General features: G+C 36.2%; 55 protein-coding genes, 1 other RNA gene, 23 pseudogenes and 4 other annotated features (1 of these 83 running past the window's edge). Of the genes and pseudogenes, 7 read left to right on the forward strand and 72 right to left on the reverse strand.

Features of this window, described 5'->3' with window-relative positions:
- Positions 1–66 precede the first annotated feature (66 nt).
- The 17 genes and pseudogenes from JCM13188_RS08230 to JCM13188_RS08275 all read right to left on the reverse strand — a co-directional run bounded on the left by JCM13188_RS08230 (position 67) and on the right by JCM13188_RS08275 (position 11,854).
- Entirely contained in the window at positions 67–327 is a 261-nt protein-coding gene (locus JCM13188_RS08230) for a DUF1292 domain-containing protein (RefSeq protein ID WP_054753385.1), read from the reverse strand.
- 33 nt (positions 328–360) lie between these two features.
- Positions 361–776, reverse strand: a pseudogene (ruvX, locus tag JCM13188_RS08235) (Holliday junction resolvase RuvX).
- 13 nt (positions 777–789) lie between these two features.
- Positions 790–1,043, reverse strand: a pseudogene (locus JCM13188_RS08240) (IreB family regulatory phosphoprotein).
- A 47-nt stretch (positions 1,044–1,090) separates the two neighbouring features.
- A pseudogene (gene alaS, locus JCM13188_RS08245) lies at positions 1,091–3,736 on the reverse strand (alanine--tRNA ligase).
- 61 nt (positions 3,737–3,797) lie between these two features.
- Positions 3,798–4,005, reverse strand: a binding site (T-box leader).
- Between the two features lie 267 nt (positions 4,006–4,272).
- Complete coding sequence (locus JCM13188_RS18560) at positions 4,273–4,449, reverse strand: YrzR-like zinc ribbon domain (protein ID WP_279401584.1); 177 nt, start codon at positions 4,447–4,449, stop codon at positions 4,273–4,275.
- Between the two features lie 364 nt (positions 4,450–4,813).
- Positions 4,814–4,966 (reverse strand): ATP-binding domain-containing protein, encoded by a 153-nt coding sequence (locus JCM13188_RS18565; protein WP_279401585.1) that lies wholly within the window; start codon positions 4,964–4,966, stop codon positions 4,814–4,816.
- A 22-nt stretch (positions 4,967–4,988) separates the two neighbouring features.
- Complete coding sequence (locus tag JCM13188_RS20015; RefSeq protein ID WP_369404913.1) at positions 4,989–5,108, reverse strand: hypothetical protein; 120 nt, start codon at positions 5,106–5,108, stop codon at positions 4,989–4,991.
- Positions 5,057–5,725, reverse strand: coding sequence for an AAA family ATPase (locus JCM13188_RS18570; RefSeq protein ID WP_279401610.1), 669 nt, complete (start codon positions 5,723–5,725; stop codon positions 5,057–5,059). The genes JCM13188_RS20015 and JCM13188_RS18570 overlap by 52 nt, the downstream gene beginning before the upstream one ends.
- On the reverse strand, positions 5,694–5,837 hold the full coding sequence (locus tag JCM13188_RS18575) for an AAA family ATPase (RefSeq protein WP_279401586.1): 144 nt from the start codon (positions 5,835–5,837) through the stop codon (positions 5,694–5,696). The genes JCM13188_RS18570 and JCM13188_RS18575 overlap by 32 nt, the downstream gene beginning before the upstream one ends.
- A gap of 11 nt (positions 5,838–5,848) precedes the next feature.
- Positions 5,849–6,468: pseudogene (locus tag JCM13188_RS18580) on the reverse strand (helix-hairpin-helix domain-containing protein).
- Between the two features lie 25 nt (positions 6,469–6,493).
- Complete coding sequence (locus tag JCM13188_RS21785; protein WP_439646623.1) at positions 6,494–6,721, reverse strand: YrrC family ATP-dependent DNA helicase; 228 nt, start codon at positions 6,719–6,721, stop codon at positions 6,494–6,496.
- Positions 6,687–6,878, reverse strand: a complete 192-nt coding sequence (locus tag JCM13188_RS18590; RefSeq protein ID WP_279401589.1) for a YrrC family ATP-dependent DNA helicase — start codon at positions 6,876–6,878, stop codon at positions 6,687–6,689. Before JCM13188_RS18590 ends, JCM13188_RS21785 begins: the two co-directional genes overlap by 35 nt.
- A gap of 22 nt (positions 6,879–6,900) precedes the next feature.
- Positions 6,901–7,563, reverse strand: a complete 663-nt coding sequence (locus JCM13188_RS08255) for a tetratricopeptide repeat protein (protein WP_054753387.1) — start codon at positions 7,561–7,563, stop codon at positions 6,901–6,903.
- Between the two features lie 128 nt (positions 7,564–7,691).
- The gene (gene mnmA / locus JCM13188_RS08260; protein WP_054753389.1) at positions 7,692–8,804 is read right to left on the reverse strand and encodes a tRNA 2-thiouridine(34) synthase MnmA; all 1,113 of its coding nucleotides are present in this window, start codon (positions 8,802–8,804) and stop codon (positions 7,692–7,694) included.
- A gap of 13 nt (positions 8,805–8,817) precedes the next feature.
- Positions 8,818–9,971 (reverse strand): annotated as a pseudogene (locus JCM13188_RS08265) (cysteine desulfurase family protein).
- 13 nt (positions 9,972–9,984) lie between these two features.
- Positions 9,985–10,404: a cysteine metabolism transcriptional regulator CymR gene (gene cymR, locus JCM13188_RS08270; RefSeq protein ID WP_054753391.1), complete on the reverse strand. Its 420-nt coding sequence runs from the start codon at positions 10,402–10,404 to the stop codon at positions 9,985–9,987.
- Positions 10,405–10,560: 156 nt separating this feature from the next.
- Positions 10,561–11,854: pseudogene (locus JCM13188_RS08275) on the reverse strand (replication-associated recombination protein A).
- Positions 11,855–12,044: 190 nt separating this feature from the next.
- Here JCM13188_RS08275 and JCM13188_RS08280 point away from each other — a divergent pair.
- A pseudogene (locus JCM13188_RS08280) lies at positions 12,045–12,658 on the forward strand (RsfA family transcriptional regulator).
- Between the two features lie 214 nt (positions 12,659–12,872).
- Here JCM13188_RS08280 and ssrS read toward each other — a convergent pair.
- The 11 genes and pseudogenes from ssrS to JCM13188_RS08335 all read right to left on the reverse strand — a co-directional run bounded on the left by ssrS (position 12,873) and on the right by JCM13188_RS08335 (position 25,297).
- A non-coding RNA gene (ssrS, locus tag JCM13188_RS18595) (6S RNA) lies at positions 12,873–13,054 on the reverse strand.
- A gap of 92 nt (positions 13,055–13,146) precedes the next feature.
- Positions 13,147–14,921: pseudogene (aspS, locus tag JCM13188_RS08285) on the reverse strand (aspartate--tRNA ligase).
- A gap of 9 nt (positions 14,922–14,930) precedes the next feature.
- Positions 14,931–16,199, reverse strand: a complete 1,269-nt coding sequence (gene hisS, locus JCM13188_RS08290; RefSeq protein WP_054753393.1) for a histidine--tRNA ligase — start codon at positions 16,197–16,199, stop codon at positions 14,931–14,933.
- Positions 16,200–16,267: 68 nt separating this feature from the next.
- Positions 16,268–16,493 (reverse strand) — a binding site (T-box leader).
- A 53-nt stretch (positions 16,494–16,546) separates the two neighbouring features.
- On the reverse strand, positions 16,547–16,990 hold the full coding sequence (gene dtd, locus JCM13188_RS08295; RefSeq protein ID WP_054753395.1) for a D-aminoacyl-tRNA deacylase: 444 nt from the start codon (positions 16,988–16,990) through the stop codon (positions 16,547–16,549).
- Positions 16,991–17,003: 13 nt separating this feature from the next.
- A pseudogene (locus JCM13188_RS21790) lies at positions 17,004–19,196 on the reverse strand (RelA/SpoT family protein).
- A 147-nt stretch (positions 19,197–19,343) separates the two neighbouring features.
- Entirely contained in the window at positions 19,344–19,856 is a 513-nt protein-coding gene (locus tag JCM13188_RS08305; RefSeq protein WP_054753397.1) for an adenine phosphoribosyltransferase, read from the reverse strand.
- Positions 19,846–20,273: pseudogene (locus tag JCM13188_RS20720) on the reverse strand (single-stranded-DNA-specific exonuclease C-terminal domain-containing protein). The gene JCM13188_RS08305 and the pseudogene JCM13188_RS20720 overlap by 11 nt, the downstream one beginning before the upstream one ends.
- 67 nt (positions 20,274–20,340) lie before the next feature.
- Entirely contained in the window at positions 20,341–22,155 is a 1,815-nt protein-coding gene (recJ, locus tag JCM13188_RS08320) for a single-stranded-DNA-specific exonuclease RecJ (protein ID WP_054753404.1), read from the reverse strand.
- 65 nt (positions 22,156–22,220) lie between these two features.
- Entirely contained in the window at positions 22,221–22,556 is a 336-nt protein-coding gene (locus JCM13188_RS08325) for a LapA family protein (RefSeq protein WP_054753405.1), read from the reverse strand.
- Between the two features lie 144 nt (positions 22,557–22,700).
- Positions 22,701–24,979 (reverse strand): annotated as a pseudogene (gene secDF / locus JCM13188_RS08330) (protein translocase subunit SecDF).
- A 33-nt stretch (positions 24,980–25,012) separates the two neighbouring features.
- On the reverse strand, positions 25,013–25,297 hold the full coding sequence (locus JCM13188_RS08335) for a post-transcriptional regulator (protein ID WP_054753507.1): 285 nt from the start codon (positions 25,295–25,297) through the stop codon (positions 25,013–25,015).
- Between the two features lie 120 nt (positions 25,298–25,417).
- Here JCM13188_RS08335 and JCM13188_RS18615 point away from each other — a divergent pair, with 120 nt between their 5' ends.
- From JCM13188_RS18615 to JCM13188_RS18630, 4 genes are read left to right on the forward strand one after another with little or no spacing between them, the layout of a single operon-like run.
- Positions 25,418–26,116, forward strand: a complete 699-nt coding sequence (locus tag JCM13188_RS18615; RefSeq protein ID WP_279401593.1) for an oligosaccharide flippase family protein — start codon at positions 25,418–25,420, stop codon at positions 26,114–26,116.
- Positions 26,113–26,460 (forward strand): MATE family efflux transporter, encoded by a 348-nt coding sequence (locus JCM13188_RS18620; RefSeq protein ID WP_279401594.1) that lies wholly within the window; start codon positions 26,113–26,115, stop codon positions 26,458–26,460. The genes JCM13188_RS18615 and JCM13188_RS18620 overlap by 4 nt, the downstream gene beginning before the upstream one ends.
- Positions 26,461–26,498: 38 nt before the next feature.
- Positions 26,499–26,738: a polysaccharide biosynthesis C-terminal domain-containing protein gene (locus tag JCM13188_RS18625; protein ID WP_279401595.1), complete on the forward strand. Its 240-nt coding sequence runs from the start codon at positions 26,499–26,501 to the stop codon at positions 26,736–26,738.
- Between the two features lie 7 nt (positions 26,739–26,745).
- Complete coding sequence (locus JCM13188_RS18630) at positions 26,746–26,961, forward strand: hypothetical protein (RefSeq protein ID WP_279401596.1); 216 nt, start codon at positions 26,746–26,748, stop codon at positions 26,959–26,961.
- Here JCM13188_RS18630 and JCM13188_RS08345 read toward each other — a convergent pair.
- The 5 genes and pseudogenes from JCM13188_RS08345 to JCM13188_RS20740 form a co-directional block, all read right to left on the reverse strand.
- A pseudogene (locus JCM13188_RS08345) lies at positions 26,958–27,600 on the reverse strand (DUF421 domain-containing protein). The gene JCM13188_RS18630 and the pseudogene JCM13188_RS08345 sit on opposite strands and share 4 nt — an antisense overlap.
- A gap of 71 nt (positions 27,601–27,671) precedes the next feature.
- On the reverse strand, positions 27,672–28,178 hold the full coding sequence (locus JCM13188_RS20725) for a sodium:proton antiporter (protein ID WP_369404905.1): 507 nt from the start codon (positions 28,176–28,178) through the stop codon (positions 27,672–27,674).
- Positions 28,179–28,213: 35 nt separating this feature from the next.
- Positions 28,214–28,480, reverse strand: a complete 267-nt coding sequence (locus JCM13188_RS20730; RefSeq protein WP_369404906.1) for a transporter permease — start codon at positions 28,478–28,480, stop codon at positions 28,214–28,216.
- Complete coding sequence (locus JCM13188_RS20735) at positions 28,477–28,842, reverse strand: SLC13 family permease (RefSeq protein ID WP_369404907.1); 366 nt, start codon at positions 28,840–28,842, stop codon at positions 28,477–28,479. The genes JCM13188_RS20730 and JCM13188_RS20735 overlap by 4 nt, the downstream gene beginning before the upstream one ends.
- Entirely contained in the window at positions 28,820–28,954 is a 135-nt protein-coding gene (locus JCM13188_RS20740; protein WP_369404908.1) for a hypothetical protein, read from the reverse strand. Before JCM13188_RS20740 ends, JCM13188_RS20735 begins: the two co-directional genes overlap by 23 nt.
- A gap of 120 nt (positions 28,955–29,074) precedes the next feature.
- Between JCM13188_RS20740 and JCM13188_RS08355 the strand changes: the two genes are divergently transcribed.
- Complete coding sequence (locus tag JCM13188_RS08355; protein ID WP_054753407.1) at positions 29,075–29,449, forward strand: TIGR04086 family membrane protein; 375 nt, start codon at positions 29,075–29,077, stop codon at positions 29,447–29,449.
- A 43-nt stretch (positions 29,450–29,492) separates the two neighbouring features.
- On the opposite strand, the pseudogene yajC reads toward JCM13188_RS08355, so the two are convergent.
- The 35 genes and pseudogenes from yajC to JCM13188_RS08520 form a co-directional block, all read right to left on the reverse strand.
- Positions 29,493–29,758 (reverse strand): annotated as a pseudogene (gene yajC, locus JCM13188_RS08360) (preprotein translocase subunit YajC).
- 15 nt (positions 29,759–29,773) lie between these two features.
- Positions 29,774–30,911, reverse strand: a pseudogene (gene tgt, locus JCM13188_RS08365) (tRNA guanosine(34) transglycosylase Tgt).
- Positions 30,912–30,930: 19 nt separating this feature from the next.
- The gene (queA, locus tag JCM13188_RS08370) at positions 30,931–31,959 is read right to left on the reverse strand and encodes a tRNA preQ1(34) S-adenosylmethionine ribosyltransferase-isomerase QueA (protein ID WP_054753409.1); all 1,029 of its coding nucleotides are present in this window, start codon (positions 31,957–31,959) and stop codon (positions 30,931–30,933) included.
- A gap of 16 nt (positions 31,960–31,975) precedes the next feature.
- Positions 31,976–32,173 (reverse strand): DUF2905 domain-containing protein, encoded by a 198-nt coding sequence (locus JCM13188_RS08375; RefSeq protein WP_054753411.1) that lies wholly within the window; start codon positions 32,171–32,173, stop codon positions 31,976–31,978.
- Positions 32,174–33,171 (reverse strand): annotated as a pseudogene (gene ruvB / locus JCM13188_RS08380) (Holliday junction branch migration DNA helicase RuvB). It abuts the gene before it with no gap.
- A gap of 14 nt (positions 33,172–33,185) precedes the next feature.
- Positions 33,186–33,794 carry a Holliday junction branch migration protein RuvA gene (gene ruvA, locus JCM13188_RS08385; RefSeq protein WP_054753413.1) on the reverse strand — a complete coding sequence of 203 codons (609 nt, stop codon included), beginning with the start codon at positions 33,792–33,794 and terminating at the stop codon, positions 33,186–33,188.
- A 108-nt stretch (positions 33,795–33,902) separates the two neighbouring features.
- A pseudogene (locus JCM13188_RS08390) lies at positions 33,903–34,546 on the reverse strand (YebC/PmpR family DNA-binding transcriptional regulator).
- 98 nt (positions 34,547–34,644) lie between these two features.
- Positions 34,645–35,504, reverse strand: a pseudogene (locus JCM13188_RS08395) ((S)-benzoin forming benzil reductase).
- Positions 35,422–35,961, reverse strand: coding sequence for a YhcN/YlaJ family sporulation lipoprotein (locus tag JCM13188_RS08400; protein ID WP_054753416.1), 540 nt, complete (start codon positions 35,959–35,961; stop codon positions 35,422–35,424). Before JCM13188_RS08400 ends, JCM13188_RS08395 begins: the two are co-directional and overlap by 83 nt.
- A gap of 52 nt (positions 35,962–36,013) precedes the next feature.
- Positions 36,014–36,772: an NAD(+) synthase gene (nadE, locus tag JCM13188_RS08405; RefSeq protein ID WP_054753418.1), complete on the reverse strand. Its 759-nt coding sequence runs from the start codon at positions 36,770–36,772 to the stop codon at positions 36,014–36,016.
- Positions 36,773–36,841: 69 nt separating this feature from the next.
- The gene (locus JCM13188_RS08410) at positions 36,842–37,405 is read right to left on the reverse strand and encodes a LysM peptidoglycan-binding domain-containing protein (RefSeq protein WP_054753420.1); all 564 of its coding nucleotides are present in this window, start codon (positions 37,403–37,405) and stop codon (positions 36,842–36,844) included.
- 132 nt (positions 37,406–37,537) lie between these two features.
- A pseudogene (obgE, locus tag JCM13188_RS08415) lies at positions 37,538–38,829 on the reverse strand (GTPase ObgE).
- Between the two features lie 90 nt (positions 38,830–38,919).
- The gene (locus tag JCM13188_RS08420; protein ID WP_054753422.1) at positions 38,920–39,348 is read right to left on the reverse strand and encodes a Spo0B domain-containing protein; all 429 of its coding nucleotides are present in this window, start codon (positions 39,346–39,348) and stop codon (positions 38,920–38,922) included.
- A gap of 130 nt (positions 39,349–39,478) precedes the next feature.
- Positions 39,479–39,768, reverse strand: a pseudogene (gene rpmA, locus JCM13188_RS08425) (50S ribosomal protein L27).
- A 14-nt stretch (positions 39,769–39,782) separates the two neighbouring features.
- On the reverse strand, positions 39,783–40,115 hold the full coding sequence (locus tag JCM13188_RS08430) for a ribosomal-processing cysteine protease Prp (protein ID WP_054753424.1): 333 nt from the start codon (positions 40,113–40,115) through the stop codon (positions 39,783–39,785).
- Between the two features lie 12 nt (positions 40,116–40,127).
- Positions 40,128–40,435, reverse strand: a pseudogene (rplU, locus tag JCM13188_RS08435) (50S ribosomal protein L21).
- A gap of 13 nt (positions 40,436–40,448) precedes the next feature.
- Positions 40,449–40,526 (reverse strand) — a sequence feature (ribosomal protein L21 leader region).
- Between the two features lie 187 nt (positions 40,527–40,713).
- On the reverse strand, positions 40,714–41,100 hold the full coding sequence (locus JCM13188_RS08440) for a hypothetical protein (protein ID WP_279401599.1): 387 nt from the start codon (positions 41,098–41,100) through the stop codon (positions 40,714–40,716).
- A 31-nt stretch (positions 41,101–41,131) separates the two neighbouring features.
- The gene (locus JCM13188_RS08445; protein WP_054753428.1) at positions 41,132–41,476 is read right to left on the reverse strand and encodes a site-2 protease family protein; all 345 of its coding nucleotides are present in this window, start codon (positions 41,474–41,476) and stop codon (positions 41,132–41,134) included.
- Positions 41,477–41,545: 69 nt separating this feature from the next.
- Complete coding sequence (locus JCM13188_RS08450; RefSeq protein ID WP_054753431.1) at positions 41,546–41,932, reverse strand: M23 family metallopeptidase; 387 nt, start codon at positions 41,930–41,932, stop codon at positions 41,546–41,548.
- Between the two features lie 85 nt (positions 41,933–42,017).
- Complete coding sequence (locus tag JCM13188_RS08455) at positions 42,018–42,320, reverse strand: hypothetical protein (RefSeq protein WP_054753432.1); 303 nt, start codon at positions 42,318–42,320, stop codon at positions 42,018–42,020.
- A gap of 128 nt (positions 42,321–42,448) precedes the next feature.
- A complete protein-coding gene (gene minD, locus JCM13188_RS08460) occupies positions 42,449–43,246 on the reverse strand; it encodes a septum site-determining protein MinD (protein WP_054753434.1) in 798 nt (265 codons plus the stop codon).
- A 1-nt stretch (position 43,247) separates the two neighbouring features.
- Positions 43,248–43,919 (reverse strand): septum site-determining protein MinC, encoded by a 672-nt coding sequence (gene minC, locus JCM13188_RS08465; protein WP_054753436.1) that lies wholly within the window; start codon positions 43,917–43,919, stop codon positions 43,248–43,250.
- Between the two features lie 214 nt (positions 43,920–44,133).
- Entirely contained in the window at positions 44,134–44,484 is a 351-nt protein-coding gene (mreD, locus tag JCM13188_RS08470; RefSeq protein WP_054753438.1) for a rod shape-determining protein MreD, read from the reverse strand.
- Between the two features lies 1 nt (position 44,485).
- The gene (mreC, locus tag JCM13188_RS08475) at positions 44,486–45,223 is read right to left on the reverse strand and encodes a rod shape-determining protein MreC (protein WP_369404914.1); all 738 of its coding nucleotides are present in this window, start codon (positions 45,221–45,223) and stop codon (positions 44,486–44,488) included.
- A gap of 155 nt (positions 45,224–45,378) precedes the next feature.
- Positions 45,379–46,411, reverse strand: a pseudogene (locus JCM13188_RS08480) (rod shape-determining protein).
- Positions 46,412–46,615: 204 nt separating this feature from the next.
- Positions 46,616–47,306: pseudogene (radC, locus tag JCM13188_RS08485) on the reverse strand (RadC family protein).
- Between the two features lie 180 nt (positions 47,307–47,486).
- Positions 47,487–47,759: a hypothetical protein gene (locus JCM13188_RS08490; RefSeq protein WP_054753440.1), complete on the reverse strand. Its 273-nt coding sequence runs from the start codon at positions 47,757–47,759 to the stop codon at positions 47,487–47,489.
- 62 nt (positions 47,760–47,821) lie between these two features.
- Entirely contained in the window at positions 47,822–48,151 is a 330-nt protein-coding gene (locus JCM13188_RS08495) for an SPOR domain-containing protein (RefSeq protein WP_279401600.1), read from the reverse strand.
- A 22-nt stretch (positions 48,152–48,173) separates the two neighbouring features.
- Entirely contained in the window at positions 48,174–48,296 is a 123-nt protein-coding gene (locus tag JCM13188_RS18640; RefSeq protein WP_279401601.1) for a hypothetical protein, read from the reverse strand.
- 140 nt (positions 48,297–48,436) lie between these two features.
- Positions 48,437–49,504 carry a sensor domain-containing diguanylate cyclase gene (locus JCM13188_RS08500; protein WP_279401602.1) on the reverse strand — a complete coding sequence of 356 codons (1,068 nt, stop codon included), beginning with the start codon at positions 49,502–49,504 and terminating at the stop codon, positions 48,437–48,439.
- Entirely contained in the window at positions 49,408–50,151 is a 744-nt protein-coding gene (locus tag JCM13188_RS08505) for a hypothetical protein (protein ID WP_054753446.1), read from the reverse strand. Before JCM13188_RS08505 ends, JCM13188_RS08500 begins: the two co-directional genes overlap by 97 nt.
- 39 nt (positions 50,152–50,190) lie before the next feature.
- Complete coding sequence (locus JCM13188_RS21935) at positions 50,191–50,451, reverse strand: hypothetical protein (RefSeq protein WP_500796495.1); 261 nt, start codon at positions 50,449–50,451, stop codon at positions 50,191–50,193.
- A gap of 8 nt (positions 50,452–50,459) precedes the next feature.
- Complete coding sequence (locus JCM13188_RS08510; RefSeq protein WP_054753448.1) at positions 50,460–50,714, reverse strand: hypothetical protein; 255 nt, start codon at positions 50,712–50,714, stop codon at positions 50,460–50,462.
- A complete protein-coding gene (locus JCM13188_RS08515; protein WP_054753449.1) occupies positions 50,711–51,475 on the reverse strand; it encodes a bifunctional folylpolyglutamate synthase/dihydrofolate synthase in 765 nt (254 codons plus the stop codon). The genes JCM13188_RS08510 and JCM13188_RS08515 overlap by 4 nt, the downstream gene beginning before the upstream one ends.
- A gap of 54 nt (positions 51,476–51,529) precedes the next feature.
- A pseudogene (locus JCM13188_RS08520) lies at positions 51,530–54,178 on the reverse strand (valine--tRNA ligase).
- 51 nt (positions 54,179–54,229) lie between these two features.
- Positions 54,230–54,459 (reverse strand) — a binding site (T-box leader).
- 166 nt (positions 54,460–54,625) lie between these two features.
- On the opposite strand from JCM13188_RS08520, the gene JCM13188_RS08525 reads away from it, so the two are divergent.
- Entirely contained in the window at positions 54,626–54,814 is a 189-nt protein-coding gene (locus JCM13188_RS08525) for a YszA family small membrane protein (RefSeq protein WP_054753452.1), read from the forward strand.
- On the opposite strand, the gene JCM13188_RS08530 is transcribed toward JCM13188_RS08525, so the two are convergent.
- The 4 genes from JCM13188_RS08530 to hemL all read right to left on the reverse strand — a co-directional run.
- Positions 54,815–55,075: a LysM peptidoglycan-binding domain-containing protein gene (locus JCM13188_RS08530; protein WP_054753454.1), complete on the reverse strand. Its 261-nt coding sequence runs from the start codon at positions 55,073–55,075 to the stop codon at positions 54,815–54,817.
- Positions 55,076–55,181: 106 nt separating this feature from the next.
- Positions 55,182–55,331: a hypothetical protein gene (locus JCM13188_RS18645; RefSeq protein ID WP_279401603.1), complete on the reverse strand. Its 150-nt coding sequence runs from the start codon at positions 55,329–55,331 to the stop codon at positions 55,182–55,184.
- A 104-nt stretch (positions 55,332–55,435) separates the two neighbouring features.
- Positions 55,436–56,164, reverse strand: coding sequence for a hypothetical protein (locus JCM13188_RS08535; protein ID WP_054753456.1), 729 nt, complete (start codon positions 56,162–56,164; stop codon positions 55,436–55,438).
- A gap of 280 nt (positions 56,165–56,444) precedes the next feature.
- Positions 56,445–57,671, reverse strand: partial view of a glutamate-1-semialdehyde 2,1-aminomutase gene (hemL, locus tag JCM13188_RS08540; protein WP_054753459.1) — the 3' portion only. It continues 60 nt past the right edge of the window; the window shows 1,227 of its 1,287 coding nt (coding positions 61–1,287); its start codon lies beyond the right edge, outside the window — the gene reads right to left on this strand; its stop codon occupies positions 56,445–56,447.

The following is a 57,671-nucleotide window of genomic DNA, read 5'->3' on the forward strand; positions in this document are numbered from 1 at the left end:
AATCCAAAAACACGGGAATAAGGCCTCAAAGGGCTATTCCCTTTAATGTTATTAAAAATACTTTTTCTACTCTTCATCCGAGTCTGTAAACGTGTTAAGCATTTCTTCAATCATATCCCACTCTTGATCTGTTTCAATTTGATAAAGAGTAAGGTCATCTTCATTTTGATCACTTTCTTCAAAACGAAATGCGAATACTTCTTGTTCTTCTTGCTCTGCTTGTTCAGCAGGTACAGCAACTAAGTAAGACTTTTCCGTTTCATCCACATCAAACGTAAAGAGAATATCAAATAAATGCTCTTCACCATTTTCATCCGGAATGATAATACGCTCTTTTCGTCCATTCTTTTACCTCCTAAATTAATGGCCAGAATCTAAATAACTTTGTAAAATCATGACTGCGGCCATTTTATCAATCACTTTTTCCGTTTCTTTCGACTGACATCAGCTTCTAATAAAACTCTTTCTGCAGCCATTGTCGTCAGCCTTTCATCCCAAAGCACAATTGGTATATCAAAATGTTCCTCAATATATTTAGCAAATGTTTCTGAGGACTGTGCTCGTTCACCAACTGTGTTATTCATATTTTTAGGATATCCTACCACGATTTTACTTATTTCATAACCTTCAATAAGTTCTTTTAAACGTGGTATGGCTGATTCATAATCCGACTCATCCCATTTAATGGTTTCTATTCCTTGTGCTGTAAAGTGAAGAGCATCGGATACAGCGACTCCGATGGTCCGTTCTCCAACGTCTAATCCTAAAATTTTCATATAAAAAGCCTCTTTATTTAGATTTCAAATAATGTTTTACCACTTCTTCTATAATCTCATCTCGCTCAACTTTTCTAATCAAATTTCTAGCATCTCGATGACGAGGGATGTATGCTGGATCACCTGACAGCAAATAACCGACAATTTGGTTAATCGGATTATACCCTTTTCTTCTAATGATTCATACACTGAGTGTAGAATTTCATTAACTTTTTGTTCTTGTGAATCATCATTGAATTGGAATTTCATAGTGTGATCATTTGACATCTTCTCATAGACCCCCTCGTTAACTTCTACTTATATTATAAACTGAATTAAGATGAAGTTAAAACACTTTGTACATAATCTTTTGCTGCATTTAGTGCATCGTTAATATTTTCAGGCTGTTTGCCTCCCGCTTGAGCCATGTCAGGACGGCCTCCACCGCCTCCTCCACATTTCATAGCTGCTTCTTTAATAAGATGACCTGCATGCATACCTTGATCTATTAAATCTTTAGTCACACCAGAGGCTAATTGTACTTTACCGTCTTTTTCCATTGCAAGTAAAATCACAACGGAATCTAATTGATTTTTAAGATCGTCAACCATACTTCTTAGTGCATTCATATCATTGACACTTACTTGTTCTGCTAATAATGGTATTCCATTAACATCCTCAATTTTTCTGTTATATTAGCGGATTCATAGTTGGCAATTTTAGCTGTTAAGGATTCCTTCTCTCGTTCTAATGATTTTAATTCATCATAAAGAGATTCAATTCTGCTTGGTATTTGTTCAGTTTTTGTCTTAAGTAATTTAGCAGCTTCATCTAATAGTCTCTCACGTTGCTCATAGTATTGATAAGCACCTTGCCCTGTTCTTGCCTCAATCCTTCGAGTTCCTGCTCCAATTCCTGTTTCAGTTACAATTTTAAATAATCCGACTTCTGCTGTGTTTTGCACATGACAGCCCCCACATAACTCTATACTGTAATCACCAACTGAAACAACTCTTACAACATCACTATATTTTTCACCAAATAAAGCCATCGCTCCCATTTGTTTTGCTTCATCTAGTGTCTTTTGTGAAATGGTTACGTCAATGGAATCCCAAATTTTCTTGTTAACAATTTGTTCGATTTCGTTTAATTCTTCAGTACTTACAGCGTTAAAATGTGAGAAATCAAATCGTAAACGATCTGGTGCAACTAATGAACCTGCTTGGTTAACATGATCACCCAAAACATCTTTTAAAGCCTGATGTAGTAGATGAGTCGCCGTATGGTTTTTATAATTTGCTTTCTAAATTGTCTATACACAGCTGCTTTAACCTTTTGATCAACATATAAGGTACCATCTTCTACTTCTATTTGATGTAAGTTTTGCCCGTTAGGAGCCTTTTGTACATCAATGATTTGTGCTCGGCCTGTGTCAGTTTCAATGATTCCCTTATCAGCAATTTGGCCCCCACTCTCAGCGTAAAAAGGCGTTTCTTTTAAAATGACATACCCTGTCTCACCTACATTAAGTTCATCAATTGCTTTTTGTTCTGCAACGATGACTGTAATAGAGGACTCCACATTTAACGTATCATACCCAACAAACTCACTTTCATGATGAATATTTTGTAATACTTCACTTTGTACCTGCATAGAATCAACTTTTTGACGTGCTTCACGAGCACGGTCCCGCTGTTTCTTCATTTCTTCTTCAAAACCAGCTTCATCGATTGAAAATCCTTCTGCTTGCACATATTCTTCTGTAAGTTCCTTTGGAAAACCATACGTATCGTATAACGTAAAGACTTCATGGCCAGGAAACACTTGACTTCCCTTGCCTTTCTCTTGTTTCATCACTTTCTCTAATATTGCAAGACCTTCCTGAAGAGTTTCGTAAAAGCGCTCTTCTTCAGTTTTAATAACATTTTTTATAAAATCACTCTTGTTCTGAACTTCCGGGTAAAAGTCTTCCATGATTGAAGCAACTTCATCAACTAATTGATACATAAATGGTTCATTGATGTTTAACTCTTTCGCAAAACGAACAGCACGTCTTAGTAAACGTCTTAATACATATCCGCGTCCTTCATTTGAAGGTAAGGCACCATCCCCAATAGCAAATGCAACAGTACGAACGTGATCAGCCACTACTTTAAAAGCTGTATCTTTCTCTTGCGACTGACCATATTTTTCACCAGAAACAGCTTCTGTTTTCCGAATAATTGGCATAAATAAATCTGTTTCAAAGTTCGTCGGTGTGTCTTGAATAACCGATAAAACACGCTCGAGTCCCATACCTGTATCTATGTTTTTCTTTGGTAGTGGCGTATAAGTATCATCTGGATTGTGGTTAAACTGAGAAAATACTAAATTCCAAATTTCTAAATAACGTTCATTTTCTCCTCCTGGGTACAATTCAGGGTCTTTAGGATCATTCCCATATTTCTCCCCACGATCATAGAAAATCTCTGTGTTTGGACCACTTGGCCCCTCTCCAATATCCCAGAAATTTTTCTTCTATGCGAATAATACGTTCCTCTGGGACACCTACTTGATCACGCCAAATAACATATGCTTCTTCATCTTCAGGATGAACGGTAACAGATAAACGTTCAGGTTGGAATCCTATCCATTTATCACTCGTTAAAAATTCCCATCCCCATTTAATTGCATCTTCCTTAAAATAATCACCAATTGAAAAGTTACCTAACATTTCAAAAAAAAACGTATGGTGCCTTGCAGTAAAACCAACGTTTTCAATATCATTGTTCTTATGGATTTTTGTGCATTGACGATCCTTGGATTATCTGGAATGACTCGACCATCGAAATACTTTTTTAACGTTGCAACCCCACTATTGATCCATAATAATGTGGGGTCATCTTGAGGTACTAGCGACCGGCTAGGTTCAACCGAATGCCCTTTTTCTTTAAAGAAATCTAAAACATTTGTCTAACTTCAGCTGAGTTCAACTGCTTCATAACAAGTCCTCCCTGCATATGATTATTTAAGTAAATTAAAAAACGCCCCTACATGTAAACATGTAGGGACGATCATTTCGCGGTACCACCCTAGTTATAAGCAAGTAATTGCTTATCACTTGAGACATCTTAACGCGATGTATACGGTGGTGATTAACCACTCTCTGGAATAGCTTCAATAACCCTTTTCCTTAGCATTTCTTTCAGCTTATGAAATGCCTCTCTTTTAAGGTCGGCTGTCATTTACTCGGTTCCTTCTACGATTCAAGTATATTTACTTTCAGTTATTATAGTTAACTAAATCGTTTCTGTCAAATGTATTATGTAAACGCTAACCCCTATTCAGGGATTAGCGTACAGCTTCAATCTAGAGATAACGTTTTTTTTTAACCTTTTTCCTGCTTTACGCATTCGCTTCATATAGCGATTTTTTTTAACATTTTTGGGTTGTTTCGAATCATCCATCCCATAGCTGCACCCATTCCAACTTTAGCGCTGTTCGATATCACTCGGTTCAACGCCAATCACCAACCTTATTATCCGTTTTCATCCAAAAACAGATCATCTAAAGAAGAGAGTGAACCATCTTCTTCTATTTCACGTACATGCATGGCTCCGTCGACAAAAGCCATTTCAATAAAACAGTTCCAACAGTAATACTGCTCTTCACCAATTCTCCCGATATCAGAAGACTGACAATTTGGACACTTCATCGGACTTACTCCTTTTTGTATAATCTTTTGAAGTCTATAAACAACAGAATCTGCTGCTTAGTCCTCAGCTTTTCCAAATCATTTTTATCCTATACACCTTGTATAAGATAGTTATAGTTTACCTACGTTACATAAAATCATAAGGCGTAATTTCTTCCTCTTCTGATGTATTCTGTTCTTCAGTTGGTATGTCTTGCTCTAAATACTCCGCATCAGAAAACATCATTTGCATCCGCTCTACCAATGTCGTGTTACGTTCATAAGCATAATTTTTCTTAAGACCATCTATAAAAGCTTCGTAATCTCCACATATTAAAAGTGACGTTTTTACTTCGTGTAATAGCGGTATAAAGTAATTTTTTAACTAACATCGCTTAAATGCCTTTACAACAGGCATAACAACTATTGGAAATTCACTTCCCTGTGACTTATGAATCGAAATCGCATATGCCAGCATGATTTGGTTAAAATCTTGCTTCGTATAAGATACTTGTAGTCCTTCAAAATCAATAATCATTTCATCTTTTTTAGTTTCTGATTCATTTGGTTTTTATTGCAATAATTTCACCAATATCACCGTTATATACTTTTTTCTCAGGTTGATTTATTAACTGAATAACCTTATCCCCTGTTCTATAGGTTGTATCAAAATGAATGATTTCCCTTTTTGACGATCTTTAGGGTTGAAGATCATTTGTAATTTACGATTCAATGCATGAATACCTACTTCTGTCTTGTACATCGGGGCTAATACTTGTATATCTTTCATCGTATAGCCTTTGTTAAGAGCTCTTTGAACAATTTGTTCTACGACATTAAGGGTATGTTCTTCACCGCTAGGTATAAAGTTAAAATCACCTGATTTTGACATATCCATATTCTCAACATTATCATTTTTAATATGATGGGCTAACTGAATAATATAAGAATCTTCTTTTTGTCTATATATTTCAGACAAGTGACTAACAGGAATTGCATTTGATTGTAATAAATCAGAAAGAACTTGTCCTGGTCCAACCGAAGGAAGCTGATCTTCATCACCCACTAGTATAACCTTCATATCTGAAGGAATCGCTTTAAAAAGAGAATTGGCAAGCCAGACATCGACCATAGAAAATTCATCAACTATGATGACATCTCCCTCTAGTTGGTTACCTTGATCGTATTCGAATGAATCATCACCTGACCAGCCTAATAAACTGTGAATCGTTTTAGCTTTTAAACCAGTTGCTTCAGAAAGTCTTTTAGCAGCTCGTCCTGTTGGTGCTGTTAAAATAACGTCTTTCTCTGCTTAGCTTTTTCTTAGGCTTAAACAGCTTTTCATAAGAAGAAATAATCCCTTTAACAACAGTTGTTTTACCAGTTCCAGGGCCTCCAGTTAATAACATGACTTTTTCATTTAAGGCTTTTTTATGGCTTCATATTGTTCCTCACCATAAGAAAGACCTTCTACCTCTTCCATCTCACCAATGATTTTTAGAAGTTCACTTTCCTCAAATGATTCTTCGACTTCTATGTCCATAATCCTTTTTAATTGAGATGCAATACCTTCTTCTGAATAATATAGATGAGGTAAATACGCTCGGTTGTTTTCACTGACAAGTAAGTCTTCCTCTTCCAGATGTTTAATTCGCTCAGTAAAGTGTTCTTCAGTTAATCGTTGTTGTCTTTGATACAATAAACGGTTTGCTTTTTTCATTAACTCATTTTGGTCCATAAATACATGGCCATTCATGGATTCCAGTTCTAAAATATGAAGAACACCAGCTTCAATACGTGTTGGATGTTCCTCACCAATGCCTAATTCTTTAGCCATTTCATCGGCCCTTTGAAACCCAAAACCCTCAATTTTAAACACAAATGCATATGGATTATCATTAGTTGTTTAATGGTCTCTTCTTCAAAGGCTTGATATATTTTCTGAGCTAGCTGTAAACCAATTCCATACTTAGCGAGTTCTAGTGCAACTTGTTCAAACCCTTGATTGGTTCTCAAATCTTCTCTTAATCGGTTTTTCATTTCTTCGTTTAAACCTGGTACTTGATCAAGTGCCTGTTCGTCTCTCAGTATTTGATCTACAGCACTTAATCCTAGTGTGTTTACAATTTTTAGCAGTCTTTTCACCAATTCCGTAAAATAAATCACTTGAGAAATATTTAACTAAACTGTCCTCATCTTTAGGCATTTCTTTTTCATATGTAAATACTTGGTATTGCTCACCAAATTTAGGGTGAGTTTTAAGAGTTCCGTAAAAAAATGTATTCATTACCATATGTTAATGGTGGGAAATGACCCTTCACGACAAGCTCATCTTCTTCTATCTCTTCGTTCGTTTCAACAACAGAGACTGAAGCAATGGAAAATTGTTCCTCAGCTTTATGAAAGATCATATGATTTAATTTAGCTTTTACATAGCCTGCTTCACTCATTGCATTCAGCCTCCTTTTTTACTTAGTGTTCATTTAACATATCTTCAACTTGCTTTTTGCCATGCCCTGCTAAGACATGTTCAGGCTGTATTTTTAGAGCTTGATTAAAGTGATCAAGTGCATGATGAGGCTCTTCTTTATATAAATAAGCGACTCCTAGATTATAATGAGCATCACTGTGCTCCTCATCTAATTTTAAGACATGCTTAAATTGATTAAAAGCCTCTTCAATTAAATTAGCATAAGCAAGTGATAACCCGTATTGAAACTGAATGTCAACATCTTCTTGCTCCAGTTCGCTCGCTCGTTGTAGGTACGGCAGAGCTAATTTAGGCTGCTCCTGATTCATTAGGGACATGCCAAGCATTAAATAAACGTCAGCTTCATCCAGTCCTTGTTTAATCGCATCCTGAAATTCCTGTGTCGCCTCCGAGTACTGTTCTTGTTCAAAGTAAACATTACCCAACCCATAATGGGCTGTTGGAACATTTTCGTCTAATTCTAATGCTTTTTCAAAAAAGCGTTTAGCACGGTCATATTCTTTAATATGTGTCAAAAGATTTCCAAAATTAATATAACCTACTGGATCTTCAGGATGCTCTTCTATATGCCTGTTAAACAATTTCGCCGCTTCTTCCATGTTCTGTTCTTTCATATATTGTAAACCTTGTTGAATATAGTCCACAAGTCCACTCTCCTTTCTTATAAGTAGAAAAAGTCACCACATCACCATGTGCTGACTTTTCTAGCAATCGTTAAAAGAACTACAGTTTATATTATGCCTTTAAACTTACAAACCTTAATTTAGCGCTATTACGCCAAGTGTTTCACAGGTTGTTCATTTTTATAAACTCGTTCAATCGTACCGCCGCCAATACAAACATCATCATCATAAAATACAACTGCTTGACCTGGTGTAATGGCACGTTGTTGTTCATCAAACTGAACCATTAATGATCCGTCTTTTTGCGGGTAAATCATGACAGGGCATTCTACTTGGCGATAGCGGAATTTTGCTTTACAACTAAATGGCTCGGAAAAGTCACCATCGATTAACCAATTGATATCAATTGCTTCCAGTCCATCTGCATATAAAGCATCTTGGTTATATCCTTGACCAACATATAGCACATTATCTTCTAAATTCTTACCTACAACAAACCATGGTTCACCTGAGCCACCAATTCCAAGGCCTTGTCGTTGCCCGATTGTATAGTACATTAAACCATCGTGCTGTCCTTTTACTTCTCCATTTAATGTTCTCATTTCACCAGGCTGTGCCGGTAAGTACTCACTTAAGAATTCTTTAAAGTTTCTTTCACCGATAAAACATATACCCGTACTATCTTTCTTCGTTGCTGTTGCTAAGTCATGTTTTCTAGCGATTTCCCGTACTTCTTTTTTCTCCATATGCCCAAGTGGGAACATAATTTGAGGCAAGATTTCTTTTGGTATCTGATTTAGGAAGTATGTTTGATCTTTATTATCATCAACACCTTTTACCAATTCATGCTGACCATTACGTTCGCGTACTTGAGCATAATGTCCAGTTGCCAAGTAATCTGCACCTAATGACATGGCATGATCTAAAAAGGCTTTGAATTTAATCTCCTTGTTACACATGACATCTGGATTTGGAGTGCGACCGGCTTTGTACTCATCTAAGAAATAAGTAAAGACTTTATCCCAATATTGTTTTTCAAAATTAACTGCGTAATAAGGAATGTCTAGTTGATTGCACACTCTTACAACGTCTTCATAATCTTTTGTTGCGGTACATACACCAAATTCATCAGTATCATCCCAGTTCTTCATAAAAATTCCTACAACATCATAGCCTTGTTGCTTTAATAACAAAGCAGTAACAGATGAATCAACGCCGCCAGACATACCTACAACAACTCTTGTGTTTGCACGATCCTTCATAATATTCACCACCTTATACATTTGAAGATAAACGATTAATAATTAATTCAATACGATCAGCCACTTGTTCCATTTCTTCTACAGTGTTGTCCATACCAAAGCTAAAACGAATAGAATTTCTTAACTTTGGGCTATTTTCTCCATACATAGCTTTTAGAACATGAGATGGATCAATAGACCCAGCCGTACAAGCAGAACCTGATGAAACTGCTACCCCTGATAAATCTAAGTTCGTTAGAAAAATTTCAACATCCATGCCAGGAAAACTTAAATTTAAAATATTTGGTACCCTTGCATCTGTATCTAAGCTTCCGTTAACTTGATAGTCAACTTTTTTATAATCTAAAGCACTAATTAGACTCTCTGATAATTGCTCGTAATGTTTGACTCGGCTTAACCTTTGCTTTTTTAATACGTCTACAGCTGTTTTAAAGCCTTCAATAGCCAAAGTGTTTTCTGTACCGGAACGCCATGTTCGCTCTTGTTCACCACCAAAAACACGCTGAGCAATATTAAATCCCTCTCGCTTATATAGGAAACCCACGCCTTTAGGACCGTAAATTTTATGAGATGATGCTGTCATTAAATCAATCTTGAGTTCTTCAACATCGATCTCCTCAACTCCATATGCCTGAACAGCATCGGTATGGAATGGAATATCACGACTTCTAAGCAAGTTACCAATCATTTGGATTGGTTGTTTCATTCCCGTTTCGTTATTAACGAACATAATAGTCGCAAAGATGGTATCTTTTCGAAGAGCCTTCTTTACGTCCATAATGTCAACGACTCCATTTTCATCAACAGGTAAGTATGTGACTTCGAACCCTTCTTGTTCCAGTTGTTCACAAGGATGCATGACCGCATGGTGTTCAATTTGTGTCGTAATAATATGGTTACCTTTATCACGATTAGCATATGCTAATCCAAAATGGCAAGGTTATTAGCTTCTGTACCTCCACTTGTAAAAATAATTGATTCATAATTAGCATTAATGCTTTTAGCCATGGTCACTCTAGCTTCATCTAAGCGTTTTCTGCTCTCACGACCATAATGATGAATACTTGAAGGGTTGCCGAAGCTCTCTTCCATAACCTTACGCATGGTATCTTTTACTTGTGGATGAATAGGTGTTGTTGCAGCATGATCTAAATAAATTCTATTCAAAACATATCACCCTTTAAATGTAAAACATATTTTCTTCCTGATAATTCGTATCATTATATTCTATTAAATCTTGTAGAGTAGTTTGTTCTAATACATCTCGAACGGCATCACGAATTCTCTTCCATAATTCACGTTTTGACGGTTCATCATCGTCCATTTCTTCTACAGGACGAATCGGACCTTCTAATGTTCGAATAATATCTGCAGCTGTTATTTGTTTCGGCTCTCTCGTTAACAAATATCCACCTTTGGCACCGCGGACACTTTTTACTAGACCCGAATTTCTTAAAGGAGCAATTAATTGTTCTAAATAATGTTCAGATAAATTATACTCTTTGGCAATCGCCTTTAAAGGTAAAGGCTGGTCACCATAATTTTTAGCTAATGCAATCATAATGGTAAGACCATAGCGCCCTTTTGTTGAGATTTTCAATGGATGGGCCTCCCTTAACTTAGTCTAATCTATAGTTTAACATTTAATAGAGCTTTTTGAGAAAAACTTAATGGTACATCATATTACACCGAACAGCTTTGATATAAAACCAAATGTCATTATAGCACGAAGAAGGTCGGCGTGCATTTCTAATGTTTAAGACTTCTTCTTACGTTTTTGTTGCTTTAATTGATTGAGCTTATCGTATACATTTTTATAACGCTTCTCTTCTCCTAAATCTTTAGGGTCGTAGTATGACATATGACGGATCGATTCTGGTAGATACTCTTGATAAACCCAGCTATTTGCATAATTATGTGGGTATTTGTACTCCTGACCATGCCCTAATGTTTTGGCTCCTTGATAATGAGTATCTTTCAAATGATCTGGTACATCTTCAGTTGCGACCTTTTGAACATGTTTAATTGCCTTATCTAACGCTTTATACGCTGTGTTTGATTTTGGTGATAAGCATAATTCAACCGTTATAACGGATAGAGGAATTCTCCCCTCTGGAAGCCCTAGTCGTTCAACTGATTGAATGGCTGGCAATACTCTAGAACAAAGCTGCGGGTTAGCTAAGCCAATGTCTTCATAGGCTATAACTAATAACCTCCTTGAGATCGCTTCTAAATCACCGCCTTCTAATAACCTCGCTAAATAATAGAGCGCTGCATCAGCATCACTACCACGAATACTCTTTTGAAAGCTTGACAATAAGTTGTAGTAAATATCACCTTTATTATCATGAGAAAAACCTTTATTCTTAATACAATACTCAACTGTCTCTTGGGTAACGACAATGCCTTCTTCAGTCTCATCTGAAGCAAAAACAATATCTTCTAACAATGACAGAGCTGTACGGCCATCACCAGTAGTTTCAGCAATTGAAGCTAATAAAGATTCATCAATTTGTACGTTTAATTCTCCAAGTCCTTTTTCATCATCTTTTAAAGCTCGTTTTAATAACTGGATAATTGCTTGTTGATCTAATGGTTTTAACTGTTTAATCTGACCGCATCTTGAACGGATAGCATGGTTCACGCTATGAAATGGATTTTCTGTCGTTGCACCTATTAACGTGATAACACCTTCTTCTAATGCTTTTAATAATGAATCTTGCTGGCTTTTATTAAAGCGATGGATCTCATCTATAAATAAAATAGCGTTATTAGTCATACGTGCTTCACTTATAATCCGTTCAACATCTTTTTACCGGCAGTTGTTGCATTGATAGCGAAAAACTCTTTATTCGTTGAACCAGATATAGCAAAAGCTAAGGACGTTTTACCAGTTCCGGGTTCACCGTACAATAACATTGAAGGCACATGGCTTTTTGAATCATTTTATATAATGGTGTATTTTCACCTATAATTTCATCTTGCCCAACAACTTCTTCAATTTTCTCAGGTCTCATTCGATAAGCTAATGGTTCTTGATAGAGCATCATGATTCTCCTTTTTATAGCAAACTCCTATAGTTTCCTATTTTACTATAATCAACTAGTGCATTGCGAATAGTATATTTGATAGGAATACTCTTACAAAATAACTAACTATAAATTTTTATATGTATATATTGAAACAATCTTGCACATGATAGAAATAGAAGACTATCAAATATAAAAGGAGATGAAAATCGTGGTAAAAGTACGACAAGATGCTTGGTCTCATGAAGATGATCTATTATTAGCTGAAACTGTCTTACGCCATATTAGAGAAGGAAGCACTCAGCTAAATGCTTTTGAAGAAGTTGGAGACCAATTAAATCGTACAGCTGCAGCATGCGGTTTTCGTTGGAATGCCGAAGTTCGCCAAAACTATGAAAAAGCAATAGATTTAGCAAAAAGACAACGAAAACAACGTAAGCAAGCTGAAAAACATAAACTTCAAGGTTCTTCAAACTTGAAAACAGTTAAACGAAAACCTACTTATACATCAACGCAGGAGCATCCATCGATAGATCGATTATTGCTCAATTACAAGAACTTAAATCAGATGACTTAAGGGTAAGTTCACAAGAAGCTGATAAGCTAAAAGAAGAAAACGAACGCTTAAGAGGCGAAAAAGAAACGTTAGAAAGTGAACTTGAAAGAATGAATAAGGATTACCAAGCCTTACAAGAGGATTATCAAACATTTATTTCTATTATGGAACGTGCAAGAAAGATGGTTGTATTGGATGAAGATTCATCATTATCCTCACCAACGTTCAAAATGGAGAAAAACGGAAATTTGCAGCAAATCGCGAAGTAAATTAATGCATCATTACTTCGCGATTCATAAATGAATAGAAAATAATACAGAAATGCCTCCCTATCCTGCGTTCATTCGCAGGATAGGGAGGCATTTCTTTTTTTCCTCATATTTCCCTTAACGGTCGTCATGCAAGTAATTAGTTTAGAACGCAAATCAAAAACGTCATTCATGATTTAATCATCATAAATGACGTTGATATTTAACTATGTACTACAATCCCAATTGTGCCGTTGATCTGGTTATAGTTTTGAACCCGCTCCAAGCAGGTGGGTGCCCTGTTCCGCGTTTTGTAAGTCCTCAGCGAGGCATTTACGCTGCACGGAAACACCAGGCTCCCTTTTCTATAAGTGTTCGGTCAAAACATCTGAAGATCAACGAACACATTAGGATTGTTTGTGTTCATTTGTTTGTGTAATTGAATAATAGCATAATACATCTTTCAATTCAAGCTCAGACAAGTAGTAAAATCGATGTATTTTTTTCCTTTATTCGTTGGCTTTTCCAGTTAATTTTAGATGCAATTCTTCAAGTTGAGTACTACTCACAGCTGATGGAGCATCCGTTAACAAATCAGAAGCTGATGCAGTTTCGGGAATAAAATAGTATCTCTTAAGTTTGATTTACCAGCAAGGATCATGACAAAACGGTCCAAACCTAAAGCAATTCCTCCATGTGGCGGAGCGCCGAATTCTAATGCTTCTAACAAGAATCCGAATTGTTCTTCCGCCTCTTGATGACTAAACCCTAGAGCCTTAAGCATTTTCTCTTGTAGTTCTTTTTCATAAATACGTAATGAACCGCCGCCAAGTTCAAATCCATTTAATACAACGTCATAAGCTTGAGCCTTAACATTCGCTGGGTCTTGCTCCATCTTTTCAACATCCTGCACTTGTGGCATGGTAAATGGATGGTGAGCTGCATGATAACGACCTTCATCTTCATCATATTCAAATAGTGGCCAGTCTGTCACCCACAAGAAGTTAAACTGGTTATCATCAACTAAACCTAGGTCTTTACCTAATTTAAGCCTTAATGCACCAAGACTATCCGCAACCACATTCGATTGATCCGCTACGAATAGTAATAAATCCTGATCTTCAGCACCTAAATGCTCAGTTAATTGTTCTACCTCATTTTGTTCAAAAAACTTCGCAATTGGCCCTGTGAACTGTCCGCCATCGACTTTCATCCATGCTAAACCTTTAGCGCCATAAACTGCTACGTGTTCCGTTAATTTATCGATATCTTTTCGTGAGTATTGACTCGCAGCACCTTTAACATTAATAGCACTGACCTTACCTCCAGATTCTACAGCTCCCTTAAATACCTTAAATCCACTATTAGCAACAATTTCGCTAACATTAACGAGTTCTAATCCAAAGCGGGTGTCTGGTTTATCAGAGCCATAACGTTCCATTGCTTCATCATATGTCATACGAGGAAAAGGCTTTGGAACCTCTACACCTTTCACCTCTTTAACAACAGCTGTTAACATATCTTCAGTCATATGCATAATCTCTTCTTGATTCATAAATGATGTTTCGATATCAAGTTGAGTAAATTCCGGTTGTCTGTCAGCGCGTAAATCTTCATCACGGAAGCATCTCGTGATTTGGAAATAACGCTCATAACCAGACACCATTAAAAGTTGTTTAAATAATTGAGGTGATTGGGGAAGGGCATAAAATTCCCCTGGGTGAACACGACTTGGTACTAAATAGTCACGTGCGCCCTCTGGTGTACTTTTTGTAAGCATTGGGGTTTCCATTTCTAAAAACCCTTCACCATCTAGGTATCGACGTAATGCTTGAGATGTGTGATGCCGTAATTTCATGGTTTCTTGCATTTCTTGTCTACGTAAATCTAAATAACGATATTTTAATCGGATTTCTTCTGTTGCATCTGTCTGATTCTCAATTTTAATTGGTAAAGCCTTGGATTTATTTAAAATGGTCACTTCAGATGCATAAACTTCAATTTCACCCGTTTTCATTTTAGGATTAACCGTTGAATCATCACGTCTTTTTACAGTTCCTATCACTTCAATCACATATTCGCTTCTTAATCTTTCAGCGATTTCTAATGCCTCTTGGTTTACATCTGGATTAAACACCACTTGCACAATTCCTGAGCGGTCTCTTAAATCTACAAAGATTAAACCACCTAGGTCACGTCTTTTTTGAACCCACCCTTTTAATAAGACATGTTCATCTACATGCTGAGTGGTTATAGTTCCACATTGTGTACGACTTTGCATCATGTTGCCTCCTTAAAATCCTGATTTTATCTCTTTTGCGATTTGATCCGTTTCTACAGTTTTTTGGTCTCCGGTTTTTAGATTTTTAACATTTGCAACACCATTAGCTAATTCTTCTTCTCCTATGATGACGGCATATGTCGCTCCTACACGATCGGCTGACTTAAACTGACCTTTCACTTTCTTATCTAAATAGTCTTGATCTGCTTTAACACCCGATTTTCGCAGCTGATTTACAACATTAGATGATGTGTATTTGGCTTCATCACCAATAGCAATAACAAAACAATCAACACTTTCATCTTTATCTAGGTTCACGCCTTCTGCATCTAATGCCATTATTAAACGTTCGATACTAAGTGCAAAACCTATTCCAGAAATATCAGGGCCACCTAATTCATCAATCAAACCGCTATATCTGCCGCCGCCAGATAACGTTGTAATCGCACCAAAACCTTCAGCTTCACTCATAATTTCAAATGCTGTGTGCGTATAATAATCCAATCCTCTGACCAACGTGTCATCAACAACATAGGAAATTCCCATTGCATCTAAATGCTTTTTAACACCTTCAAAATATTGAGAAGACTCTTCATTTAAGTAGTTTAAAATAGATGGTGCTGTTTGCATCGCTTCATGATCCCGGTCGACCTTACAATCTAATAATCGTAATGGATTTCTTTCAAGTCTGTTTTGACAATCTGAACATAGGTCTTCTTTCACTGGCTTAAAGTGTTCAATTAAAGCATTACGATGAGCTTCCCTGCTTTCTTGATCACCTAAACTGTTTATAACTAACTTTAAAGACTTTAAACCAAGTTCTTGATAACAATCCATCGCAAATGCCATTACTTCAGCATCTATTGCGGGGCTCGCACTGCCAATTGCTTCAATACCAAATTGAGTAAACTGTCTTGTACGTCCTTGCTGTGGTCTTTCATAGCGGAACATTGGTCCAATATAATAAAGCTTTGCAGGCTGTGCTGGAGAACCGTGCATTTTATGCTGAACATATGCACGTGCAACGGAAGCAGTCCCTTCTGGTCTTAGCGTTAAACTTCTACCGCCACGATCTTCAAATGTATACATCTCTTTCTGAACAATGTCCGTTGTATCGCCAACACTTCTTTGAAACAACTCCGTGCGTTCAAAGATCGGCGTTCTTATTTCTTTATAATTATAAACCTGAGCTAAATGATTTAGTTTATCTTCAATTACTTGCCACTTTTTTGTTGCTTCTGGTAATAAATCTTCTGTACCTCTTGGAACATTAATATTCATAAAGCTCCTCCTCTAAATTCTTAATCTTTTTTTAAATTAAAAAGTCCCTATCAAAGTTTCTGTTCTTTGATAGGGACGAGATCACCCGTGTTGCCACCCTGATTAGAATGGTAGATCACCATTCTCTCTTCATTATGTAACGCTTCTCGCGACCTTCACCTACTACAAAAATTGGTTCGATGCGGCACCTCTGGAATGTCTTTCATAAAGCAAACAATTAGGTTTATTTCCAGCCAATGATAAACCCTCTCTGTAATGTTTAATCTTTACTACTCTTTCCTTCATAGGTTTTACTTATTTAAATGTTTTAACTATCATATGATGCAATTCATAATATGTCAAGACGTTTATTCATTCGAATCCAAAATTAACGTGACAGGTCCATCATTCATAAGTGATACTTGCATATACTCCTGAAAGACACCTGTTTCAACATCTACATCCTGTTCTCTCACTAACTCATTAAATTGTTCATACATGTCATTAGCAAAATCAGGCTTAGCTGCCTTCATAAAATTAGGACGGCGCCCTTTACGGCAATCTCCATAAAGCGTGAATTGAGAAATGGAAAGAACTTTTCCGCCGACATCTTTTACCGATAAGTTCATCTTTCCCTGATCATCTTCAAATATTCTTAAATTAGACACTTTGTCTGCTATAAATTTAAGGTCTTTCGCGGTGTCTTCATGTGTAACACCTAATAATACAACCAAACCATTATCGATTTTGCCCTTTATTTCACCATTTACAGTAACAGACCCTTCTGTAACCCGTTGAATAACTGCTCTCATTATATCTGACTCCTTAGTGCACAGTTCGTTGAACAGTAAAGACATCTTTAATTTGTTTAACACGTTCGACAACTTTCTTGAGATGTTCAACGTTATGAATCAAATGGTAAGATGAATCGTAGCCATCTTATTACGGTCTGACTTCCCGTTAACTGCAGTTATGCTAGTGTTCGTTTCATTAACAACCTGCAGAATTTCATTTAACAAACCGCTTCGATCAAATCCGGATATCTCTAGATCAACACTGTAGCTCTTTTGATTATTTTGCTGTTGATCCCATTCGACTTCAATTAACCTTGTTTCATCTTCATTCACGATATTAGGACAATCTGTTCGGTGGACTGAAACACCCCGTCCTCTTGTAATAAATCCTACAATGTCGTCACCTGGTACCGGATTGCAGCACTTCGACAAACGAATAAGTAAGTTATCAACGCCTTTTACAAAAACACCTGAACCAGACGATCTTCTACGTCTGTTCTCGACTTCTTGTTGTACCTCTTTAATCGTGTTTTCTAGGTCAGTTGCTTTTTCTTGTTGTCTAAGCTTTTCAGTAATTCGATTCGCAACTTGCTGAGCAGTAACACCTTGATATCCAACCGCTGCATATAAGTCTTCCTCGTTATTAAAATGGAACCGATCTAATGCTAATTGTATATTCTCTTCTGTTAACACTTCTTTAGGCTGGAATCCTAGGTTTTGAATTTCCGCTTCAACCGATTCCTTACCTTTTTCACATTTTCCTCACGTCGCTGCTTTTTGAAAAATTGTTTAATCTTATTTTTAGCTTGCGATGTTTGTGTGATCTTTAACCAATCTTCTGAAGGTCCATAAGAATGTTTAGATGTCAATATTTCAAGAATATCACCGGTCTTAAGCTTATAATCAAGTGGCTCCATTTTGCCATTAACTTTAGCACCAATTGTTTTATTTCCGACTTCAGTATGGATACGATAAGCAAAATCTAATGGTACTGAGCCTCGAGGTAACTCAATGACATCGCCATTAGGTGTAAATACATATACCATATCTGACAGAAAATCGACTTTTAATGATTCCATAAACTCTTCAGCATCATTTGTTTCATTCTGCCATTCTAATATTTCTCTAAACCATGCCAGTTGTCGTGACATGTCTTCTTGCTTATCTGCACTTGTCTTACCTTCCTTATAAGCCAATGTGCCGCAATACCGTATTCAGCAATCTCATGCATATCTTGCGTTCTAATTTGTACTTCTAACGGCTCCCCTTTAGGTCCAATAACCGTAGTATGGAGTGATTGATACAAATTAGGTTTTGGCATGGCAATATAATCTTTAAATCTGCCAGGCATAGGTTTCCAGCATGTATGAATAATTCCTAATACGGCATAACAATCTTTTATACTTTTTACAATTACTCTCACAGCTAATAGATCATATATCTCATTAAAGTTTTTCTTCTGATGCACCATCTTTTTATAGATACTATAAATATGTTTAGGGCGACCAGACATCTCAGCTGAAATATTTACATCACCGAGTTGTGAATTAATTTCATCAATTACTTGCTCTATATATTGTTCACGTTCTTCACGTTTCTGTCTCATCAGATGAACAATTCGATAGTATTGTTGGGGATTCATATAACGCAGAGCTGTATCTTCTAATTCCCATTTAATTGTAGAAATACCTAAACGGTGCGCTAATGGAGCAAAGATCTCTAACGTTTCATTAGCGATACGGCGCTGTTTTTCTTCTGGTAAATGAGATAGAGTTCTCATGTTATGTAAACGGTCAGCTAACTTGATTAATATGACCCGAATGTCTTTAGCCATAGCAATAAACATTTTGCGATGGTTTTCTGCCTGCTGAGCTTGTTTTGATTTGTATTTAATTTTTCCTAATTTAGTCACACCATCTACTAATAAAGCTACTTCTTCACTAAATTCTTCTTTTAAATCATCAAATGTGACATCAGTATCTTCAAGCACATCATGCAAGAAACCACTTGCAATAGTTGAAGGGTCCATTTCAAGTTCTATCAAAATACTCGCTACTTGAACAGGATGAATAATGTATGCTTCACCGGACTTTCGAACTTGTCCCTCATGTGCTTGTTCTGCATAATTATAGGCATGACGAATCATAGCCGTATGTTCCTCATTTAAGTAACGGCTTGCCTCTTCTATAACTTCTTCAATTGATTTTGTTGGATGTTTAGCCATACGATCACCTAGTCGCCTCAAAAAATTCTCGTCCAATAGATTAGCTTTTGTTATATTATTAATAATATATCGAAAATTGTAAAGCCAAAAACTAATTAAAGTATATAATACCGGCTGACTTATTAATGAAGTCCAGCCGGTACTTGATTAGTACTGCATTAAAGTTAATATATCGTAATCATTAATCTTGTCTCGACCATCTAAATAGGTTAACTCAATTAGAAATGCGCATCCCGCAACTTCACCGCCTAATTGTTCAACTAAATTAATCGAAGCTTCTACGGTACCACCCGTTGCGAGCAAATCATCTACAATTAAAACTCGTTGACCTGGTTTTATAGCATCTTTGTGAATCGTTAACACATTTTCACCGTACTCTAAACCATAATCAACCTTGATGACATCACGCGGTAACTTTCCTTCTTTACGAACTGGAGCAAATCCAACTTCTAGAGCGTAAGAAACCGGGCACCCAACTATAAATCCACGTGCTTCAGGTCCGACAACGAGATCAATATCTAACTTACGTGCATACTCTACGATTTCATCTACAGCAGATTTAAAAGCTTTCCCATTATCCATCAATGTCGTTATATCTTTAAATTTAATACCTTCTTTTGGCCAATCCTCAACTATTGTAATATACTCCTTATAATCCATGCACAACTTCTCCTTCCTTCAACTGAGGCTGCATTTTCGACAACATCCAGTTTTTAAGTTCATCGTGTGTCGAATAGTATAATGTTTTTTCAACCTCAATCATCTGCATCTGGTCTTGATATGTTTTCGAACTTGTTAACGGTTGTTGTTTCACGTTTGTATTTAAACGAATACTACCATTCTTCATTGTAACAAATTCAATTCAAAAAACACTTGCAGCATAAAATCTAGCTGTTTAATCTTCCAACCTTTTGCTTGTGCTAATTGATGTTTTTGTTCATTTTTAATAACTTGATGTTGACTGAGTGTTTTATACAGTGATTTAAAATGGTCACGATTCGGTCTTGAAGTAAAGAATTGATCATCAGTATTTTGAAAACATGCAAAGATATTGGTAAAAAGATTCTGTCTTAGCACTTCATCTAATTCATTTAATGAAGATGGTAAATCAATTAGTACAAGTTTAGAATGGTTCTTTAACCTTTCAAAAACGACCCTTTTCTTTCGCAAAATCTAATACATCTATATCTAATGACTGAGTATTGCCTCTAAAGCTTATGGCCACAGCGTCTTTAGGAAAGTTAATGTATTGTAATTTTTTACCTCTATAATCAAATACTTGAGCTTCTAGACAACGAAGATCTTTTAGTTTTAATTGTAACTTTTGTTTGCCATTCCATTCGTTTAATTCAATTTCACCTACAACATCAATTAAACTACCTGGTGATAGACAATCTGCTACATCGCCAATCTGAAACCCTACCATTTCAATCGTTTCAGATCCACTTAGAGCGCGAATTTTAACATGGTTTTTCTTAGCACCAATTTTACGAGCATCTAATAGTGTTAACCCATTCAGTTGAAAATAAGGTTTCTCGTTCCCCATTCCATAAGGCGCTAAATGAGTTAATTGCCTTGGGAAATCTAAATCCACTTCATCCCAAATGATTTCATCTTCAACATCTATGACGGGTTGAAAATCGTCATCTTTTAATATTTGTTTAGCTTGTTCATTTAAAGCTTGTCTTAAGTCATCAATTTGGTCTATAGCTACTGTCATTCCGGCAGCTTGTGCATGCCCACCAAATTGTAAAAATAAGTGGCGGACGTCCATCCCATTTTTAAATATATCATAAGCAGGTATACTTCTCGCGCTACCTTTTGCTTCACCTTTTTCTGGGTCAATCCCTAATACAATTGTTGGCCTATGATATTGATTGACGATCCTTGAAGCAACAATTCCTAACACGCCAGGATTCCAGCCCTCTTTTGCGATGACAATGACATGATCGTCAGCAAAATGACTCTCAATTTCTTCAATTGCTTCATCAACTAGCGTTGAGACAATCTTTTGTCGCTTCTTATTTATCTCATCAATTTCTTGAGCCATATCTTCAGCAATTAACGCATCTTCTTCGAGTAAAAGATCGACAGCTAACGTCGCATCTTGTAGCCTTCCAACAGCATTTAATCTAGGACCAATAACAAATCCAATAGAATCTTCGGTCATGTCATCATCTATTTTACCAATTGCTTTTAGAGCGTTTAGACCCGCATCGTTTGTGTTCCTAAGAACATCCAATCCTTGCTTTACAATCACACGATTTTCACCTTTTAAAGGCACAAGGTCAGCAACAGTACCAATGGCAGCTAATGCAAGTAAGTCTTTAGGTAATTCTCCTAAAAGTGCGTGCGCCACCTTAAATGCGACACCGACACCCGCCAAATAATCAAAAGGATAATCTTCTGATAAACGAGGGTGGATGATCGCATAGGCATCAGGCATTTCGTCCTGCTCTTCGTGGTGATCTGTGATGATTAAGTCAATTCCAAGCTGCTTAGCTAACTTAGCCTCATTTGGAGCAGCAATTCCTGTATCAACTGTAATGATTAAATCAATTCCGGCTTGGTGCGCTTCCATAAACGCATTTTCATTCGGGCCATACCCTTCTGTGAATCGATTGGGTATATAGTAATGAACTTGTGCTCCTAAATGACGAAGTGTTCGTACGAGTACAGCTGTTGATGTCACACCATCAGCATCATAATCTCCAAAAATTAATATTTGTTCTTGCTTCTCAATCGCTTGTTTAATTCGTTCTACAACTTTAATCATGTCAGAGAACAAAAAAGGATCATGCAAATCATCTAGACTCGCATGAAGAAACTGATTGGCTTCCTCGGTTGTTCGTATCCCTCTTTTAACAAGCATTCTTTTTATCACGTTTGAAAATGGTAAATCTATATGTGGTGTATCTTCTACTTTATGTAAGATCCATTTCGTTTTACTTTCTAACATAAGTTCACCCCTGACGAAATTCATTATACTAGAGCTCATCAGGGGTATCAATGAAGATATTATGATTACTCAGGATTTTCTTCTTCCAGTTGATTCATTTGCTTTTGTTCTTCTTTCTCTCTTTGTTCAGTTTCTTTCAAGGATTGGTTAGCTGATTCTAACCTATCATTTTCAACTTTAAGCCATTTGACCTCTCGTTTCAGCTGAAAAATTTTAGAGAAGCTAAAGCCGACGATTAATAGGGCTCCCATCAATACTGATAATAAAATAACTAATATTAAAGGCGCATTCGTTTTGATGAATAAGAAATCAACTTCTACAGACTCTACATTGATAATAGCAAAAATCGAAATAATAAGTGCAAACACTAGTGACATGATTATCCATGATTGTTGTTTCAAAACCTCACCTCCAGCTTGTTTAGTTCTTTAATTATGCTTTCCCTTAAGTTGGATTAATTAACCAAAAACAAACGTTAATAGTTTTTATTATAAAAGCTGTCTATAAGTGTTATTACAACTTATAGACAGCTTAATGATCTTTTATTAAACTTGTGGACCTTCTGGCTTTTTCTTCTTTCTGTAGTCAACTGGTTTTTTGTCAATATTTTTACCTCTCCATACTAACCAAAGTTGTGCTGCTAGGAATAGAGAAGAATAAGTACCGGCAATTAAACCAACGATTAACGCGAAAGAGAAATACGTAATGGCCTGAGCCCCAAAGATAAACAGCATTAATGCCGCAAAACGACCGTTAAAACAGTATTGAAGCTTCTTGCCAGAGTTTGCATTAAACTCTTATTGACAACATCACCTAGCTGTTTAAACGTTTTGACTCGTTTCTCTAAACGAAGGTTTTCCCTAATCCGATCAAACGTGACAATCGTATCGTTGATCGAATAACCAACAATCGTTAAAATAGCAGCTATTATGACAACGCTAAATTCAAACTGGAAGATACTAAATAAAGCTAGTATGAAAAAGGCGTCGTGTAATAGTGCAATGATTGCAGTAATGGCAAAGAACAGCTCAAACCTAAAGGCTACATAAATGATAATACCTATAGAAGCATAAATAACAGCTTTAACGGCATTCATCGCAAGTTCCTTACCTACTTTTGGCGTTACTGTACTGACATTTGGTTCGTTTCCGAACTGATCAACAAAATATGTGTTAATCTCGGCTATTTCTTCCTTACTTAAGACATCTAACCTTGCGATTCCAATCTCTTGGTTATCACCAGCTAATACAACTTGTTCAGGTTCATAGCCCAATTGATTAAAGTGTTCTTCAACTTGTTCTGTAGTAAGTGGTTGGTCTGCTAATACTTCTACACGCGATCCACTTACGAAATCTACACCTAAGTTAAGGCCTCTAAATAACAAGAACCCTGCTCCAATGACGATTAACGCAATAGAGATGATAAAGAATTTTTTTCGGTGTTGTACAAAATTAAATGTTTTACCAAAGAAATGTGGTTTGACTTCTTCATTCTTCGCAATGTCATGTATATGATCAGGTTTAACACCAAACCATTTCGGACGTTTGTTTAAGTACCTGCTCTTAACCCATAGTCCAAGTAAAAGTCTTGATAAGAATACAGCCGTGATAAAACTTAATATAATACTGATGATTAACATTGTCGCAAACCCTTTAACCGAGCTTGTTCCAAAGACAAATAACACAACTGCTGCTAGTAATGTTGTAATATTAGCATCTAAGATCGTTGCTAAAGAGCGTTTATTACCTGCACTAAATGCAGCCTGTATCGATTTACCAGCCTTTAATTCCTCTTTAATCCGTTCATAAGTTATGATGTTAGCATCAACTGCCATACCTACCCCTAATACTAACGCAGCAATTCCAGGTAATGTTAATACACCATTGATTAAATTAAAGACGAGTAAAATTAAGAAAATATAAGTTGTCAACGTAATCGATGCGATAACACCAGGGAATCGGTAATAAGCAATCATATATAGGAAAATTAAGATAACACCTATGATGCTTGCAAATACCGTTTTATTTAAGGCTTGTTCACCAAACTGTGCACCTACTGATACAGAGTAGATTTCTTTAAGGTCTGCTGGAAGAGATCCGGCATTTAATAAGTCAGCAATTTTTTTGGCTTCTTCAACCGTCTCAAATCCATCAATCATTAAATCAGTACCAGCTATTGGCTCTCCATTTTTAAACCCAGGCGCGGTTAGAATTTTACCTTGATCAGGCTTATTTATTTCTTCTTCAAATGTGTTGTCTTTTTCATAATCCATCCATATGACCATTCGCCCATCTGGACCGTATTTTTCAAGAATGGTCGAGGAGACGTCATATAAATTTTCATATTCACTGCCTTCAAATTCACTTTTTAGTTGAAGTGTAACAACTGGCAGGTTTGTCTCTGGGTCAAAGTCTTGTTTGGCACTTCCCGAAACAATTTGTGACCCATCAAAGTAAAATTTATCTTCAGTATCTCTAAATGACAATTTAGCTGTCGTCGCTAAGATCTCTCTTGCTTCATTAGGGTTATCAACACCAGCTAATTGAACACGGATCCGGTTGTCACCCTCAATATTAATTCGAGGCTCATTGACACCTAGAATATCAACACGTTGATAAAGTGCTTCTACGACTCCATCAAGCATCTGATCGGTAACTTCTTGACCCTCTTGCTGTGGTTCAACTTCATATAAAAGTTCAAATCCACCTTGAAGGTCTAACCCTAAAGGTATATCTTTCGCAATTGAATTGGTTGTTGAGCCAATTATGCCACCTAATATGATGACGATTAGAAAAAAGGCTATAATTCGGCCTTTTCTACCCATATGTATGTCCCCCTACTCTTTCTGGTAATTTATTTATTTTTGCGGATTATTTAATGCGTCAATTTGTGCCATTAAATCATTGGCTTGCTGGCTTTCAACGGTTAAATAACTCATGTACATACTTCCGCTTAAATGTAATATATCTTGAACCACTTGGAACAATGGCAAAGTTCGTTCCTTTTTCCATACTTTTTTCTTTAAGCATTCCCACACTTCATATTCATTTACACCACTATAACCTAATAATTCTAATTCACTGACTTTACTTTCTAACACATCTTTAATGTATGGTTTCCATACGTCCACATGCTGCACCATTGGTTCCAAGTAAAAAGCCCCCCTTTATTTACTAAAAGTCGATGTCATGACTTGTACACCTTTTAGCATATACATTATTGTACCGAATTTTCATCTTTTTGAGAAGGTAGGCATTCAGAAATGTCAAAACAAACATTTATTAAAGGTGCTCTAATTTTAATTGTTGCAGGTATGATCAGCCGATTATTAGGCTTTATTAATCGTATTGTGTTAGCAAGACTTTTAGGTGATGAAGGTGTTGGAGTGTACATGCTAGCCCTCCCAGCACTTTTTCTCATGATCACTCTGTCTCAAATCGGCATTCCAATCGCTGTATCTAAATTAGTCGCAGAAGCCACCATTCAAAATGACCAGAGGCGCGTTAGAAGAATCTTGTTTATATCCTTTGCCATTACAATAAGTCTAAGTATTGTGCTAACTATTTTATTTATTCTTTTGGCTCCAATCGTCTCAAACCACTTACTATTAGATGAACGCACCTATATTCCAATGCTAATGATTAGTCCAATAATTCCAATAATAGCTGTTTCCTCAGTACTCAGAGGTTATTTTCAAGGAAAGCAAAACATGAAACCACAAGCGATTGCTCAAGTGATCGAACAAGTCATCCGAATTGGACTTGTCTTTACGTTCATCCAGCTGATGCTACCTTATGGAGTCAGTTATGCAGCAGGTGGTGCGATGTTCGCTGTTGTATTAGGAGAACTCGCTTCATTAGGCTTTATGTATTACTGTTTTAAGACTGACAAACAACGGCCTGTATCTATATTCTTCAAAAACATTTGGATCAACTCAGACAAACTTTTAACGATATTATGACGATTGCGTTACCGACAGCGGGAACTAGATTAATTGGCTCTGTAACTTATTTCTTAGAACCTATATTTGTATCACAAAGTTTAGTCATTGCAGGATATACCATTGCTCAAAGTACAGCAGCATATGGTCAGTTAACAGGTTACGTTTTACCACTGCTTCTTCTTCCAACGTTTATTACTCATTCGTTGTCAGTGGCCTTAATACCTTCTGTAAGTGAGTTTAATGCACTAAATCATCAGAACTCCGTGCACTACAGAATTAGACAAGCTCTAAGGTTATCTTACGCCTCTGGTGGGGTTGTTACAATCATCTTTATGTTATTTGCCCATCCAATCTTAAATTAATATACGGAAATGTTAATGGGACCCAGTTCCTCACATTCATGGCACCATTCTTCTTACTCTTATATTTCCAAGCACCTTTGCAGGCCGCATTACAGGCACTAAACTATGCAAAACAAGCCATGGTAAACAGTTTAATCGGCTCAGTTGTTAAATTATCGACCTTGTGGTTACTTGCAACTAAGCCTTCATTCGGAATTGAAGGTGTTGTCATATCAATTATAGTTGGAATATTAGTCGTGACACTTTTACATTTTTATAACGCTTTACAAAACCATTAAGTTCTTAATGCCATTTTCATTAATAGCCAAAATGGCTGGATTATTGATCATCATCTATGTAATTGGGAATAAACTGCAAGAACTTTGGACAACCGAAACGAATGTGATTCCTTTATTAGCTGCCATTTGTATATTAGTTGGGATCTATTTCATTGGTTTGATTGTATTACAAATTGTGTCAAAAGAAGAGTGGGACCAGCTCAAGAAACGAAGTAGACGTTAATCTTTAAAATCAAGAAACAACTTATTATTAGACCCTATTTGAGCAAGTGAAATATGTTTAATATCATGAATTCCTTTATTCCTTAACATTTGATAAAAATCTTCTTCTGTTAAATCAAACGCCTGAAGACCATTTTTTTTGAAGCTCACCGTCAATCACGATTGGTTCGATTGAAGACGGTGGGTTATCTTTTTTTTCAAACACAGAAAGCTTGCCACTCGTCTCAAGAATGGCAAGCTCAACCTCTCCAATATCAATGACCCCATTTTCACGTAGTTGCACTAACAAATCATCCATATTATAACGCTGCTTTTTCATTTCACGTTCGTCAATATTTCCATTATTAATAATAATGGATGGACGCCCATCTAAAAACTCTCGAATCCTAGTACTTTTTAAAGAAACGTATGCACTAATCAACTGAACGATTAACAGGACAGCCATAGGTGTTAGTAGGAGTAAAAATGATTGATCAGTGTTTTCTACAGAGAAAATGGCAATCTCAGCTAATAAAACAAAAACAACTAAGTCCATAATACTCAATTCACCAATTTCTCTCTTACCCATTAATCTGAAAACGATGAAAATGGCGATATATATTCCTAGTGTTCTTAAAGTCAGTGCCCAAATATCAACCATTACCTTTTGCCACCCTTTAAGTGTAGTAACCTTTATTTTAACCCAGGTGACAAAGAGTATGCAGGACAGGTTTATAAGAAGTAACGTAATAATATATAAACTGTTGAAAGAACTAAGGATAATAAGACAATCATGAGTCCATAAAACATAAACTTAATAAAGTGTATTTTCTCACCATGAGTACTTGCAATTCCGGCTACAACGACATTAGCTGAAGCACCTAATAATGAACCATTACCGCCCAAGCATGCCCCGAGTGCTAGTGCCCACCATAAAGGATCAATGGGTTTTACACCAAAAGATTGAAACTCTTCTATGACTGGAATCATCGACGCAACATACGGAATGTTATCAACAAAACCCGAAAGAATCCCTGCAGACCATAAAATAACGAGTGATGACGTTAATGATTCTCCTTCCGTCCAGTCTATGAATGTATAAGCAATCTGATCTATAATTCCAGCCTTCTCTAGTCCCCCTACTAGGACAAATAAACCTACGAAGAAAAATAAGGTAGTCCACTCAACTTTTTGAAAAACAATGTCACTTGACTCGTCATTTTCAGAGATTAATAACATTAACAGTGCAGACAAGATCGCTATAGTAGTTAATTCTATATGCAAAAACCGTGCAGGGTAAATGCAATGATCGTTAATAGTAAAATAGTAAGCGATTGATATAAAAGCGGTGTCACTTTAAGTGATTCTGATGGATTAAGTTTATGAATAAGTTCTAATTCAACAGACTTACTTTTTGATAGAGAATTTCTAAACATCACGTACAGAAGGAACATGGTAAACGTGTGAATAATGACAACAATAGGTCCTAGATGGATTAAAAAATCAAGAAAATCAAAATATGGTACAGCTTGACCTATCATAATATTGGTGGATCCCCGATCATCGTTGCAGTCCCACCAACATTGGAGCTAATGATCACATTAACTAAGTATGGAAATGCTCTTAAGTTCAATTGTTTAATCATATGAAGTAATACAGGTACTAACAATAAAACAGTCGTTACATTATCAAGTAGTGCAGAACCAACAGCTGTTAAAATCCCAATCCAGAAAAACAACGCAACAGGTTTTCCGCTTACACGTTTGATCATCCATAGTGCAATAAATTCAAATATACCAGTCCTTTGAGTTATGGAAATCATGACCATCATTGAAAATAATAAGGCAATCGTACTCCAATCCACATATGAGGATAACGCTTCATCCCAGGAAAAAAACGCCAAAAAGAACCATTAATGCTGCTCCAGTTGCCGCTATGAGAGCTCTATTGATCTTGTCCAATAAAAGAAAGATATAACTAATTACAAAAATTGATACAACAATCATCGCTTCCATGATCTAATTCTCCTTTACGGTTTGTCCCTTACAAATAAATACGTCTTTTCTTGGTCAAACATGCATATTTTATATTAGACAAGTTGCCAATTGGGCGTATTTTCATAAGGAGGGAATAAAATGGGTGAGCGAATGAAAGCTAGTTTCATAGGTGTCGTAGCAGTTATCGGTTTAATGTTACTTGGAAGTCTGATCATCGCATTAATTGTTAACTTTATGGACTTTTCAAAATCTGGATTTCAGTGGTTAAGTTTTATCGTCAGCGTACTAATACTTATGGTAGGTGGTTTTATAGGAGGAAGAAAAACAGAAGAAAAAGGCTGGTTAACAGGAGCAATCGTAGGAGTCATCTATATTATTGGTATTATGCTGTATCAATTCCTAGCACAAAATTCTTGGATCTATTCAAATCAAATGTTGTACTTCTTAATTTTCGTACTAGCTGCAGTCGTTGGTGGTATGTTTGGAGTTAACTTAAAGAAAGCGACAAATTAAAGAAATGAAAAAAGAGCCGCTCAATCAGAGTCGGCTCTTTTGATTAGCTAGACTGAACGACTTCACGCACAGCTGAACGATCGTATGTAAGTTTCGTTCCATCATGTACTTCTAGAACTAATGTGCCTTCATCTAAAGCATGTACAGTACCATGAAGACCACCAATTGTTATGATACGATCTCCCTTTTGTAGGTTTGTTTGCATCTCTCTAACTTGCTTTTGGCGCTTCTGTTGCGGACGAATCAAAATTAACCAAAATAACAAATAAATAACACTATAGGTAATATGCTTCCCACGATGCCTTCCATTACAATTCCTCCTTTCTAGAAGTTCTTTGCATTAGGTTTATTAAAACCATATTGATCAAAAATGATCGCGAAAATCGCCTAAACGATCTTCTCTTATGGCTTCCCTCACATCACTCATTAATTTTACCAAAAAGTACAGGTTATGATAAGTCGTAAGCCTTATTCCAAGCGTTTCATTCGTTTTAATCAAATGCCTGATATAAGCTTTCGTGTAGTTTCGGCATGTGTAACAATCACAATTTTCATCTAATGGTGTAAAATCTCTAGCATACTTTGCATTTCTGACTACTAGACGGCCATTTGATGTCATACAAGTACCATTTCTCGCAATACGAGTTGGGAGGACACAATCAAACATGTCCACACCGCGAATGGCTCCGTCTACTAGTGAATCAGGAGACCCTACTCCCATTAAGTAACGTGGTTTCTCATTTGGTAGCAGAGGTGTTGTAAATTCTAAGACGCGATTCATAACATCTTTAGGTTCACCAACTGATAATCCGCCAATTGCATACCCAGGAAAATCTAATGATAGCAAGTCTTGAGCACTTTGTTTTCTAAGCTCTTCGTATTCCCCGCCTTGTACAATTCCAAATAATCCTTGTTGTTCAGGCTTTTGGTGAGCTTCAAGGCAGCGTTCAGCCCAGCGGCTTGTCCGTTCAACCGAAGATTTCATATAGTCGTAGGTGGCAGGATAAGGTGGGCATTCATCAAATGCCATCATAATATCAGAACCTAATGAATTCTGAATCTGCATGGCGCCCTCTGGTGATAAGAAGAGCTTTTCGCCACTTAAATGATTTCTAAAGTGAACGCCTTCCTCTTCTATCTTTCTCATATCACTCAAGCTAAAGACCTGAAAACCTCCAGAATCAGTAAGGATAGACCCATCCCAGTTCATAAATTGGTGAAGCCCACCTGCTTCTTCAACAATATCTTCACCAGGCCTAAGCCACAAATGATAAGTATTCGATAGTATTATATTCGCTCCAAGATCCTTCAATTCCTCCGGAGCCATTGTTTTTACTGTTGCTAGAGTACCAACTGGCATAAAAACAGGTGTTTCAAATGAGCCGTGTGGGGTCGTCACACGCCCCAAACGAGCTCCTGTTTGTTTACAAGTTTTGATTAACTCATACTTAATTGCTGTCATATTATTTAATTCACCTTCATTATAAAATTAGCATTGCATCCCCAAAGCTAAAGAATCGATATCGTTCACTTACAGCTTCTTCGTATGCTCTCAAAATAAACTCTCTATTCGAAAAAGCACTAACTAACATAATTAATGTTGATTTAGGTAAATGGAAATTTGTAATCATAGCATCAATTGCTTTAAATTGAAATGATGGATAAATAAATATATCTGTCCAACCACTTTTTTCTTTGAACTCTCCCTGTTCATCTCGAGCAATCGTTTCCAAAGTTCGGACAGATGTGGTTCCGACTGCAACAATTTTCCCATCATTTTGTTTAATCTGATTTAGCAACTGGGCTGTTTCCTGCGTCATATGATAAAACTCTGCATGCATATCGTGTTCTTTAATATTATCCACTTGAACAGGCCTAAACGTACCTAGTCCAACGTGTAAAGTGATATAAGCTATTTTTACCCCTTTAGCTTTAATTTGTTCTAATAATTCTTCTGTGAAATGTAACCCGGCTGTTGGGGCAGCTGCAGAACCTACTTCTTCAGCATAAACGGTTTGATATCGATCTTGATCATCTAATTGTTCTTTTATATACGGAGGTAGAGGCATTTCGCCTAGTTGATCTAATACCTCTAAGAAAATCCCCTCATATTCAAAACGGATCATGCGACCACCGTGTTCTTTAATTCCAGTACACTCGGCTTTTAACAAACCGTCTCCAAAGGAAAGCTTTGTTCCCACCTTTACTTTTTTTGCAGGCTTTACGAGTACTTCCCACTCATCATTTTCTAATTGTGTTAATAGTAACAGTTCTACTTTGCCGCCCGTTTCTTCTTTTTCTCCAAATAAACGAGCAGGCATAACCTTAGTGTTATTAAGAACGAGGCAATCGCCAGATTTCAAATAATCTAAGATATCATAAAAATGTTTATGATCAATCGTTTCTTGATGCCGATTTAAAACCATTAGTCTGGAACTTGCACGATCTTCTAAAGGTGTTTGTGCAATTAACTCCTCTGGCAAATCAAAATCAAAGTCTTCAATATTCATGTTGTATCCCTTCCCTCTATCTAAACCTACCAATGACAAAGAATATTAAACTTAATATAATACTGATGACGATGGAAGTCACGATTGGAAAATATACGGTTGTATTCCCTTTTTTAAACGTTATATCTCCTGGTAGCTTTCCGATAAAACTCCAAGAAAAACCTACAATGATCAAAACGATCCCAACTGTCACCAAAACTTTACCAAAATCCATTTACGGCTGAACCTCCCGGTCAAAGTGTTCATAAGCCTTAATTGTTGCCACACGCCCTCTTGGAGTTCGCTGTATAAAACCTTGTTGAAGTAGAAATGGCTCATACACATCTTCAATCGTTTGCGACTCTTCACCAATGGTTGCAGAAATGGTGTCTAACCCCACAGGACCACCTTGGAATTTATCGATAATACCTAATAAATACTTGTGATCTATGTGATCTAAACCGGCCACATCCACCTGAAGCATTGATAATGCCTTTTGTGTCGTCTCAAATGTAATGGAAGACTCTTCTCTAACCTGCGCAATATCCCTTACTCGTTTTAATAACCTGTTTGCTATACGAGGTGTTCCTCGTGAACGAGAAGCAATTTCATTCGCTGCATCTTCATTAATTCCAATTTCAAATATATCAGCAGTTCTCTTTATAATCATGCTCAATTCTTCCATATTATAAAACTCTAATCGGCTTAATACACCAAAACGATCACGAAGAGGTGCTGATAGTAAACCGGCGCGAGTTGTTGCTCCAACTAATGTAAACGGCGGAAGTTCTAACCTAACTGATCTTGCTTCAGAACCTTGTCCAATCACAATATCTAAAACAAAATCTTCCATCGCCGGATATAATATTTCCTCAACTGAACGCGGCAGACGATGAATCTCATCAATGAATAAGACATCACCCGCTTCTAAAGAAGAAAGTATAGCAGCTAAATCCCCCGCTCTCTCAATGGCAGGACCAGACGTTGTTCTAAACTGAACCCCCATTTCATTTGCGATAATGGAAGCCATGGTTGTTTTCCCTAATCCAGGGGGTCCGTACAATAACACATGATCTAGAGGTTCTTCACGCATTTTCGCCGCTTCAATAAAATACTTAAGTTTTCTTTAGTTTTGGATTGTCCAATATATTGCGCCAGCATGGTAGGACGCAAACTTTGTTCAACAGCTTGATCATGGTGCTGAAGTTCACCAGAGACCATTCGATCATCCATTTATTTCACCTACTTTAACGCATTAATAGCTGTAAGCCTTTTTTCACAACATCATCAGTCGAACTAGCATCAAAAGCTTTTAGTTGATTTGATACACGATTAACTTCTTTAGATGAGTAACCTAATGCCTTTAACGCTTCAATAGCTTCATCATAATATTCGCTCTGACCTGAACCGACGACATGTACATCAATTGTGTCGGTTTCAACGGTTACTGTCATCCATTCACTAACCTTACCTTTTAGGTCCAAAATAATTTGGCGAGCCGTTTTCTTACCAACACCAGGATATTGTGTGATAAACTTCTCATCTTCACGTTCGATGGCGAGCGCAAAGTCATTCACACTTGTTTGTCCTACAATATTCATGGCATGTTTAGGCCCTATACCTGATACATTTAATAATTTCTTAAATAATTCTTTTTCTTCCTCTTTTTTAAACCCATATAATAACTGAGCATCTTCTCTTACATGTAAATATGTATAAACTTTAACTTGTTGGTTAAGTTCAGATTGAAAACGATACGGATTGGCGCTTAATAACTCGTAACCTATTCCCATGACATCAATAACTAAATAATCGTCTTTGATCTCAACTAATTCCCCTTTTATATACGAATACATAACGTCCTCCTATGAACAAACGTCTATTCACATTTTAACATGATTTAAAACATAAAGAGAATAAATGTGAAAACCTCCCCCGAGCGGAGAGGTTTCATTAAAAGTTAGCTATTGCATATTGTGATGCACTTCTTGAACATCATCTAAATCCTCTAACATATCCATCATTTTTTCCATTTTGGACTGTTTATCTTCATCTAAATCTGTATAGGTGTCAGGAAACATAGAAAGCTCAGCAATTTCAAGAGGATATGATTCTTTTAACGTATTTTTTACATTTTCGAAATCATCTACGGTTGTGTAGATTTCATATACTTCATCAGTTGATTCAATTTCCTCACAGCCAACTTCAATAACTTCTAGCATAAATTCTTCCTCGTCAGATTCAATATCGTCACGTTTGATCACGATATATCCTTTTCGGTGGAACATAAAAGATACGCAACCATTTTCCCCAAGGTTTCCATCATGCTTTGAAAAGGCGTGACGAACTTCCGAAGCTGTACGGTTTTATTATCCGTTAGCGCTTCTACCATCACAGCTACGCCGCCTGGACCATATCCCTCATAAACGATTTCTTCATAGTTTTCCCCATCAACGTTTCCTGTTGCTTTATTAATAGCCCGTTCAATATTATCATTAGGCATATTATTGGCTTTAGCTTTATCAATAGCAAGACGCAATGCTGAATTTGTTTCTAAATCACTGCCACCTTGCTTTGCAGCCACATAGATTTCTTTTGCTAATTTCATAAAATTTTCCCGCGTTTAGCATCTTTCGCATTCTTTTTATGCTTAATATTATGCCACTTTGAATGACCTGCCATCGTTTCTCACTCCCCTAAAAACAATTACTTAACAAGATCATAGACACTATATATTTTACCATTTTCGATTTCAGATGGTTTTCCAATTAATTCTGTAAGGATATCAGCTACTTCTTTAGGACTTCTTAACTTACCTTCTTCTTTATACTGTTTAAATTGATCGACTAATTTAAACTGATCTTCATCTGAATTGCGAATTTCTTCCTGCATACTTGTATCCATTATACCAGGACTAAAGGCGATGTGAAGATCTTTTGAGCCTGCCTCCTCTGCTTCTAGTGCAGATGTTTGTGTGTACATATTTACAGCAGATTTTGTTGAGCAATACGCGTTCCAACCATACATAGGTCGTTCCCCTGCACCTGATGACACATTAACAACAAATAAGCGTTCTGTATTAATATGTTTTTTCATCGTGTTAACAATAATCATTAAAGCTGTAAGATTAACTGAGATATGTTTTGCTATATCGTGATTCTCAATTGCACCTACAGGACCTATCGGATTTACCATGCCTGCGTTATTAACAATTAGTAGTTCTTCTAATTCATCTTTATGTAATTTTGTAACGATCTCATGTAAGACATCATTTAATTTCTCTAAATCACTTAAATCACAAGAGTGGTGATAATAAGATTGTCTGTTTTCATTAGCTAAATTTTTAAGTTCATTCGTTTTCGTTTTCTTGAAATAGTAAATAAATTGTACCCTTTAACCAATAAATTTTTAGCTGTTTCTTCTCCTAAACCTCTTGATGCCCCTGTTACGATTGCAAATTTCATATTCATTTCCCCCATTTCATTATGTAGACGAAAAGGAGTAAACCTCCTTTTCGTTAATCCTTTTACGATCTTCAATACGATTATGAAACTCTTCATCCACATTAATGGATATATCTGTTCTACCAGTTATATTTTCTACTACTTCTTTTACTTTTTCAATAGCTTCTTCTTCTTCAACTCGACTTGCTATGGCTATCGAGACATAAATTTGCCCCTCTGTTACAGCGACACCAGCTTCCCTAATCTCACGTAAGTTTCTTAATTCATAATATATTTGACGGTTTTGTTCATTTTGTTTTTGAAATTTTTTATCCCTTATTCTCTCACTGTTATCTGTATTTCCTAATGATTCTTCAGTCTGACGCTGCTTATAATATTCATAAGCATTCGGATACATATTATAACGTATTTTCTCTTCCGTTGATGGCTCTTGTTGCTGGTCAAACTGAATCTGCGTTGTTTCTTCACCGTCTGAGATACTTTCGTCTTTATTAGGGTTGACAAAGGTACAAGCACCTAACAGAACTAAACTCATTAAAAGGACCCATTTTTTAAACAATGAAAACACCTCCATATTCATTAGTTTGAAATAAGAGGTGTTTCTCATTCGTTTAATCTAATGTGAAATGATGGAAATCTGGTGGTGATGGTGGCAAAGCTCTTTTATGAGCTGTACGTTCATGCATTTTCAAAATTAAATTTTCTTCATCTTCATTTATTTTTTCACCACGTAAAAATGCATCAATCGTATCATAAGACACGCCCATTTCACCTTCATCTGTTTGGCCTTCCCATAACCCTGCACTTGGGGCTTTGTTAATAATGCGATTAGGAACTCCTAATTCCTTGGCCATTTCACGAACCTCAGTTTTAGTGTAATGAAGTAATGGTACTAAATCTACTCCACCATCGCCATACTTAGTAAAGTAGCCTGTATACCATTCTGCGGCGTTGTCTGTACCGACCACTAAATAATTATAATTGGTTGCAATGGTGTATAACGTACTCATGCGTAAGCGTGCTCTCAAGTTTGCATCAGCCAATTTCTTACGATCTGCATTCAAATCACTTTTAGCATTAATTTGTTCTTGAATATTGTTAAAAATTAAGTCGTGACCCTCCGTTAAGTCTACAGTTAGAGAGTTAATACCTGAACCTTCTACAACAAGATTAGCATCTTCCTCGTCTTTACCATCACTTTTACAAGGCATCAAAACACCTAATGAATTATCGGGAAATGCTTTTTTAATTAGGTATGCGACAACAGTCGAATCAATGCCGCCACTTAATCCAACCATTAGTCCATTTACATTTGCTTCGTCTACTTTCATTCTCAGCCACGTAACTAATTGCTCGATATGTTTTTCCATTCGCTAATCCCCTTTTACGCCAAATACTGTTTTATATTTTAGCACAAGTGATTTAGCTGATACAAAAGTTTAGTAATAGTAACCACCGCACCCACATGGGTTATACGGTCGGTAAAAATAATTCGGATCTGTATAGCCATACGGGTAAGGATTCATATTTGCGTATGGATTATAAGCATTTGCCATAAATTGACGCTGATCATATTGAAATGGCATTGTTGTTTGTACTGGATAATGATATGGATACATTTGAGTTGGTTGTGGGTCTACAGGAACCCAGCCTTGAAAGTCGTCGGGTAAAAATTGCTGAATAAATTCGTTGTCCTGATCATCTTCCATTGATGTGATTAACTTATCGGTCAACACAAATTCATCTTCTTTTACTCGCGGAAGTACTTTCGGTCTGTTCGGATTATGTGGTGGCGTCATACGCTTGTTGGTCACGTCTATACTAGGCTGAGTCATTTGCTTTTCTTCTTTTTTATCTAACGGTACTTTTACCTTCATTTTAGGAACTAGTTCGTTTGAGTGATCCAAATGCCTATTCATCTCAATTAGTTCTTCTGATGAAATACCATACTTCTGTGCAATGGTGTTAAACGTTTCGTCCTTTTGCACGACATGAATTCTCATGGTCATACTCCTTTCAGTTTATAATTCCCATTAACACATTATGCAAAAGCTTAAAATTGTTGAGTCAAATGCCTAAATAAAATAAGACTCGAACAGATTTATCATCATTGTTCGAGTCTTTTTATATACACCTTATTCGATAAACTCAAATTCAAAGTCTAATAAGCGAATTGTATCTCCATCTTTAGCGCCTTTTTTACGCAATGCTTCGTCCACACCCAAATGCCGCATTTGACGAGCGAATCGTCTAACTGACTCATCACGATTAAAGTCCGTCATTTTAAAGATCTTCTCAATCGTTTTTCCTGAAATAACATAGGCACCATCTGGATCTCTAGTGATATGAAGCGTATCATCGTCTTTCTCGAATTTATAAATGACACGTTCATCAGTTTGTTCTTCTTCATTCAGTGTTTCAAAACGATCCTTAGGAATTTGTTCTAACTGATCTGCAATGGCAAAAGTAAATCTCTAACCCCTTCTTTCGTCACAGCAGAGATTGGAAAAATAGGATAATCCTCTTGTAATTGCTCTTTAAATAACTCTAAATGCGCCTCCGCATCTGGCATGTCCATTTTATTAGCGACAATTAACTGAGGTCTTTCCATCAACCTTTCATCATATTGCTTTAACTCTTCATTTATTGTGACAAAGTCCTCATAAGGATCGCGGCCTTCTAAGCCAGACATATCAATGACGTGAACGATAACACGAGTCCTCTCAATGTGTCTTAAAAATTGATGTCCTAACCCAACACCTGAGTGCGCACCTTCGATTAAACCGGGGAGATCGGCCATAACAAAACTACGGTCATCTTCTGTTCTAACCATTCCTAAATTTGGTGCAAGCGTTGTAAAGTGATAATCAGCTATTTTAGGTTTCGCAGCACTTACGACTGAAAGTAAGGTTGATTTACCAACACTTGGGAAACCGACTAATCCGACATCTGCCAAGACTTTTAATTCTAATTTAACATAGAGCTCTTCGCCTGGTTCACCGTTTTCAGCTAATTCCGGAGCACGATTACGGGCATTCGCAAATCGAATGTTCCCTCTACCACCCCTGCCGCCTTTAGCAATGACTGCACGCTGTTTATGCTGGGTTAAATCAGCAATTAAATCTCCTGTATCAGCATTTCTAATAGTTGTACCTGGAGGAACTGGGACAACTAACGGATCTGAGTTTTTACCATGCATTCCTTTACTCATCCCGTTTTCACCACGAGTGGCCTTAAAATGCTTCTGATAACGGAAATCCATCAATGTATTTAATCCCTCATCGACTTCAAAAATGACATCACCGCCACTACCTCCGTCACCACCAGCTGGTCCACCCATTGGTTCATATTTTTCACGACGAAATGCAACTATTCCGTTACCTCCGTCACCTGCTTTTACAAATACCTGTACCTGATCGACAAACATAAACTCTCACCTACTTATAAGTAAATACAAATGAAGTTGTATCATCATGCTTTAAGACATCTAACGTTCCATAACCATTAAATGTAGGTTCTACCGGTAAATCAATATCCTTAATTTGATACTTAATATACCATTATTATCAAAATTTATTTGAATGAACATATGTACTTGAGTAAAATCATTAAATTGTTGTTTTAAATAATGTGTCAGCAGCTTGCCATCATGAACTAAAAGATGATCGAATTCCTCGATTGACTGATGGTTATTTTCTACTTCCCAGTTAATATTGAAATCACGTTCATTTAACTTTAAATTAATTAACCAAAAAACAAACTGAGGAGCCTGTATGGTTTGTAAAATCCGTTCATTTTTAAGCTGATTTATTAGAACTTGAAGCTTCTCACGAGAAACATCATGCTGACCCATACCAGCATATCCATCGACTAACTGAAGTTGATTCAATAAGTCATGTCGATAGACTCTTAATAATTGCAAAACATCATCTAATTCAATTTGCAATATGCTCACCCCAACCCTTTTTATCCTATCATACCATAACTTACCTTTAGCAAATTACAAGAGTTGGAGAAAGTTTCTAAAATGAATAAAAGCTGACCCTTAAATGAGTCAGCTTTATAAATTCAAGTTATTATGCTTCTTGTACTTCTGGGTATACGCTAACTTTTTTACGGTCACGACCGTAACGCTCAAAGCGTACAACGCCATCAACTTTAGCAAATAATGTGTCGTCGCCACCACGGCCTACGTTTTCACCTGGATAAATTTTAGTACCGCGTTGACGATATAAAATTGATCCACCAGTTACTTGCTGGCCATCAGCACGTTTAGCTCCAAGACGTTAGACTCTGAGTCACGTCCGTTTTTGGAACTACCTTGACCTTTTTTCTGAGAGAAAAATTGTAAATCTAGACGTAGCATCGGAATGCACCTCCTTATTTTTCAGAGATGGAAATATATTGGTGATAATCTCTTTCAATCGTTTGGAATGTAACATACATCCCTTTTAATAACGTTTGGGCTTTGTCCTGCTGTTCATCAGACATCCTTTCAGGTAAGAGCAACTTAAGGTAACCACCTTCAGCCCCTTGCTCAATCTCAGGTTCAATCTGACAAATCTCTATAATTGAATTGGCTGCTCCAAATGATACAGCCGAAACAGCTGCACACACTAGATCATGTCCATGTGGTCCACTATCAGCATGGCCACTCAATTCAAATCCTTGAATGGTATCAGTTGAATCTTTAAATATAATTAATTCAATCATGAGACAAGACCCTTACGCATTAATTTTATCGATCGTCACTTTAGTATAAGGCTGACGGTGACCTTGTTTACGCTTGTAGTTTTTCTTTGGTTTGTATTTAAATACAGTAATTTTACGGCCTTTACCTTGTTTTTCGACTTTACCAGTAACAGTTGCTCCATCAACTAATGGAGAGCCAACTTTTACTTGGTCGCCACCAACAAAAGGACCTTGTCAAACGTTACTTCTTCACCTGCTTCAAGATCAAGCTTTTCGATGAATACTGATTGACCTTCTTCAACTTTGATTTGTTTACCACCAGTTTCAATAATTGCGTACATCTTCTGCACCTCCTCATAGACTAAGACTCGCCATCGAGGTACTTACAAAAAGGTAAGTTTAAAAACCTCTTCTGAGCGGTTGTAGCAGCGGGTGCTACATTTATGCATAACAAAGTAAATAATAGCACGTAATAAAAAAGATTGTCAACCTTAAACATGACATTAATAGTTGATCTTTAGCTGCTAACCGATTTTCATTTTATTAAAAATAAGTGACTTTTGTAAAGAATTAAATTTACTTAAATCATTAAAAATAGCCACCTTGATATAAAAGGCAGCTATGCGTCCTTAGCATAAATATGATTTAATAAACGATCAGGTGTGTTTTGTGTAAATAATAACTTAAGACACTCTTCTTCAGGAATTGGCTTTTCATCTTGTCCGACATAAATATAGTGGTAACAATCTCGTTTAAAATGTTTTACAATTTCACCAACAGCCATTTCCGATTTTACTCTGAGTAGTTCGATGTTTAGTTCTTTTGATTCTGTTATAAAGTATCGACCTAATAAATGCTTTAATAATAAAATATGTTTATTTTTATAAAGCAACCAGTTATCAAGCAATAAAAATATTGATAAGAATGTTAAATGAATGCTTGTCCAAGCCATGAAGTACAAACCAAGATTTATAATAGCTATAATCGCCATTGATGCCAACGACATCCAGACAATTGCTTTTTGGAAAGGGACTAATTTAGATACTCCTAAAAATAATATTCTTCCCCCCATCTAAAGGTAAAACAGGTAACAAATTAAATAATAATATGACAGTATTCACTATCCATAATTGATCTAAAAACACATGTTCAACATGATATCCGTCCATGACAAGTAAAACAATATAAATCCAAATGTGCTGAAGAGGTCCAGCGATGACCACCCAGAACTCTTCTTTACTAGGTCGATTATAAAAGTCATCTGTTTCCATGACGCCACCAAACGGCCAAACCATTAGCCGCGTAATGTTCCACTTATAATACTTAGCAGTTAAGTAATGACCTAGTTCGTGAATAATAATTATGATAAAGAATGCAATCATTTCAAGAAATAACCCAAGAAGTAACTTCCAATTAAAAGAAGCAATAATAGAGGATGGAATTGAATAGTTTTATTCCGTAACATCCATGTCCCCTAATATGAACTGAGTAGGGTCAACGAATTGATTGCCTTCTTTTACAGCAAAATACATATTAGAATAACCAACTAATTCATCTGGCTCAATTTTACCAATAGTTTGACCAGGTGAAACAAATTGATAATGAAAAACATCAATGGTTTTGAGATTACCGTAAACCGATTTTCTACCATCCTCATGCTGAATAATAACCGTATTTCCCGTTTCATCTTTCTTGCCTGCAAATAAGACTGTTCCTCGATCTAATGGGTAAATGTTTTTAGGCTCAGTCACTTCAATGTAAATACCATCTTCATAATCTTTTACATGATCCACTTGTACACCGGATACCGGAATAGACTGTACCTCTTGGCTAACCATTCTACCATCATCTCTACCAAAGGATAAAAATGACGTAGCAAAGTGTTCATCATACCAGGCTTGTACTGTCGCAAATGGTAAATCTTCAGTTAAAGCGTCGTTTTACAACAGGTTTAAGTTGATTAAGAACAGGCACTTGAGCTTGATATATAAATAGGGTTAGAAATACGATAATCGCTGACCCTAAGAACTTGACCATTACTTTTGTTGATCTTGCCGAATCCATACCTAATCCTGAAGAATCAGCTTTTGGATATGAAGTAAAACCATGTCGTTCTTCATCTTCTAATAGAGGATTGTAACTAGATGATGTTCGATTACTTAATTTATTTTTCTGCGTTTTTCTTTTAGCAATATTACTACGAATTTCTTCTAATTTACGACTCATCTCTCACCATTCCCTTTCTAGTTTGTACTAGCTTATTCAAGAAATATGAGAGATATGATAATTTAGTTGAGTTACATAACAAACGAGACACCGAATGACAATTGTCCATTGCAGTGTCTCGTTAATATTTACTTCATTCCTAATAACTTTTTAACTTTGGTCATAAACCCTTTTTCTTCATCTAAAGACATTAGCGGAACAGATTCACCCAAAATACGTCTCGCAATGTTTCGGTAACTAATTGAAGCTTTGGTATCAGGCTGGAATGCTACGGGAACACCATGATGTGAAGAGCGAATAACATCTTCATCATCTAAAATAATCCCTAATAATTCAATTGATAAAGTTGAAACTATTTCATCAACACTTAACATATCTCCGCTATCTACCATATGTTTACGAATACGGTTGATAATTAAAAATGGAGAGTTCTTTAATTCTTCTTGTTCTAGTAAACCAATGATTCGGTCAGCATCACGAATACTAGATTTCTCAGGGGTTGAAATCACGATGGCTTTATCTGCACCGGCGACCGCATTTTTATACCCTTGTTCAATTCCTGCAGGGCAATCAATTAATATATAATCATAATCAGGTTTTAACTCTTCAACCAATTCTGCAATTGCTTCAGGTGAAACCTCGTTCTTGTCGCTCGTTTGCGCAGCAGGCAGAAGATGTAAGCATTCAAAACGTTTATCTTTTACAAGTGCTGATTGTAATTTACAACGACCTTCGATTACATCAATTATATTAAAAATAATTCTATTTTCTAACCCTAAAACTACATCTAAATTTCTTAGGCCGATATCCGTATCTATAAGACAAACCTTTTGTCCCATTAATGCTAAAGCAGTCCCTATATTCGCTGTTGTAGTTGTCTTACCTACTCCACCTTTACCAGATGTGATTACAATTGATTCACCCATATTACAATCCCCTTTCAAATACATCCAATAGTTTTGGACGTAGTTTTTGTATATGCTGAAGTTGCTCTAATTCTATTTGTTCTGTTGATGAATTTATAAATGCAAATTCTCTTGGAGAACCTTCTACATCATAATCTGGTGCACGACTGATTTTTGAAGCAATTCTGATTTGGTTTGGGTGCATATAAGAAGCAGCTACTATGCAATTCTCATCACCTTCTACACCAGCATGAGCAATTCCTCTTAATTTCCCAAGAACAAAAATATTACCTGTTGCCAGCACCGTCCCGCCTGGATTAATATCACCAATGATTAATGCATCACCTTTAACTTCATGTACTTGACCAGATCTTATGGTTTTCATCACCGTTTTAACGGTCGTGTTTTCATAAAGCTCATAAGCATCTTCTCTAGTTATGACGTAAGATTCAATATCTTTAACAGTTAAGTCACTGTAATCATCAATTAAATTAAATAAAAGTTGCCTTTGATCTTCACTTAAGAACCTATATTGGCTATGTATAGTGATTTCAGTTGCTCCTGAAGAGTTATTTGATTGTAATTTATTCTTCAATTCATCTAATACCCTTTCAAACGAACACTGATCATCTAAATAGACAACAATTCCATTATTGGTTCCTTTCATCGTTACATAATGGTTCCACTCTGCCATATCGGTACACCCCAATTTTGTTCCACCAATAATTAATTACTTTATTTGTTGGTCTTCTTCCTGCCATTTTACTAAACGTTTTGAGAAAAATGGGTAAATAATTAATAAAAATAATAGATTACTTAATGTTGTGGGGATTAATCTTAATTGCATAAAATGCTGTACAGTTATTTCTACTTGTCCAACCAAGGAATATACAAAATAAAGAATAAACTCAGCCACAATAATACTTAATGTCACTAATAATAAGCTTACAATAAAGTTTTGTTGTAATAATTGTTAATAAATGAATGAAATATAATGCAATCCCATAAGCTAAAACATATACTCCAGCTAAATCTGTATAGACTAACTCAAACATTAAACCAAAAATAACACCATTAATAATCCCATGATAAGTATGTGCCCCATCATAGAAAAGTAAAATGAGTAATGAGAATACTAAAATCCAGTGAGGAATATATATTAAATTAGATGTGACGATAGATGTTGGAATAAAACGTACCGCAACACTTTCTAGAATTAAGAATATCATTAATGTTAAAGGAAGGTAGAGGAACCTCATTTTACTCCTCCTCTTCCGCTTTTTCTTTATCTATTGCTGGAGAGTATATATCACGGTCAATTACCATAACATGATTAATATCAACTAAATCCGCTGCAGGTTTAATATGGGCGATTTTAGTTAACCCATATTGATCCAGTTCCACTGAAGACACCTCACCGATTAAAAGGCCTCTTGGAAAGACACCACCCATACCTGAGCTAATAATCGTTTGTCCAACTTCAAGCTGTCCACTATCCGTCATATCCCTAAAAATTAAAGTACCAGTTTCGTCATCATAACCCTCAACCAGACCAAAAACTTCTTCATTCCCATCAACTACAGCAGAAATTCGATTATCTTCATCAAAGCCAGATAATAATTGAACAGTCGAAGTCATTTGTGAAGCGCCAATAACTTTACCGACCATGCCACTAGCGGTTGATACAGCCATATTGGGTTCTACACCATGCATACGCCCTCTATTAATTTTAACCTGTTCAAACCACTGTTCTGGACTTCTTGAGATGACCGTAGCTTTGATCGGTGTGTAGTCACTGATTGCTTTTTCGATCTCGATTAACGAGCGCAATTCTTTATTTTCTTTTTCTAATTCATTCACTTGAAATGCTAAAGTTTTATAATCTTGAAGTTCCTCTTTTAAAACTTGATTTTGTTTAAATACATTTTGAACTTCATCAATATTGTCAAAAAACCAATTACATAATTCACAGGTTGATACACTATATTTTGAAAAAATCCTACTGTATCAGATATAAATTGAACTCCAATGTTTGATTGTTCATCTGCTTTTAAAGAATAACCGATCATGGTTACCACTAATATGATTGCAGTAAATAGTACGATTAATTTACGTTTCCTCAAAAATGAAGGCATAAAATGTAGCACCTACTCTTAATTAAGTATGTTTCTTCTTGCGATTGTTGGTGAATTTTTAAAATGGTCAATATAATCTAATGATTTTCCAGTTCCTAATGCCACACAGTCTAACGGCTGTTCAGCAATATATACAGGAATATTTGTCTTTTCTTTAATTACATCATCTAAATAGCGAAGCATTGCACCACCACCAGTGAGAACAATTCCAGTATCCATTATATCAGCTGCTAATTCTGGCGGAGCATTTTCTAATGTTTCAACAACTGCTTTAATCATATCATCAATTGTGTCTGTAATAGCTTCTACCACTTCAGAGCTAGTAATAGTCTCAGTTTTAGGTAAGCCAAAAACCGTATCACGGCCTCTGATTTCCATATTATTTTCTTCATCTGTTTTCTTAGCTGCACCAAGTTCTATCTTGATTTTCTCAGCAGTCGATTCACCAATAATTAAGTCTTTCTCTTTTTACATAATACAAAATTTGTTCATCAATTTCATCTCCAGCCGTACGAATGGATTTGCTCGTTACAATTCCACCTAATGAAATAATGGCGACTTCCGTTGTTCCACCGCCAATATCTACAACCATACTTCCGGTTGCGTCCCATACACTTAAATCTGCTCCAATTGCTGCAGCAAATGGCTCTGAAATTGGATAAACATTCTTAGCTCCTGCTTGTTTAGTCGCATCTATAACAGCACGTTCTTCAACCATTGTAATCCCGGATGGAACACAAACCATAACATTCGGTTTATTAAACCAGGACTTACTGTTCACCTTTCCAATGTAATAATTCATCATGGATGATGTTGTATCATAGTCAGCAATAACTCCATCTCTCATTGGTCTAATAATCGATAAAGATTCAGGAGTTTTACCAATCATACTTTTGGCTTCATTTCCTACGGCAGTGATCTCATTTGTTTGATTATTAATCGCAACAACCGATGGCTCCCGTAAGACAATTCCTTTACCTTTAACAAATACTAACGTATTTGCAGTTCCTAAATCAATGCCGAAATCTCGGCTGAATAAAGATGAGCCCATTACAATCTTCCTCTCTGATGACTTCATTTGTTACTTTAAAAATATGTAATGGTTTAACAAAACATGAATAAGCGCCACCATATTTGTCCAAAATATATAGTTGGCGCTACATTAAAGACTCTATTTTATTATACGAAAAAATATAGAAAATAGATAGAGTTAACCGGGGCAAAAATATGGGATATTATGACTAAATTTGTAGACCTATAAATATCCTTTTTCTTTTAGTGAAATAAATTTCTGGTCTCCAATAACAATATGATCCAGTAATTCAATTCCTAATACTTTGCCAGATTCAAATAAACGCTTAGTCACGTGAATGTCTTCATTGGAAGGTGAAGGGTCGCCGGAGGGGTGATTGTGGGCACAAATAATTGAAGCTGCCGACCTTTTAATGGCTTCTTTAAAAACCTCTCGAGGGTGTACAATAGAAGAATTTAAACTCCCTATAAAAATCGTCTGTCTATGAATCACTTGATTCTTAGTATCAAGATATAAGGCCACAAAAATGTTCTTGCTTTAGATTTCTCATCTCTTCCATTAAGAAGTTGGCACCATCTTCCGGACTACGTACAGTATATCGGTCACCAACTTTAAAGGTGTGAAGTCTTTTTCCCAGTTCTATGGCTGCTAGTAATTGAACAGCTTTGGCTTCACCTATACCCTTTATTGACGTAAATTCAGCAATGGATGCATCTTTTAATAATGATAGACCTTCAAAATGAACGAGTATTCTTGTTGCTAAAGATAAAGCTGAAGTTCCTTTTGTACCGCTACCTATTAAAATTGCGATTAATTCTTGATTTGATAAAGCTTGTGGTCCAGCTTGTATAAGCCGTTCTCTTGGGCGGTCGTCTTTTGGAACATCTCTAATAAAAATAGTATCAATGGTCATCATATTCCTCCTTCTACAAATATAGTCTTATGATAAACAGTTGAATTGTTTGTCACAACATATAGAAAAACACGATTTCTCTAATTCAGAAATCGCGTTTTCTTAAGTAATTTATATTAAAAACAACACAAAATACTAAAAAATTAAATTAGGCTAAATTTGTATAAAATAAATGTAAGTTTAACAGAATAGTTTCCTGATAAATTCTTTGTGAGTTTCATCATTGGCGTCAGCAAGTTGATCTTTTAATGTTGTTATTTTATTTAATTTATTAGTTTCCTGTAGCTCACCAGGTTTATTATTAACCCATGCATTTAATTGTTCCATCCAAGCCTCATCCATTTCAGTTTCACTGAGGAGTGTTAATCCTTGGTTATACCAATCTATATTCTGATCATTCACTTTAACGTTTAACGCCTCAACATTCCAAGATTTATAAAAGAAATGTTCCATATAAACTAAATCATTTGATTCAAGCCAGTCTGTAATCGAAGACTTCTCGGACTCAGAGGAAATTAAATGACTAATGACATAAAACTGACCATTTTGTTCTTGAATGGTTGCTGGAATAGATTGAGGTTGTAGTTTTTCTGAATTAATTCTTCAGCGTTAGCTTGATTTGAGAACATACCGAATTGAATGACTTCAAATGCACTGGCGGGTTTAGATAACGTTGATCCGCTCACTGCTTGTTCACCAACAGGTTCATCTGAAGATGGTTCTTCATCATCTGTTTCAGTTGTGGCAGCAGGTAAAGTGTCTGGAGTTAAGTCAGAAAAATAATAAATTAATCCTGCTCCAAACAATACCCCTAATAAGACAGCTAAAAGGATCGGCTTAACCATTTTTGCCATAGCAGAATTGCGATTAAATGTTAAAAAAGATGACTGCGATTTTTGTTTTTGGCGTTAAATAATACTCTAAATCATGCCTTTTATGGTTTTGGTTGTCCTGATTCATGGTTACTCTAACTCTTTTTTGCTCGTCCATTTTCATACCACCTTGTCCCGTGTTGGTATGAGAGTATCACAGTCTTTTTAAAAAATTAGCCAAAACTTGTCATAAGACTTCGACAATTTCTTTATGTAAAGAAAAAAGTGATTTCGACATATCGAAATCACTCTCACTAATTAAACAATTGATGCAACTTTATTTTTACCGTTCCGTTTTGCCCCTACGTACATTGAACGATCAGCATTTCTGATTAACTCTTGTGGTGTTTCGCATTGATCAGGGTATGTAGAAACACCTATACTTGCTGTGACGTTAATCTCTTGAACCTCGACATTTCCATCAATAGTTTTATATAGAATAAACGGTTCACTAGCAATTGAATATCGAATGTCCTCTGCAATTTGTATCACATCATTGTGGGGCATACCTTTAATTAAAACTGTAAACTCTTCTCCCCCGTACCTTGCGATAATACCATAATGTCCAAATAAACGTTCTAGGCGATTCGCAAGTTCAATTAACACTTCATTCCCAGATTCATGCCCGTGTTCATCATTAATCGCTTTAAAAGAATCAATATCTAAAATAATGACAGATAAGTTCTCTTTGATGCCTTTTGCTTCTAAATCTTTAGCATATTCATCAATATGCTCTATGAAATAACGATAATTATACAGATTAGTTAATTGATCACGTTGACTTTTCGTTTTCGCTGATTCATAGTGACGAGCATTTTCAATGGCAACTGATAAAAAGTTAGCCAGAATTTCTAATAACATTAAATGGTATTTCTCATAAGCGTTAAGTTCATTCGAACTAACTGTCAACACGCCTACAATTTTTCCGCTTCGTTGGATTGGAACTCCCATGACACTCTTAGTTTCATCAGGAAGTTCTTCAGGGTTCAATTGATCAATGTCTTTCTTTCTCATCATCATTATACTTTTTTCACGCTCATAAACCGACCCAGCAAACCCTTCACCACGAAATAATTTTAGATCCTTTTTAAGCTGATTTCCTTCTTGGTCCATAAACCTTATTAAGTCCATCATTCGACTTTCATTGGATACATCAAACACATAAATATTAGAAGCTGGAATTAAATATTTTATTTCATCAAGAAACGTATCTAGCACACTTTTCACATTTAAACTTTTTGAAAGTTCATGGCCAATCTCACTTGTTGTATGTAAATACTTATTGATGAGTTGAGTGTTATGGTAATAAGAAAAGACAATCGACAATAAGATGAATGGTACTCCGACGAAAAGACGGCGATTGCTTCAATTTGAACATACATTAAATAAAGCACCAGACCCAACGGAAAGGCAAGAAGGGTTGCTCCTGAATCAATTAATAAACTTTTTGGATAAGCAAGTAGGTTCTCACCATGCATGTACCATTGAAATACAGATAAAAAGATCTGATTGACAAGTATAATAGCTACGATATAACCAACGAGAGGTATTACTTGCTCAACTGTATCAAACGTTAATATGCCATGAGTTCCGCCTAACGCATAATAAACCCAAGCAGAGATTACAGATGTTAACAAAAACATAGTTGAATTAGTCGGTATACGGTGTGCTTCATCTTTTTTGAGATTAATTTTTACAAACAATACGACTAGCGATAATTGAATTAAAATTAACTCAACAAAAAGCCCAAAATATAGAAACGCAGCCAAACTTACACCATTACTAAAAAATACTGTAATGTTCCCAACTTTTATAGGGAAAACGGCAACGGCACAAATGACAATGGCGAACGCTAATAAATCCAACCATTGTTCACTAAAATCAGGCTTAAATTCCATATATGCATATGTAACAAGAGACGGAAAAGCGACTAACCATATAACCCACATTGTTATAACTTTTGATTTCGCCATAAGTAACCCCTTCATTTCCAATATAAGATCTTAATTCCTTTACTCAAGCAAATAACGTCTAACCTCTGATATAAAATACAATGATCCTGTTATAACTAAGACTTCGTCAGTCTCTTGTTGTCTTAAAAATTCTTTGACTGTGGATTTCCAATTTTCAGAAACTATTATATCACATTTATAGAACTTTTGTAATAGTTCTTTTGAACTATAACTTTTCATGAAGTTAAAAGATGTAACGCTAACATGATCAAAATGACGTTTAAGTTGATGTATGATTGGTTCAATAGGTTTCCCTTTTATAACTGAAACTAGTAATCTAACTTTGGACGGATCATACCGTTTTGAATGGTATCAACCAACTGCTCAATTGCTTCTAAATTGTGTGCTCCATCCAGTATAATCTTTGGTTGTTTATTAATAACTTCATACCTTCCGACCCATGTCGTTTGTTCTATACTCTTTATAATCTTCTCTATTGAAACAGAAAAACCTTCTAATTCACTTAATTTTTTAAAAGAATAAATAGCTAAAGTTGCATTTTCCACTTGATGTTTTCCACTCATTGACAAGACCAGATTGTTAATTGATAAATCGTCAGAATTAAAATTAAAACGTTCACCTGTTTCAAGCGATTCATTCCATGTATAATCATAATCTTTATGTAACTGATAAATAGGACTACCGCATTGTTTGGCACGTTTTCTATCACGTGATACGCTTCTTGCCTAACCTCGTTTGTAACAATTGGAATGTTAGATTTTATAATGCCAGCCTTTTCAGATGCAATCTCCTCTATACTATTACCTAATATATCCATGTGATCATAACCAATCATGGTAATAATCGATAATAAAGGACTAACAACATTTGTGGAATCTAAACGTCCTCCCAAACCCGCTTCAAAAATCGCATAGTCCACTCGTTGATCTTTAAAATATTGCAATGCGATACAGGTAATGATTTCAAATTCTGTAGGCTTTCCAAATTGGGTATGCCCCACTTCTTCACAGAGGGGTTTTAGTTTTTCAACGTAATAGACTAATTGATCTCCAGGAATTGGTGTACCATTAATACTCATTCGTTCATTGAACAGTTCGATATAAGGTGAAGAAAACGTCCCAACTGTGTAATCATGATGCTGAAGCATTTGCTTTAAATAGGATAATGTCGACCCTTTACCGTTGGTTCCTGCAATATGAATGATCTTTAAATCTTTTTCAGGATGATTTAGTTTGTCTAAAAGGAGTTTCACTCGATGTAAGCCGGGTTTCATTCCAAACTTGAGCTGTTCTCTAATCCAATTAATCGCTTCTTTTTCGTTCATAAATAATCCTCCATATAATAAATTGCCTGCTAAAAAGCAGGCAATTCAACTGTATTATGATACATCTTCAAGTTCTTTTAGACGTTCTTTCACAAGCTTTTGTTTTTCTAAATAATCTTTCTCTTTTTCTCGCTCTTCTTGAACAACATGCTCAGGAGCTTTGCTTACAAAGTTTTCATTTGCAAGCTTCTTTTGAACACGTTCCACTTCTTTATTCCATTTATCTAATTCAGTTTTTAATCTTTCAATTTCAGCGTCAAGGTCGATTAACCCTTCAAGCGGGAAGAAGATTTCTGCTCCAGTTACAACAGCACTTTTCGCTTGATCAGGTATATCAATATTCGTTGCAATCGTTAACGTCTCTGGATTACAAAAACGTTCTAAATAATGCTTATTACGAGTTAATTCATCTACAATTTGATCGTCATTAGCTTTAATTAAAATCTTAATTTCTTTAGACATTGGTGTATCTACTTCTGCACGAACGTTACGAACAGAGCGAATAATGGATACTAGGCGTTGCATTTCCTTAGATGATTGTTCATTATTAAATTCCGAACGAACTTCTGGCCACGAGCTTGTGACAATAGATTCCCCTTTGTGTGGGATGTGCTGCCAAATCTCTTCAGTTATGAATGGCATGAACGGGTGAAGCATACGTAAAATGCTATCTAATGTAACAACTAATACTGAACGTGTTGTTTGTTTTGCTTCTTCATCATCACCATATAACGGTAGCTTAGCCATCTCAATATACCAGTCACAGAACTCATCCCAGATGAAGTTATATAAGTGTCGACCCGCTTCACCGAAGTCATAGCGATCAATATTTCGTGTAACATTTTCAATCGTTTCATTTAACCGCGTTAAAATCCATTCATCAGCTAATGACTTCTTCTTCGTTAAATCAATATCTTCATATTTAAACTCACCAAGATTCATCTGAACAAATCTTGAAGCGTTCCAAATTTTATTAGCAAAATTCCATGTGGCTTCGACTTTTTCCCAGTGGAATCGTAAGTCCTGCCCAGGTGATGAACCAGTTGATAAGAAATAGCGCAGAGAATCAGCACCATATTTGTCAATCACATCCATTGGATCAACACCATTACCAAGTGACTTACTCATCTTGCGACCTTCTGCATCTCGCACTAAACCATGCATAATGACATCCTTAAACGGTCTTCTGTTTGTGAACTCAACCGATTGGAATACCATACGAGCAACCCAGAAAAAGATGATATCATACCCTGTCACTAAAGCATCTGTTGGGAAGTAACGCTGATAGTCTTTACTCTTTTCATCTGGCCAGCCCATTGTTGAAAACGGCCATAATGCAGATGAGAACCATGTATCTAATACATCTTCATCTTGCTCCCAATTCTCGATATCTTCTGGTTCTTCCCTGCTAACATATACTTCACCTGTTTCTTTATGATACCAAGCTGGTATTCTATGCCCCCACCAAAGCTGCCTTGAAATACACCAGTCACGAATATTTTCCATCCAGTTTAAATAGGTATTTTCAAAACGTTCTGGTACAAAATTGACTTTATCATCTGTTTTTGCAGTTCTACCGCTTGTTTAGCTAATGGGTCCATTTTAACAAACCATTGAGTGGATAAATAAGGTTCAACAACGGCACCACTACGTTCCGAATGACCTACTGAATGTTCATGTTCTTCAATTTTAAACAAAACACCATCTTCTTGTAGGTCTTTAACTAGTTGTTTACGGCACTCAAAACGATCCATACCTTTATATTTATCAGCATTTTCGTTCATCGTTCCGTCTTCATTCATTACTAAAATGCGCTCTAGATTATGTCGGTTACCAATTTCAAAGTCGTTAGGGTCATGGGCTGGTGTGATTTTAACCGCACCTGAACCAAATTCCATATCAACGTAATCATCGGCAATGATTTCAATCTCACGTCCAACAATTGGTAGTACTACTTTTTTACCAATAAGATGTTTATAACGTTCATCTTCTGGATGAACGGCAACAGCTGTATCACCTAACATTGTCTCTGGACGAGTCGTAGCAATTTCAATATAACCTGAGCCATCTTTTAAAGGATACTTCATATGATAAAAAGCACCTTTGACATCTTTGTAAATAACCTCAATGTCGGATAAAGCAGTTTGTGTACTTGGATCCCAGTTAATAATGTACTGTCCACGGTAAATAAGACCTTTTTCATATAAAGTCACAAATACTTCTTTTACTGCATTTGATAAACCTTCATCCAATGTAAAACGTTCTCTAGAGTAATCCAGACCTAACCCTATTTTTTCCCATTGCTTACGAATAAACGATGCGTACTCTTCTTTCCAGTCCCATGAGCGCTCTAAGAATTTTTCACGTCCTAAATCATAACGCGAGACACCTTCTTCACGAAGTTTTTCCTTCTACTTTTGCTTGCGTAGCGATCCCTGCATGGTCCATTCCTGGAAGCCACAGCACATCGTACCCTCTCATACGTTTGTAACGTGTAATAATATCTTGTAATGTCGTATCCCAGGCATGCCCTAAATGTAATCGTCCTGTTACATTTGGAGGCGGAATAACTACTGTGAATGGCTCCTTAGATGCGTCATCTTTTGCTTCAAAAAACTTTCCATCTACCCAAAACTTATAGCGACCTTGTTCAACCTCTTGAGGGTTGTACTTAGGAGCCATTATGTTTTGCTCTTCTGACATAAAAGACCCTCCTTAAAGTTTTATAAAATAAAAAATCTTTTCATCCTTTATAGAAAGGACGAAAAAGATTGACTTCGCGGTACCACCTTAATTCACATCTGATTTATCTGCACAGATGTGCGCTTCATTAATCTAACGGTTTTCCCGTGTTCACCTACTTAAGTTCAATGAACCAGCTAATTCAGAGCGACCTTCCAAGCCTTCATTCCGAGGAAACTCTCAGCTTACGTTTCCATCTCTGTCAGAATCCAACCTGTACTCTTCTCTTACAGCCTTTAACTATTATGATTTTGTTATTATTGTATACGTATTTTATACAAATAGTCAACGAAAATCAACCATTATGTCATGAAAATAAAAAAAGTGGGGCGTATGCCCACACTTTTAAACTAAAATATTAACACTTTCCTCAAAACATCATATCGTGTAATAGAGAGGAGGAGACTAATGGCTAGATATTACCGCTACCGCTTACCACCTTGGGCAAGGCACTGTATATTTGTCATCGAAAAGTGTACGTTACCTATCATGATTTTCCAATTAGTTAGAACATTACTATTTCCATCCACACTTGATGTCTTTTTATCTGGTTTATTAGTGGGTCTGTATATTGCCTTTTACTTAGAGTGGATCTAATCATTTATATGGAACATACAATACATCGCCAGTTTTGAGCTGATGGTCGTCATCTAAACCATTTAACCGTTCAAGCTGAGAAACGGTAACACTATAGGAATTAGCAATGGATTCAAGCGTCTCGTTCTCTTGAACAAACCTCATTTTTACACTGACTTTTTCAGGTTCTTGTTCCTCTTCTCCATCACGGAAGAAATTAGATAGATAATTTAGGCCAAACATTTTCTTCTTAGGTTTTTTAGCGTTATCTTCTTCTTCCATATGGTCGTCATCATATTGATCTTTACTTGATTTTTGATTAACTTCCGGAGACGCATCTTTCTTTTTACTTTCTTCTTTTTCAGCTTCAGGCTTTGCCTCTTGTTTCTTAGCTTCTTCTTTTTCTTTTTCTTGGTTTCTTTTTCTTAACTTCTTTTTGTTCTTTTTTCGCCTTTTTAGTTTCTTCTTTCATTTCTTCTTGTTTGGCTTCTTTCTCTTTCTTCATTTCTTCTTGTTTTGCTTTCTTCTCTTTTTTCATTTCTTTCTCTTTAGCTGGTGCTTTTTCTTCTTGTTTAGCCTCTTGTTTAACTTCTTCTTTAGGTTTATTCTCTAGATTTTCTTTACCAGATGGGGCATTTGGCGCTACATTTTCTTTTGATTCTTTAGCTTTAGGTTGTTCTTCGGCCTTAGCCTTTTTCTCTTTATTATTGAAGAACTCTGTAAAAGATTGTGTCTCTTTTTATTCCAAAACTCGCGTCCCTTTTTCTGCTCTTCTTCAGTTTCTTCAGGCTCGTGCATCATTTCTTCCTGAGGTCGTAATTCTTCTTCATAATGCTCTTCATCTTGCTCTTGTTCCTCTTCATCAAAGCTTGGAATCTCTTGTAATTGAAAATCAGAGTTTACTTGTTCATCCTGTCGCACTTCCTCTAGATCTTCTAAGACTTCAACATTAGCTAGACGAATTTTGGCATAGACGTGTAACGACTTTGGTTCTGGTAATTCATAATCAAAATACTCAATTTCAACATCTGGTTCACCTGTTTCATTAACACGATTCACTGGAATAGTAATATCTACTGGAATCGGATACTGAAAAGTTGTAAATCCGTTATCAAGAGCTTTCACTTGCTGAACATAATTCTCATCATCATCGTCTTGATCCATAATATACATTGGTTCTTCTCGTGGTAAAGATTGATAATCCCCAGACACCATCAAAACACCACGCAACTGGATGTAGCTAGATTCTTTTAATATATTAACATCCGGTTGAATGGAAATGCCGTACAAATCATCGATCTCTTCACCTTGGCGAAACGTAATTTCTTCGTGCAAATCGAATAGAAAGGGTTCATTTCCGTTATAATTCACGACTCATCCTCCTCACAAAAATATCCTTTACCAATACATATATGACAACTTGTTTTTAAAAAGAACTTTTCTAAGATATTAAAGTAAAAGATTAACAATGTGGCGGGAGAAGAAGTCTGGTCAATGTTGAATATAGAACTATAAATTGTTCAACCAAATGAGTAGATTCACTGCTACTATGGGTGTTTTTCGTATTTCTATAAGTGTCTTTTTCTCTTATGTATGTGTCCCCTTCCATTCATAAAGAAACCACACAGCAAGAGTGCTGTGTGGCCTTAACTTAACCTTTATATTGTTTAAATGCTTGTTCTGCTGCATGGACCGTCTTCTCAATGTCTTCATCTGTATGGGCTGTAGATAGGAACATTCCTTCAAATTGTGAAGGTGGTAAAAAGATTCCTTGTTCTGCCATTAGTCGATAGTATTCTGCAAACCATTCTAAGTCTGATGATTTGGCAGTTTCAAAGTTAATAACTTCTTCATTAGTAAAGAAGAAACCAATCATTGAACCTGCACGATTTACCTGTAATGGCACGCCATATTCTTCAGCAGCTTTTTTATAACCTTCTATTAATCGATCTGCTTTTTTATTAATCTCTTCATAAGATTGATCGCTTAGTTGATTTAAAGTCTCATAACCCGCTGCCATGGCTAGTGGGTTACCAGAAAGAGTTCCAGCTTGATAAATATCTCCAGCTGGGGCAATTCGTTCCATAATTTCACGCTTACCACCGTAGGCACCTACTGGAAGTCCGCCGCCAATAACTTTACCTAGACAAGTTAAATCTGGTGTTACACCAAAGTGTCCTTGAGCGCAGTTATAGCCAACGCGGAACCCTGTCATAACTTCATCAAAAATAAGTAATGATCCATTATCTTCAGTAATGTCTCTTAAGAAGCTTAAAAATTCATTTACAGGAGGTACAACCCCCATATTTCCAGAAACAGGTTCAACAATTACAGCTGCAATATCCTTACCATATTCTTCAAAGGCATATTTCACACTTTCTTGGTCATTATAAGGTACCGTAATTGTGTTTTGTGCGATCGAAGCAGGTACTCCTGGGCTATCAGGTAGACCAAGAGTTGCCACACCTGACCCTGCTTTAATAAGTAATGAATCACCGTGCCCGTGGTAGTTGCCTTCGAATTTAAGTATTTTATCTCTACCTGTGTAACCACGTGCTAAGCGCAGGGCACTCATAGTCGCTTCTGTTCCTGAGTTAACCATACGAACCATTTCAATTGAAGGAACACGATCGATCACTAACTTTGCTAATTTGTTTTCGTATTCAACGTTTGCTCCGAAGCTTGTCCCTTTTTCTAATACTTCCTTAAGTTGTCCAACAACTTGATCATCAGCATGACCAAGAATTAATGGTCCCCAGCTTAACACATAGTCGATGTACTCATTTCCATCAACATCATAAATTTTAGACCCTTTACCTTCTTCCATGTAAATAGGATCGATATTAACAGAATTAAACGCTCTAACTGGAGAATTTAC

This window comes from Piscibacillus salipiscarius JCM 13188 (assembly GCF_001311865.1).
In the GTDB taxonomy this organism is placed as follows: domain Bacteria; phylum Bacillota; class Bacilli; order Bacillales; family Alkalibacillaceae; genus Piscibacillus; species Piscibacillus salipiscarius.

Bases quoted from the DNA above. Each gene is read 5' to 3' on its own strand.
- JCM13188_RS18560 (WP_279401584.1), bottom strand. From the start codon at position 4,449: ATGAAGTGTCCAAATTGTCAGTCTTCTGATATCGGGAGAATTGGTGAA.
- JCM13188_RS18565 (WP_279401585.1), bottom strand. From the start codon at position 4,966: ATGATTATTGATTTTGAAGGACTACAAGTATCTTATACGAAGCAAGAT.
- JCM13188_RS18575 (WP_279401586.1), bottom strand. From the start codon at position 5,837: ATGTTATTAACTGGAGGCCCTGGAACTGGTAAAACAACTGTTGTTAAA.
- JCM13188_RS21785 (WP_439646623.1), bottom strand. From the start codon at position 6,721: ATGGTAATGAATACATTTTTTTACGGAACTCTTAAAACTCACCCTAAA.
- JCM13188_RS18590 (WP_279401589.1), bottom strand. From the start codon at position 6,878: ATGAGTGAAGCAGGCTATGTAAAAGCTAAATTAAATCATATGATCTTT.
- mnmA (WP_054753389.1), bottom strand. From the start codon at position 8,804: ATGAAGGATCGTGCAAACACAAGAGTTGTTGTAGGTATGTCTGGCGGC.
- hisS (WP_054753393.1), bottom strand. From the start codon at position 16,199: ATGAATATTAATGTTCCAAGAGGTACAGAAGATTTATTACCAGAAGCA.
- dtd (WP_054753395.1), bottom strand. From the start codon at position 16,990: ATGAGAGCAGTTATTCAACGGGTTACAGAAGGGTCTGTTACTGTAAAT.
- JCM13188_RS08305 (WP_054753397.1), bottom strand. From the start codon at position 19,856: ATGGATTATAAGGAGTATATTACAATAGTTGAGGATTGGCCAAAAGAA.
- recJ (WP_054753404.1), bottom strand. From the start codon at position 22,155: ATGTTAGAAAGTAAAACGAAATGGATCTTACATAAAGTAGAAGATACA.
- JCM13188_RS08335 (WP_054753507.1), bottom strand. From the start codon at position 25,297: ATGGTGCAGCATGTGGACGTATGGAAACCATACATTAAAGATGTGTTA.
- JCM13188_RS18615 (WP_279401593.1), top strand. From the start codon at position 25,418: ATGTCAAAACAAACATTTATTAAAGGTGCTCTAATTTTAATTGTTGCA.
- JCM13188_RS18620 (WP_279401594.1), top strand. From the start codon at position 26,113: ATGACGATTGCGTTACCGACAGCGGGAACTAGATTAATTGGCTCTGTA.
- JCM13188_RS18625 (WP_279401595.1), top strand. From the start codon at position 26,499: ATGGCACCATTCTTCTTACTCTTATATTTCCAAGCACCTTTGCAGGCC.
- JCM13188_RS18630 (WP_279401596.1), top strand. From the start codon at position 26,746: ATGCCATTTTCATTAATAGCCAAAATGGCTGGATTATTGATCATCATC.
- JCM13188_RS20725 (WP_369404905.1), bottom strand. From the start codon at position 28,178: ATGTTATTAATCTCTGAAAATGACGAGTCAAGTGACATTGTTTTTCAA.
- JCM13188_RS20730 (WP_369404906.1), bottom strand. From the start codon at position 28,480: ATGATAGGTCAAGCTGTACCATATTTTGATTTTCTTGATTTTTTAATC.
- JCM13188_RS20740 (WP_369404908.1), bottom strand. From the start codon at position 28,954: ATGGAAGCGATGATTGTTGTATCAATTTTTGTAATTAGTTATATCTTT.
- JCM13188_RS08355 (WP_054753407.1), top strand. From the start codon at position 29,075: ATGGGTGAGCGAATGAAAGCTAGTTTCATAGGTGTCGTAGCAGTTATC.
- queA (WP_054753409.1), bottom strand. From the start codon at position 31,959: ATGAATATTGAAGACTTTGATTTTGATTTGCCAGAGGAGTTAATTGCA.
- JCM13188_RS08375 (WP_054753411.1), bottom strand. From the start codon at position 32,173: ATGGATTTTGGTAAAGTTTTGGTGACAGTTGGGATCGTTTTGATCATT.
- ruvA (WP_054753413.1), bottom strand. From the start codon at position 33,794: ATGTATTCGTATATAAAAGGGGAATTAGTTGAGATCAAAGACGATTAT.
- nadE (WP_054753418.1), bottom strand. From the start codon at position 36,772: ATGGAAAAACATATCGAGCAATTAGTTACGTGGCTGAGAATGAAAGTA.
- JCM13188_RS08410 (WP_054753420.1), bottom strand. From the start codon at position 37,405: ATGAGAATTCATGTCGTGCAAAAGGACGAAACGTTTAACACCATTGCA.
- JCM13188_RS08430 (WP_054753424.1), bottom strand. From the start codon at position 40,115: ATGATTGAATTAATTATATTTAAAGATTCAACTGATACCATTCAAGGA.
- JCM13188_RS08440 (WP_279401599.1), bottom strand. From the start codon at position 41,100: ATGTCGTTGGCATCAATGGCGATTATAGCTATTATAAATCTTGGTTTG.
- JCM13188_RS08445 (WP_054753428.1), bottom strand. From the start codon at position 41,476: ATGATTGCATTCTTTATCATAATTATTATTCACGAACTAGGTCATTAC.
- JCM13188_RS08450 (WP_054753431.1), bottom strand. From the start codon at position 41,932: ATGGTTAGCCAAGAGGTACAGTCTATTCCGGTATCCGGTGTACAAGTG.
- JCM13188_RS08455 (WP_054753432.1), bottom strand. From the start codon at position 42,320: ATGAGTCGTAAATTAGAAGAAATTCGTAGTAATATTGCTAAAAGAAAA.
- minD (WP_054753434.1), bottom strand. From the start codon at position 43,246: ATGGGTGAATCAATTGTAATCACATCTGGTAAAGGTGGAGTAGGTAAG.
- minC (WP_054753436.1), bottom strand. From the start codon at position 43,919: ATGGCAGAGTGGAACCATTATGTAACGATGAAAGGAACCAATAATGGA.
- mreD (WP_054753438.1), bottom strand. From the start codon at position 44,484: ATGAGGTTCCTCTACCTTCCTTTAACATTAATGATATTCTTAATTCTA.
- JCM13188_RS08490 (WP_054753440.1), bottom strand. From the start codon at position 47,759: ATGGAACATTTCTTTTATAAATCTTGGAATGTTGAGGCGTTAAACGTT.
- JCM13188_RS08495 (WP_279401600.1), bottom strand. From the start codon at position 48,151: ATGGTTAAGCCGATCCTTTTAGCTGTCTTATTAGGGGTATTGTTTGGA.
- JCM13188_RS18640 (WP_279401601.1), bottom strand. From the start codon at position 48,296: ATGGACGAGCAAAAAAGAGTTAGAGTAACCATGAATCAGGACAACCAA.
- JCM13188_RS08505 (WP_054753446.1), bottom strand. From the start codon at position 50,151: ATGGCGAAATCAAAAGTTATAACAATGTGGGTTATATGGTTAGTCGCT.
- JCM13188_RS08510 (WP_054753448.1), bottom strand. From the start codon at position 50,714: ATGAGTGGAAAACATCAAGTGGAAAATGCAACTTTAGCTATTTATTCT.
- JCM13188_RS08515 (WP_054753449.1), bottom strand. From the start codon at position 51,475: ATGAACGAAAAAGAAGCGATTAATTGGATTAGAGAACAGCTCAAGTTT.
- JCM13188_RS08525 (WP_054753452.1), top strand. From the start codon at position 54,626: ATGGCTAGATATTACCGCTACCGCTTACCACCTTGGGCAAGGCACTGT.
- JCM13188_RS08530 (WP_054753454.1), bottom strand. From the start codon at position 55,075: ATGGAAGAAGAAGATAACGCTAAAAAACCTAAGAAGAAAATGTTTGGC.
- JCM13188_RS18645 (WP_279401603.1), bottom strand. From the start codon at position 55,331: ATGAAAAAAGAGAAGAAAGCAAAACAAGAAGAAATGAAGAAAGAGAAA.